Raw genomic sequence first — 57,671 nt, 5'->3', positions numbered from 1 at the left:
TTGAGCGAGCAGTAGCCCGTGCCGAACCCACCCAGCGAAAACCCCACGCCCAAGGCATGGCAGGCCTGGAGGCAAGCGCTGACGTGGGCAAGGTTCTCCACCGCGACCGATTCGACAATCTGCAGATCCAACAGGCATGGCGGTACCGCCGGATGCCGCTCCAACACCTGTCGCAGCCGCTCGACAAAATCCGCTCGCTGGAAATGCCGCGCCGAGATATTGATGCTCACCGGCCAGCCCTGCCCCGCTTGCAGCCATTGCTGCAACTGGGTCAATACCTGCTCCATGACCCACTCGCCGATCTCGACGATCAGGTCGGTCTCTTCCACCAGCGGCAGGAACTCCCGAGGCGGCACCAGGCCACGTTGCGGATGCTTCCAGCGCAACAGCGCCTCCAGGCCGACCACGGTGCCGTGGCGCATGTTGACCTTGGGCTGGAAATGCAGCCGCAACTCATTGCCGGCCAGCGCCTGGCGGACCCGCTCGACGGTCTGGTAAGTGGCTCGCACTTCCTTGTCCCGGGACACATCGAACAAATGGAAACGATTGCGACCGCTTTGCTTGGCCACGTACATCGCCTGGTCGGCATGACGCAACAAGGTCTCGGCGTCTTCGTTATCCCAAGGAAACAATGTGACGCCAATGCTGGCGAAGACCTTGATGCCCTTCCCGTCAATGCCATACGGCATGGAAACAGCGATCAACACCCGGCTCAACGCGGCGTGCAACTCATCCATCCCACGCACATGGCGCAGCACCAGCACGAACTCGTCCCCACCCAGCCGCGCCACCACATCCTCGCCCCGCACGATACTGCGCAGGCGCCTGGCGACCTCCACCAGCAGCCGATCGCCACTGGCGTGGCCGTAGCCGTCATTGACCGCCTTGAAGCCATCGAGGTCGAGCATGCACACCGCCAGGGGCAAGTTTTCCGCACGAGAAAACTCCAGGGCCTGGTCCAGCAGATCGGACAGATAAGTGCGATTGGGCAACCCGGTCAGCACATCGTGACCAACCCGCCATTGCAGCGAATGCAGCAGGCGACGCTTTTCGCTGACATCGAAGCGAATCGCCAGGTAGCGTTCGACTTGTCCTGTATCGTCATCGATCACTGGCACCAGGGTGGTGTCGACCCAGTGCAGCGTACCGTCCTTGGCCCGGTTACAGATTTCCCCTTTCCAGACCTGGCCCAGGGCAATGGTGCGCCACATGGCGCCGAAGAATTCGTCAGGGTGCTGGCCGGAATTGAGCAGGCGATGGTTCACACCCAGCAACTCATCGCGCCGGTAACCAAAAAGGCTGCAAAATTGATCGTTGACGTAGGTAATGCGCCCGCTCAGATCGGTTTCGGAAAAAATCGCGGCGGCGTCAACGGCTCTGCGGTACTTCTTATCCATCGAAGCAGTCATCCATGAGTCAGGCTCATTTGTCGCGCGCGGTTGCACCGCCTTCAAGACAGGCGAAAATCAACTAGGCTCAAACACTTTGAGAGAAGCTGGAGCGCGGGCCCTGGCGGTACTAAGGGAGAGCTTCAGCCCTTGCCAAGTATCGCGGCAAGAAACGCAAGGCCCGGTCTCTGCACACGCCCCCGGCTTCTGAAGCAGGTCGCCAAATACCCGTGCCAAAGGCCGATTCTACGAAACACATCACACTTTGCAAAGCAAGGTGATGGATCACGCGGTTGTCTAATGCGAAAATCTATCGTTAAGTTCTTGATTCTAAATGGGAATTAAGCGATGCAAATTTCAAGTTTGGGTCCAGCCATCAGACGCTACCGCAAAGTAGCGGGGCTTACTCAGGCTGAACTTGGCGAAAAAACCGGTTTTGACCCCAAAACCATCAGCCGCTTCGAAACCGGCACCTACACCCCCAGCGTCGAAGCCTTGTTCCTGCTTGCCAATGTGCTGGATGTACAACTGAAAGCCTTTTTTGCCGACATGGGCGATGAGGACGAACAGCGGGCCTATCTGTTCGGTGTCATACACAGAGCCACGCCGAAGGATCTGGGAAAGCTGATCGCCGCGGTTGACCAGGCCTTGTCCAAGCCTTGATGAAGTCATGAAAAAGAGAAGCCAGTATACCTGCCGCCCGTGCTGCTTCTGTTCGACGGCGGGTACCTGCGGCGTGACAATGCGCTCAGCCTGGAACAAGTACTGGTCAAACTGCTGGCAAACACGTTGACGCTTTTGTTATCGATGGCATGGAAACCGCCAGGGCAGATTCTCTCCTCGGGGAAATCCCAAAGCATGCCTTACCCCAGCGTTGCACGGGATACGGGGCCCGCCGATGCCGGGAAGGGATGGTGAGTAGAGCTTGGTAGCCGATGCACACCGACCAATTGGAAGGAATCAATAACCGGCTCACGCAGAATAAGCCCGTGGCTACCGAACAGTGAGTTCCTTTTATATAAAACGACTCTCCCTGCAAATCGCGAAGAACTTAAAACCACCGCTCGTCCGGACTGTCAGTTCTGACAGTAGACAACAAATATGGCAAAAAAAAACAATCACAGGACAAGAAACCGCTAACTTCTTGCAGCGCCGCACCAACTCAGGCCATATTTGCTGGATAATCAAATGAAAACCAAATCAGTGACCGCATCAAATAAAACGCCTATGACAATCAGATCTTCGAAGGCGCTTTTATTGTCAAAGAGCTTGTATACCCGGACTGACCTTACAAATCCAGAATGGAGACTGGTTGAAACCTGGCAAATCGAGCCATTCCTTTTCCCTACAACAACAGATATACGCCCCAACCATTATGGCTTAATAGTCGCCTACATCCCTGACTCAATCACTCTGAAAATGAGTGACCCGGAAACAGGGGCCATATTCGAAATAAAAAAATTTGGAGACCAAGTTACTTATACATCAATGAACTCACAGGGATCGGTCACGACAAACTTTGCCTGGGACATCCTCGCATCCGTGGATCTTATCGTTGGCGAGCAAAGCCGGTCATCTCATAACAACAAAAACCAGTTTCATGAAGAAAATGGCATCCAACACCTTATAGCCGTTGGCGAGGAACAGGGTTCCATTTTCAGCAATGGAAAAGAATCCGTCATAGTTCCGAACACGACATATTTTTCATTTACAACAAATACCAGCCTGTATTTCTCCGCAGGAGAAAACCAAGCTAGCTCCATCCATCAAGTGATTAATGAGAAATTAGTAAAAGTAGAGAGCCGCATCCTCCAGGGCTATGCATCTTCGGGAGGAAGCTATGCCCTTACCGACAACAAGGACAAGCTTTACCCTGACGGAATATCAATCTTGAATATAGATGATGGATTTTCGGAGAGTGTAGCTAAAATAGAATTCAACCATAACACCACCGACGGAACCGTTAAAATATCGGTACTGTCGAAAACAGTTAGAGTTTGTGAACTAAGAGAATCGATGATTGTATTTGCACTATAACTTCGGGAATGAAACACCTCACCAAAGCACGGGGCGTTTTAACCAGCAATAAGCTGCGCTATCCCGGCAAATTTCAAAGCGAAAAGGATCACCCCGCTTCAGACTGACCGAAAGGCATCTCATAGACCTTACGAACGAAGGCCTGGGTGTTATGGAGGCAACCCCACCAGCCACACCCCGGCACACAATGTTCCCGCTGTGGCTGCTTCCTTCCGGATCTGACCAGGTTCACGGGTAATCGTTGCGGGGGGACCGATGGGGTCACCATAACGACGCCCGCCTGACGGCGAGCCGGGCCATTGTACCTATCTGACGAGAAGTTACAAGCGTTCGCGGCGGATAAAAAAACTGAAGATGTTCAAGTACTTGCTGTGGGCGCATCGCTTGCTAGCGATGACGTTGGCACATTGGACATGAATGCAAGCTGGCTCAGCGCTTTCGCGAGCAAGCTCCCACAGGGGATCTGTGGTGATGCAAATCCCGAGGCCATCCAAAAACAACTGTGGGAGACTCTATGGTGCATGCATAGCCCTTAAATGCCTTTCGGCAGATATTCGCAACAGCTCGTTAGCACAGCTTTGCTTGAGGCTGACACGAGCCTGAACCAAGGCGCCCGGCGCCGAAGAAGACTTATAAGTCGGCGCGGTTCAGGAGTGCAGGTCACGCCCTTCGTTTTCAAGTAGCGGGCCAGCAGTCGAGCATCCAGCGCATCAGTTTTGGCCCGTACGTTCACGCCCTTGCGGTAATGGCTGAGCTCATAACCACCGACCATATGGATCACACAGCCGCCCGCATGAGCCAGATCGGCGAACTTCTGGTGATAGATATTGCAGGCTTCGATGGCCACTCCCACTGGCGCGAACCAGGCCTTGAGCCATTTCTTGACCGCCGATTTGTTGGGAATCGTCTCAAGCCGATCTCCCTTGGGTGAACGGAGGAGGGGTGAAATCTCCCACGGCCTGTACTGCGCTAACAGTCAGAAGCGGACTTTGTCCCTCCTCCTCCCTTCAAGTCCTACCATACAAGCGGGCTTGCCCGCGAAAGCGCCGGCACACGCAACATGAACGCCTACACCCAACACTTTTAACTAACCCCGAATCATTGTCGACGTTAGATCCTAGCAACAAGAGCGGCGAAAATTGATCTTTCGGCGACAGGATTGAACACTCAGAGATCGTTATGCTTGAACAGCAATTAATCACGACGAAGTATTACAAACTACTACTGGGCAGAATGGTCCATACTCGCCATTAAGCGCCTGGGCCCGAACTTGAACATTGAAGTACACCGGCCTGGAGCCACCACTGACGCCTATTTCATGGCGGTACCAACCACGATGGTCCGGCCGGACAGTGGTGGCGGGGACAAACTGCCCCTGCCCAGTAGACACGGCAGTCACTCTGAACGTATGAGCGGCAATCTGGTCGGGGCAGACGTTATCCGAGATTTGCCAGGCCAATATAATGGTGTAAGTGCTTTGTCCGGCCTGGGATAGCCTCCGGGGCGCATTGGGAATGGTCGTCGCCTTATCCATCTGATCGTGTTTCATAAAATTTTCCATAATAAATATAGCCATCATCCATGGCAGCCTTAGGGTAAAGGAAAGCTAGAATATAAAACCACTGTCAAAACAAATGGCATCACTTTAACTTCGCCCAGGCTCTTATCGAGAGTCGACTCTGTATCTGGCGAGCAAAACTTCCTGCGTGAGCAAACTACAACAGTACCCCATCCGCCCTACCACCCTCCTCCTGGATCACCAGATGGATGAAGTGCAGTTTGGTAATCACCGCGGCCGGTACGACGAAGGGGTAGAAATCCGGCTGGCCCATGCTGCGGGACAGTTCGTTGAGCATGCCGGCCAGTTCGATCCAGGCGTTGACGAACGAGAGGAAGGCCGCACCGCCAGCGTGCCCGGAATCGTATAGGGTTTCGGGCGGGAACGGCTGGTAGTCGAAATCCATTTCCCGGGCGCTCATACCGAACCCCAGGGCGGTGTCCACCGCGTCCATCATGTGCAGGTAATGGGCCCAGGTTTCCGCCCAGTCCTCCCACGGGTGCATGGTGGCATAGGCGCTGACGTAGCGGGTTTGCCAGTCCAGCGGCGCGCCTTGCTGGTAGTGCTGCTCCAGGGCGTCGGCGTAACTGGCGCGCTCATCGCCGAACAGCTCGCGAAAAGGCCCGAGCCAGTGGCTGTTGGCGACCAGTCGGTCCCAGTAGTAGTGCCCCACCTCATGCCGGAAATGCCCAAGCAAGGTGCGATACGGCTCGCGCATCTGCTGGCGCACGTATTCGCGATGGGCATCGTCAGCTTCCTTGATGTCGAGGGTGATCAGCCCGCTGGCGTGACCGGTGGTGGGTGGCGTGCCGTCGGGGTCGACACCGATGAAATCAAACGCCAAGCCGATGTTTTCGTCGACGGTTTTCGGGATGACCGGCAAGCCGAGAGTAATCAGTTGCGCGACCAGTCGACGCTTGGCGGTCTCGACCTTGCGCCAGCGTTCTGGGTTTTCCGGGATCGACAGGTCGGGAATGGTGCGGTTCAGGCTACAGGCGACGCACAGGGTGTCGTGCCCATTGTCCGGCAGCAGCCAATTACAGGCCGCCGCAGTGTCGAGGTTGGCGCAACGGCGAAACAGCCCGGCTTGGGGATCAACGTCCAGCGTCCAGGTCCCGGCTTGCTCGCCAGGTTGCAAGGACGTCAGGCGACTCTGCTCAGGTTGATAACCCAGCGCCGCCAGGCAGGCCAGGCATTGGCTATTGCGAAAAAACAACGACTGGCCACAGCGGCACGGCCAGACCTTGCTGTTACGTGACCGATCGCCCAGGAACGGCGCGGCGATGCGTGAGCTCAGTTGTTCGAAGAAGCGGTGCATGGCGATCTCTCCCTGGGGCCTGCAAGACTAGATCACCCTGTATCCATGATCGTTCCCACGCGTTGCGTCATAGTGCCCGATAAACCGTGGCGAGGGAGCATGCTCCCGCTGGGTGGCGCAGCCGCCCCAATCGGAACGACGCAACCTTCCCAGACGGACCGCGTCAGGAGGTTTTACGACGGCTGCGCCGCCGAGCGGGAGCAAGCTGCCTCGCCACAGCGGCGCCCTCACGATTAAACCGTGATGCCATGCTTGCTCAAGAAAGCCACGAACGCCTCTTCATCCAGCACCTTGAGCCCCAGCTCATTGGCCTTGGTCAATTTCGACCCGGCGCCCGGCCCCGCCACCACGCAGTGGGTTTTCGCCGACACCGAACCGGCGACCTTCGCCCCCAGGCTCTCCAGCTTGTCCTTGGCGACGTCGCGACTCATCAACTCCAGCGAACCGGTCAGCACCCAGGTATGCCCCGCCTCGGGCAAGCCTTCGACGACCTTCTTTTCGCTCTGCCAATGCATGCCGAAGTCGCGCAACTGTCGTTCCGCTGCCTCGGCCTGCTGACGGTTGCTGGCATTGGCGAAGAACTCGCGCACGGCGTTGGCCTGCTTTTCCGGCAACGCCTGGCGCATGTCAAGCCAGTCGGCATTCATCACCGCTTCGAGTGAACCGAACTTGTCTGCCAGTTTCTGCGCCCCGCCCGGCCCGACCGAGGGGATGTCCAGTTTGTCGAGAAAGCCGCCCAGGGTTGTGCTGGCGGAGAACTCGGCGCCCAACTCGCCTTGGTCCTGAATCTCGAGACCGTGGCACAGCAGGTCCTTGATCACCTGGCGGTTGTGTGGGTCTTCGAAGAAGCTGTGGATCTCGTGGGCCACTTCCAGGCCGACGTCGGGCAAGTAGGTGAGCACCTGGGGCAAAGCCGCTTGTACGCGCTCCAGCGAACCAAGAGAGCGAGCCAGGACCTTGGCGGTTTCCTCGCCCACGTCCGGGATGCCGAGGGCGTAGATAAAACGCGCCAGGCTCGGTTTTTTGCTGTCGACAATGGCCGCCAGCAGGTTCTTGCTCGACAGTTCGGCGAAACCCTCCAGGTCGACCACCTGCTCGAAGGTCAGGGCATACAGGTCGGCGGGCGACCCCACCAGGCCCTCGTCCACCAGTTGCTCGACACTCTTCTCGCCCAGACCTTCGATGTCCATGGCCCGGCGCGAGACGAAGTGAATGATCGCCTGCTTGAGCTGCGCGCCACAGGCCAGGCGACCGACGCAGCGATACACCGCGCCTTCGCTGATAGTTTCACGGCCCTTGCTGCGCTTGATCAGTTGCGTGCGCTCGACATGGGAGCCGCACACCGGGCACTGCTGTGGGATCGCGACCGGACGAGCATGCTCCGGCCGACGTTCGGTGATCACCTGCACCACTTGCGGAATCACATCCCCGGCGCGGCGGATGATCACCGTGTCGCCGATCATCAGGCCCAGACGCGCCACTTCGTCCATGTTGTGCAACGTGGCGTTGGCCACGGTCACGCCAGCGACCTTGACCGGCTTGAGGCGCGCCACGGGCGTCACGGCGCCAGTGCGACCGACCTGAAACTCAACGTCCAGCAACTCGGTGAGCTCTTCAGAGGCCGGGAATTTATGAGCGATGGCCCAGCGTGGTTCCCGGGCGCGGAAACCCAGTTCGCGTTGGGAGGCGATACTGTTGACCTTGAACACCACCCCGTCGATCTCATAAGGCAACGCGTTGCGTCGCTCGCCGATGTCGCGGTAGTAATCCAGGCATTCGTCAATACCATGGGCCAGCTTCAATTCACGGCTGATGGGCAGGCCCCAGGCCTTGAGTTGCTTGAGATTGCCGATGTGGGTATCGGCAATGTCCGTGGTCACCTGGCCGATACCGTAGCAGCAGAATTCCAGCGGGCGGTTGGCGGTGATCTTGGAATCCAACTGGCGCAGGCTCCCCGCCGCCGCGTTGCGCGGGTTGGCGAAGGTCTTGCCACCCGCTTCCAGTTGCGTAGCGTTGAGGCGCTCGAAACCGGCCTTGGACATGTACACCTCGCCGCGCACTTCCAGCAGTGGCGGCCAGCCACTGCCCTGCAACTTAAGGGGGATGTTGCGCACGGTACGCACATTGACGCTGATGTCCTCGCCCGTGGTGCCATCACCGCGCGTGGCTCCGCGCACCAGCAGGCCGTCCTGATACAACAGGCTGACCGCCAAGCCATCGAGCTTCGGCTCGCAGCTGTATTCAACCGCCGCGCCACCGCCCAGCAAATCGCCCATGGGCAGGTCGAGGCCTTCAGTCACCCGCCGGTCGAACTCGCGCATGGTGGTTTCGTCGAAGGCGTTGCCCAGGCTGAGCATCGGGATCTCGTGACGCACCTGGCTGAACGCCGACAGCGCCATGCTGCCGACGCGCTGGGTCGGGGAATCGCTGGTCACCAGCTCCGGGTGCTGCTCTTCCAGGGCCTTGAGTTCGTGAAACAGACGGTCGTATTCGGCATCGGGGATGCTCGGCTCGTCGAGGACATGGTAACGATAGTTGTGCTGATCCAACTCGGTACGCAGCTGTTGGATGCGGGTTTCGACGGCGTTCATGGGTGTTCTCTCATAAAGCAAAAGAGCAGCCTAGGCTGCTCAATCTTTTAAAATCGTTGGCAGTTCGAACCTGAACCTACCAATACAGAACCTGTGGCGAGGGGATTTATCCCCGCTGGGCTGCGAAGCAGCCCCAAAAGTCATCAATTCAATTAGCCTGATCAGGCTAGGGCGTCAGGTTTCAGGGCTGCTTTGCAGCCCAGCGGGGATAAATCCCCTCGCCACAAAAAGCCCCTGCGCCACAAAGGCTTTGCCGATTTCAGCGTTTCTGGGTCAACGCACGACGCTCGAATTCGACGATGCGCTGGCGGTAGTGCTCGATGGTCTGGGCGGTCAGCACGCTGCGCTGGTCATCCTTGAGTTCGCCATTGAGCTCCTGGGACAGCTTGCGCGCCGCAGCCACCATCACGTCGAAGGCTTGCTTGGGATGACGTGGACCCGGCAGGCCGAGGAAGAAACTCACCGCTGGCGTGCTGAAATGATCGATGTCGTCCAGGTCGAACACCCCGGGCTTGACGGCGTTGGCCATGGAGAACAGCACCTCGCCGTTGCCGGCCATGCTCTCGTGACGGTGGAAAATGTCCATCTCGCCGAAACGCAGGCCGCTTTCCAGAATGTTCTGCAGCAACGCCGGGCCCTTGAAACCGGCCGGATCGCGGCAGATCACGCTGATCACCAACACTTCTTCAGCCTGGGCCTGGTCCTTGTCGGCGCTCGAGGTTTTGTTCTCGTCCGGGAAGTCGCTGTCGCGACTGCTGAAGCTCGGACCACCATCCAGGTCGAGGTTCAGGTTCAAATCACCCTGGGATGGCTCGCTGTTTCGCTTGCCGCGCTTGGAGCCCGATTCCCGTGGCTCACGGGCAGGCGCGCTCATCGACGGCAAGTCGTGTTCGTCCAGCTGCGGCTCCTTGTGGGTGTCCAGCACCCGGGGCGGGCCCAGCAGCTCGGCGTTGTCATCCTCATCCGGCAGGTTCGACAAGCTGCGGTCCAGGCGAAACTTCAGCTTCCCCTTGCCGCCGCGCATGCGACGCCAGCCGTCGAAAAGAATACCGGCAATGACAATGATGCCGATGACGATCAGCCACTCGCGCAGACCGATTTCCATGTAATCCCGTGCCTCTATAAAAATGCTGAAAAATAAGGGGCTTAGCTATTTGCAAACCGCTTTAAAACGTGGCGCCAACTCTATGTTCTGAATGGCCTTTTGCCCACGCATACGAAAAATTGACATTAAACTAGCACGACCAAAGATAACTTTACACCGTCTGTCGCACAGGCTTGTGCCCAATCTGTGATTTGAACAACAGGCCCAAGGGTAAAAAATACCTACAGCGTTCCAAGTAGAAGCCCTACAACCGGTTGTTCAGGCATCCACCATGGCCATGGCCTCCTCCACATCCACCGCCACCAGCCGCGAACAGCCCGGCTCATGCATGGTCACGCCCATCAACTGATCGGCCATTTCCATGGCGATTTTGTTGTGGGTGATGTAGATGAACTGCACCGTTTCAGACATCTCCTTCACCAGCCGTGCGTAACGGCCTACGTTGGCGTCGTCCAGTGGTGCGTCGACCTCGTCGAGCATGCAGAACGGCGCCGGGTTCAATTTGAAGATGGCAAAAACCAGGGCCAGCGCGGTCAGCGCCTTTTCGCCACCGGAGAGCAAATGGATGGTGCTGTTCTTCTTGCCAGGAGGACGCGCCATGATTGTCACCCCTGTATCGAGTAAATCTTCGCCCGTCAGTTCCAAGTAAGCGCTGCCGCCACCGAAAACTTTTGGGAAAAGGGCCTGCAAACCACCGTTGATCTGATCAAAGGTATCCTTGAAGCGGTTGCGGGTTTCCTTGTCGATCTTGCGAATGACGTTTTCCAGGGTCTCCAGCGCTTCCACCAGATCGTCGTTCTGGGCGTCCAGGTAACGCTTGCGCTCGGACTGCTGCTGGTACTCGTCGATGGCCGCCAGGTTGATTGCCCCCAGGCGCTGGATGCGCTGGGCAATGCGTTCCAACTCCTCCTCGGCGTCCTTCTCGTTCGCCCCGGCCACCAGGGTGGCGAGCACACCATCGAGGTCGTAGCCGTCTTCCAGCAACTGGTCCTGCAAGGCTTTGCGCCGCACCGTCAGGGCTTGCCACTCCATGCGCTGCTGTTCCATTTGGCCGCGGATCAGTTGCGATTGCTGCTCGGCCTGGCTGCGACGCTTTTCGGCGTCGCGCAGTTCACGGTCGGCGTCCTCCAGGGCGATCTGCGCCGTCTTGAGTTCTTCGTCGACGCTCATGCGCTTGTCGAGCAACTCTTCGAGCTTGAGACGCAGCTCTTCCAGCGGCGCTTCGCCCTCCTCCAGATTGAGGCTCAACTGCTCGCGTTTTTCGGTCAGGCGTTCGGACTGCATTTCCAGCCGTTCCAAGGCCTGGCGCGTGGAATCGTGCTGGGCCTTGAGCGAGCCCAGGCGCACCGCCAACTGATGAGCATGATCCTTGTGCTGGCGTGCTTCCTGGCGCACCCGATCCAGGCGCTCGCGCAGACTGTCACGCTGGGCCAGCAGCAGTTCGCGCTGCTCGGTGTCCAGTGCCATGGCGTCGAGGGCTTCTTGCAGTTGCAAGCGCGCCTCGCCGATCTGTTCGTGCTCCAGCGCCCGCTGCTCGCCCAGTTCGGCGATTTCTTCTTCCAGGCGGGTGCGACGCAACGCCAGCTGTTCGACCTTGGCCTTGCCGGCCGACAACTGCGCCTTGAGCTCGCCTTGCTGGCGCGCCTCATCCTGCAACAGCCGCCGCAGGTGTTCGCGACCATTCTCCTGCTGACGCTGTTGCGCCCGCAGGTTTTGCAATTCGGTTTCCAGGGCTTCGACGCTGGCTTCGCGCTCTTCCCGTTCGGCGCCCAGGCGCTGGATTTCCTGGCCCCGGGCGAGCATGCCGCTCTCGGCTTCGCTGGCCCGGCGCACCCGCAGGAAGTGCCGGCCGACCCAATAACCGTCCCGGCTGATCAGGCTTTCGCCGGCCGCCAACTGCCCACGCAGGGCCAACGCCTGTTCAAGGCTATCCACCGGTTTGACCTGCCCCAGCCAGGGCGACAGGTCGACCTGGGCCTCGACCTTGTCCAGCAAGCTGCCGGGGATTCGTACGCCGTCGCCAGCCGGGCTGAGCAGGCGCAGATCGCCCTGGGTGAAACCCGACAGGTCGAAGCCGCCGAAGTCATCCACCAGCACCGCTTGCAGGTCGGCACCCAGCACGGTTTCCACCGCCAGCTCCCAACCGGCATCGACCTTCAGGCCCTCGGCCAGTCGCGGACGCTCGGCCAGATGCTGGTCGCGCAGCCACTCGGCGGTGCCGGTGCCTGGGTCCAGCGCGGCTTGCTGCAAGGCTTCCAGCGAAGCCAAACGCCCATTGAGCCGCTGCAATTCGCCCTGGGCCTGTTGCTGGTTCTGCAAGGCCAGTTGCAAGGCCTGGCGCAGTTGCTCAAGCCGTTCGACCTGGGCGTCTTCGCTGGCCTGCAAGTCTTCGAGCGTGGCTTCGCTGGTCGCCAGTTGCTCGCTCAGGTCCAGGATCGCTGCGTCTTCCGGGTCCGCCGCGAGCAAGGCACGCTCTTCGGCCAGGCGGCGCTGCCGTTCGGCCAGGCGCTCCATGCTGGTTTCCAACTGCTGGATGCGCGACTGCTGGACTTCAGCCTGGCGCCGTGGCTCGGCCGAGGTCAGGTTGAAGCTGTCCCACTGCTCTTGCCAGCCGTGCATGGTCAGCTCGGCTTCTTCCAGGGCTGCGGCGGCTTCTTCGGCGGCGGCGCTGGTGATTTCCTGCTCTGGCGTGAGCCGGTCCAGCTCTTCGCCAAGGGTCAATAGCAGCGTGCGGTCGTGGCCCAGGTGGGATTCGGTTTCCAGGCGCGCCCGCTCGGCTTCCTTCAAGTCATCCTGCAACTGCCGCAGCCGTTGCTGACCGTGCTGGATGCTCTGCTCGACCCGGGCGATGTCGCCCCCCACGGAATAGAAGCGCCCCTGCACCAGATTGAAGCGCTCCGACAGGTCGTGGTGACCGTCACGCAGGCGTTCGATGGCGGCGTCGGCGTTGCGTTGCTCGGCCACCAGGGCCTCGAAACTGACTTCCTGGTTGCCGATGATCGCCTCACGCTGACCGACCTGCTCGTTCAACGCCTGCCAGCGCAGGGCCGAAAGTTGGGCCTTGAGCTGGCGCTCCTCGCCCTTGTATTCCTGGTACTTCTTCGCGGCCTCGGCCTGACGGTGCAGACGTTCCAGCTGGCGCTCGAGTTCTTCGCGCAGGTCGGTCAGGCGCGCGAGGTTTTCGTGGGTGCGACGAATGCGGTTTTCGGTTTCGCGCCGCCGTTCCTTGTATTTGGAAATACCGGCGGCTTCTTCAATGAAGTTGCGCAGATCTTCAGGCTTGGCCTCGATCAGCTTGGAGATCATGCCCTGTTCGATGATCGAGTAGCTGCGCGGGCCCAGGCCGGTGCCGAGGAAAATATCGGTGATGTCGCGGCGTCGGCACTTGGTGCCGTTGAGGAAGTAGCTGTTCTGGCTGTCGCGGGTCACTTTGCGACGAATGGAGATTTCCGCATACGCGGCGTATTCACCCACCAGGGTGCCGTCGGAGTTATCGAACACCAGCTCGATGCTGGCCTGGCTCACCGGCTTGCGGCTGGTGGAGCCGTTGAAGATGACGTCGGTCATCGACTCGCCGCGCAGGTTCTTGGCCGAGCTCTCGCCCATCACCCAACGCACGGCATCGATGATGTTCGACTTGCCGCAACCATTGGGCCCGACCACTGCCGCCATGTTACTGGGGAAGTTCACCGTAGTCGGGTCGACGAAGGATTTGAACCCCGCCAGTTTGATGCACTTGAGCCGCACGTTCAGGCCTTCGTCAGGGCAGAGACCACCAGATCGCAACTGCGCTGGGCGTAGGCCGTCAGCACGAGGCGAATCTGCGGCAGATCACGGGCCAGCACAGCGGCGAGCAGGCGCTGGAACAGGTCGAGGAACTCGCTCATTTCCGCCTTGCGCTGGTCCAGGGCCAGGAAATAGGCACGGCTCATGGCCGGTTGCAGGTTCTCGACGGTTTCCTGCAAGTACGGGTTGTTGGCAAAGGGATAGGCGGCGCGCATCACGCTGAAGCTTTCATCGACGAAGGTACGGATGTCCTGGCGCGCGTAGGCGTCGTTGAGACGCTGCTGGATCGCCACGAACGGCGCCATGTCGGCCTGCTCTTTCCAGCCATGGGCCACGGCGTAACCCAGCAGGATGTACAGCTCGCTCATCAACGTGCAGAGGCTGCGCACCTTGTGCTCGGTGAGTTCGGTGACGTGGGCACCGCGGCGCGGCAGGATCGCGATCAAGTGGCGTCGCTCCAGGATCAGCAAGGCCTCGCGGACCGAACCGCGGCTGACGTTGAGCGCCAGCGTGACCTTCTGCTCCTGGATGCGCTCTCCCGGCTTCATTTCGCCGCGAATGATGCGTTCGGCGAGATGGTGGGCGATTTGCTCGGCGAGGCTGTCCGGGGCCTTGAACGTCATGGTTGTCCTTCAAACTCTTCGATTTGCACAAGCGGCGCAGTGTAGCGCACTCGATACGTCATGGCGCAGGGCCTGCAGCGGGTTTTTGGCACGATTCAAGCAAAAAAGCAGGGCGTCACCCAAGGGTCAATACTGAACCTACACGTTGTTCATCGACAAAACGAATTTTCCTGACCTTTAAGTCAGAAAATCATTGACCGAAAAGTCAAAACTGATAAATTCGGCCCAAGTCGATACAACAATAATGAGTCTGCGAGGCCTTCCGTGATCCAGTTTTTACTCAACCAGGAACTCCGTAGCGAGCACGCCCTGGACCCGAACCTGACCGTGCTCAACTATTTACGCGAGCATGTTGGTAAGTCCGGTACCAAAGAAGGCTGCGCCAGCGGCGACTGTGGCGCGTGCACCGTGGTGGTGGGCGAACTGCATATGGATGAAACCGGCCGTGAGCGCATGCGCTACCGCAGCCTCAATTCGTGCCTGACTTTCGTCTCGGCCCTGCACGGCAAGCAACTGATCAGCGTCGAAGACCTCAAGCACCAGGGCCAGCTGCACAGCGTCCAACAAGCGATGGTCGATTGCCACGGCTCGCAATGCGGCTTCTGCACACCAGGCTTCGTCATGTCGCTGTTCGCCCTGCAAAAGAACAGCGAACAATCCGACGCCCATAAAGCCCACGAAGCCCTGGCCGGCAATCTCTGCCGTTGCACCGGCTACCGGCCGATCCTGGCCGCCGCCGAGCAGGCCTGCTGCGGCAAGCAACCGGACCAGTTCGACGCCCGCGAGGCCGAGACCATCGCCCGCCTCAAAGCCATCGCACCGACCGAGACCGGCGAGCTCAACAGCGGCGACAAGCGCTGCCTGGTGCCGCTGACCGTGGCCGACCTGGCCGATCTCTACGATGCTTATCCCCAGGCGCGCCTGCTGGCCGGCGGCACGGACCTGGCCCTGGAAGTCACTCAGTTCCACCGCACCCTGCCGGTGATGATCTACGTGGGCAACGTCGCCGAACTCAAGCGCATCGAGCGTTTCGACGATCGCCTGGAGATCGGCGCCGCCACCGCCCTCTCCGATTGCTACGAAGCCCTGAAAGCCGAATACCCGGACTTCGGCGAACTGCTGCAACGCTTTGCCTCGCTGCAGATCCGCAACCAAGGCACCTTGGGCGGCAACATCGGCAACGCCTCGCCGATCGGCGACTCGCCGCCGCTGCTGATCGCCCTCGGCGCGCAAATCGTGCTGTGCAAGGGCCAGACCCGCCGGACCCTGGCGCTGGAAGACTATTTCATCGACTACCGCGTCACGGCGCGCCAGGAAAGCGAATTCATCGAGAAGATCATCGTGCCCCGGGCCAGTGCCGAGCAGGCGTTCCGCGCCTACAAGGTCTCCAAGCGCCTGGACGATGATATTTCCGCGGTGTGCGCGGCGTTCAACCTGCGCATCGACAACGGCGTGGTCCGCGAAGCCCGCATTGCCTTCGGCGGCATGGCCGCCACACCCAAGCGCGCCACCCATTGCGAAGCGGCACTGATCGGTGCGCCGTGGACCGACAGCACCGTCGAACGCGCCTGCGCCGCCCTGGCCGAGGACTTCACACCGCTGTCGGATTTCCGCGCCAGCAAGGAATACCGCCTGCTCAGCGCCCGCAACCTGTTGCGCAAGTACTTCATCGAACTGCAAACACCGCACATCGAGACTCGGGTGACCGCTTATGTCTAACCATCACACCGTAGAAAAGACCCAAGCCGAACTCGCCGAGCTGTTCGCCCGCGACCTGACCACTGGCGTGGGCCGCAGCGTCAAGCACGACAGCGCCGCCAAGCATGTGTCCGGCGAGGCCCAGTACATCGATGACCGCCTGGAATTCCCGAACCAGTTGCACGTCTATGCCCGACTGTCGGACCGCGCCCATGCCCGGATCGTCCGCATCGACACCGCGCCCTGTTACGCCTTCGAAGGCGTGCGCATCGCCATTACCCACCAAGACATCCCCGGCCTGAAGGACATCGGCCCACTGTTGCCCGGCGACCCGCTGCTGGCCATCGATGACGTGCAGTTCGTCGGCCAACCGGTGTTGGCCGTCGCCGCCAAGGACCTGGACACCGCGCGCAAAGCGGCGATGGCGGCCATCGTCGAGTACGAAGACCTGGAGCCGGTGCTGGACGTGGTCGAAGCCCTGCGCAAGCGGCATTTCGTGCTCGACAGCCACACCCACCAACGTGGCGATTCGGCCACGGCGCTGGCGAGCGCCGAGCATCGCATCCAGGGTTCGCTGCACATCGGCGGCCAGGAGCACTTTTACCTGGAAACCCAGATTTCTTCGGTAATGCCCACCGAAGACGGCGGCATGATCGTCTACTGCTCGACCCAGAACCCCACCGAAGTGCAGAAACTGGTGGCCGAAGTGCTGGGCGTGTCGATGAACAAGGTCGTGGTGGACATGCGCCGCATGGGCGGCGGCTTTGGCGGCAAGGAAACCCAAGCCGCCAGCCCGGCGTGCCTGTGCGCCGTCATCGCCCACCTCACTGGCCAGCCGACCAAGATGCGCCTGCCCCGGGTCGAAGACATGCTGATGACCGGCAAGCGCCATCCCTTCTACATCGAATACGACGTCGGCTTCGACAGCCGCGGGCGCTTGCACGGCATCGCCCTGGATCTGGCGGGTAACTGCGGTTGCTCGCCAGACCTGTCGGCGTCGATTGTCGACCGGGCGATGTTCCATGCCGACAACGCCTACTACCTGGGCGATGCGACCATCAACGGCCACCGCTGCAAGACCAACACCGCTTCGAACACCGCCTACCGTGGTTTCGGCGGGCCGCAAGGCATGGTCGCCATCGAAGAGGTCATGGATGCCATCGCCCGGCACCTGGGCCTGGATCCGCTGGCCGTGCGCAAGGCCAACTATTACGGCAAGACCGAGCGCAACGTCACCCACTACTACCAGACCGTCGAGCACAACATGCTCGAGGAAATGACCGCCGAACTGGAGCAAAGCAGCCAGTACGCTGAACGCCGCGAGGCGATCCGTCGCTACAACGCCAATAGCCCCATCCTGAAAAAAGGCCTGGCGCTGACCCCGGTGAAATTCGGCATTTCGTTCACCGCCAGTTTCCTCAACCAGGCCGGCGCGCTGATCCACGTTTACACCGATGGCAGCATTCACCTCAACCACGGTGGCACCGAAATGGGCCAGGGCCTGAACACCAAGGTCGCCCAGGTGGTGGCCGAGGTGTTCCAGGTGGAAATGGACCGCGTGCAGATCACCGCGACCAACACCGACAAGGTGCCGAACACCTCGCCCACCGCGGCCTCCAGCGGCGCCGACCTGAACGGCAAGGCGGCGCAGAATGCGGCCGAGACCATCAAGCAGCGCCTGGTGGAATTCGCTGCACGGCAGTACAAGGTCAGCGAAGAAGACGTGGAATTCCACAACGGCCATGTGCGGGTGCGCGACCACATCCTGACCTTCGAGGCGCTGGTACAGCAGGCGTATTTCGCCCAGGTCTCGCTGTCGAGCACCGGCTTCTACAAGACCCCGAAAATCTACTACGACCGCAGCCAGGCCCGTGGCCGCCCCTTCTACTACTACGCCTTTGGCGCGGCCTGCGCCGAAGTGATCGTCGACACCCTCACCGGCGAGTACAAGATGCTGCGCACCGACATCCTCCACGACGTCGGCGCCTCGCTGAACCCGGCCATCGACATCGGCCAGGTCGAGGGCGGCTTCATCCAAGGCATGGGCTGGCTGACCATGGAAGAGCTGGTGTGGAACGACAAAGGCAAGCTGATGACCAATGGCCCGGCCAGCTACAAGATCCCCGCCGTGGCCGACATGCCGCTGGACCTGCGGGTCAAGCTGGTGGAAAACCGCAAGAACCCCGAAGACACGGTGTTCCACTCCAAGGCCGTGGGCGAGCCGCCGTTCATGCTCGGCATCGCCGCGTGGTGCGCCATCAAGGACGCCGTGGCGAGCCTGGGGGATTACCAGCACCAACCGAACATCGACGCCCCGGCAACGCCGGAGCGAGTGTTGTGGGGGTGTGAGCAGATGCGGCAGTTGAAGGCCGTGAAGCCTACGCAAGCCGAAGCCGAGATGGCTCCGCTTTGAAGAGCGGACGCGGAGCGTCCAAAGATGCATTCCCACGCAGAGCGTGGGAACGATCAGTCGAGGTGAATATGTACAACTGGATCAGCGCCCTCGCCGACCTGCAAACCCGCGGCGAACCCTGCGTGCTGGTGACGATCATCGAAGAACTCGGCTCCACCCCACGCAACGCCGGTTCGAAGATGGTCATCAGCGCCAGCCAGACGTTCGACACCATCGGTGGCGGGCACCTGGAATACAAGGCCATGGAAATCGCCCGGCACATGCTCGCCAGCGGCCAGCAGAACACCCATCTGGAGCGCTTCAGCCTCGGTGCGAGCCTGGGCCAGTGCTGCGGCGGCGTCACCGTGTTGCTGTTCGAACCCATGGGCCAGGTCCAGGCGCAAATCGCCGTGTTCGGCGCCGGCCACGTCGGCCGCGCCCTGGTGCCGCTGCTGGCGAGCCTGCCCTGCAAGGTGCGCTGGATCGATTCGCGGGAGGCGGAGTTTCCCGAACACCTGCCCCATGGCGTGCACAAGATCGTCAGCGAAGAGCCACTGGACGAAGTCGACGACTTGCCCGCCGGCAGCTACTGCATCGTCATGACCCACAATCATCAGCTCGACCTGGAACTGAGCGCCGCGATCCTCAAGCGCAACGACTTTGCCTACTTCGGCCTGATCGGTTCGAAGACCAAACGGGTCAAGTTCGAGCATCGCCTGCGTGATCGCGGTTTCGACAGCGCCGCCTTGCAACGCATGCGTTGCCCCATGGGCATCGGCGAAGTCAAAGGCAAGTTGCCTGTGGAAATCGCCATCTCCATCGCCGGCGAAATCATCGCCACCTATAACGCGGATTTCGGCCAGCACACCGCCCGCGCCGAACCGATCGCCAAGCTGCTGCCGGCCTCGCGCCGCAGCCAGGCGAACCGTTGAACACTCGTTGAGAATTCCCATGCCCCTGACACGCAAAGCCTACCGCGCCGCCCTGCTCCACAGCCTCGCCGACCCGGCCGAAGTCGGTATCGAGGCGTCCTATGAATATTTCGAAGACGGTTTGCTGGTGGTGGAAAACGGCCAGATCAGCGCCATCGGCCACGCCCGTGACCTGCTGCCGACCCTGGCAACTGACATCGAAGTCACTCATTACCCGGATACGCTGATCACCCCCGGCTTGATCGACACCCACATCCACTTGCCGCAGACCGGCATGGTCGGCGCCTACGGCGAACAGTTGCTGGACTGGCTCAACACCTACACCTTCCCCTGCGAAAGCCAGTTCGCCGACAAGGCCCACGCCGATGCCGTGGCCGATATTTTCGTCAAGGAACTGCTGCGCAACGGCACCACCACCGCGCTGGTGTTCGGCAGCGTGCACCCGCAATCGGTGAATTCGTTTTTTGAAGTGGCCCAGAAGCTCGACCTGCGGATGATCGCCGGCAAAGTGATGATGGACCGCAACGCCCCGGACTACCTGGTCGACACAGCCGAATCCAGCTACACCGAGAGCAAGGCGCTGATCGAGCGCTGGCACGGCAAGGGCCGCCTGCACTACGCGGTGACCCCACGCTTCGCGCCCACCAGCACTGCGGAGCAATTGACTCTGGCCGGTCAGTTGCTGGGGGAATATCCCGATTTGTACATGCAGACCCACATCAGTGAAAACCTGCAGGAAGTGCAATGGGTCAAAGAGCTGTTCCCGGAGCGCAAGGGTTACCTGGACGTCTACGACCACTACCAACTGCTCGGCGAACGCTCGGTGTTCGCCCATGGCGTGCACCTGTGCGACGACGAATGCGCTCGCCTGGCCGAGACCGGTTCGGCCATCGCCTTCTGCCCGACCTCGAACTTTTTCCTGGGCAGCGGCCTGTTCAACCTGCCGATGGCCGAAAAACACAAGGTGAACGTGGGGTTGGGCACGGATGTGGGCGGCGGCACCAGTTTTTCGCTGCTGCAAACCCTCAACGAAGCCTACAAGGTGATGCAGCTGCAGGGTGCGCGGCTGAGCCCGTTCAAGTCACTGTACCTGGCCACCCTCGGCGGCGCCCGGGCCCTGCGCCTGGAGGACAAGATCGGCACGCTGCAGCCGGGTTCCGATGCGGACTTCCTGGTGCTGGACTACAACGCCACGCCGCTGCTGGGCTATCGCCTCAAGCAGGCCAAGGACATTGCCGAGCGGTTGTTCGTGCTGATGACGCTGGGGGATGACCGGACGGTGGCGCAGACGTATGCGGCCGGTAAATTGGTGCATCAGCGGTAGATTTTTGATCATTCCCACGCTCTGCGTGGGAATGCCTCAACGGACGCTCTGCGTTCGGCTTTTGGGACGCGGAGCGTCCCGGGCTGCGTTCCCAGAGCGTGGGAACGATCAGGCTGATTCAACCCCTCAAAGCTTAGCGGTCGACCGCCCCGGTTTCTTGCTCTGCAACAAATGCGAGAACACCGCATGCAAGTCATCCGACGCGCTTTCCTCGTCGAGGTTGAGCTTGCTGTCGATGTGGTCCATGTGATGCATCATCAGGTCGACGGCCAGTGTGGCATCGCGGGCCTCAATGGCGTCGATCAACTGAGTGTGTTCGTCATAGGAACAGTGGGAACGGTTGCCGCTTTCGTACTGGGCGATGATCAGCGATGTCTGGGACACGAGGCTGCGCTGGAAGCTGATCAGCGGGGCGTTCTTCGCCGCTTCGGCCAGCTTGAGGTGGAACTCGCCCGACAAACGGATGCCGGCGCCGCGGTCGCCACGGGAGAAACTGTCGCGTTCGTCGCTGACCATCTGCCGCAGCTCAGCCAATTGTTCAGCCGTGGCATGCTGCACCGCCAATTCGGTGATCGCCCTTTCCACCAGGCGCCGGGCCATGAAGACCTGGCGAGCCTCTTCGACACTCGGGCTGGCCACCACGGCGCCGCGGTTGGGCCGCAGCAACACCACGCCTTCGTGGGCCAGGCGTGACAGCGCCCGACGAATGATCGTGCGGCTGACCCCGAAAATCTCCCCCAGTGCCTCTTCGCTCAACTTGGTACCGGGCGCCAGGCGTTGTTCGAGGATGGCCTCGAAGATATGCGCATAGACAATATCGTCCTGGGTTCCGCTGCGGCCGGCTTTACCGGCTCGCGGTTGTTTCTTGAGGGGTTGCAACTGTTCGTTCATGGGCACTCGAGTCGGGAGAACGGCGGCGAATTGACCGTGACTGTAATACGGCACAGCGGGTCGCTGGCAAGTATCGCGTAAATGACACGGCGATTGTACACAACCTCTGATGGCAACACGACTGTACGGCTGTTTGCGGGCATGGCTGTATTGCAATCGGCTACTGCGTTGAGTTTAGGCTTAAAACCAAAACCCTGTGGCGAGGGAGCTTGCTCCCGCTGGCGTGCGGAGCACGCCCAAACAGACCGACGCCGTATGGCCTGACCCACCGCATCGGCTGGTTTTGGGGCGGCTGCGCCACCCAGCGGGAGCAAGCTCCCTCGCCACCGGGCTGCTTCAGATTCTGCCAATTTATAATAAGGATCATCGTCCACCATGACCGAAGTCACGACCACGCCACTTCGTCCATTCGCCGACACCTCACCCTCGGCCATCGTCGCCGGGTTCATCGCGATGATGACCGGCTACACCAGTTCCCTGGTGCTGATGTTCCAGGCCGGGCAGGCAGCCGGGCTGACCAGCGGACAGATTTCTTCGTGGATCTGGGCAATTTCCATCGGCATGGCGGTGTGTTCCATCGGGCTATCGCTGCGCTATCGCACACCGATCACCATCGCCTGGTCGACACCCGGCGCAGCGCTGCTGATCACCAGTCTGGGTGGCGTGAGTTATGGCGAGGCCATCGGCGCCTATATCACCTGTGCAGTATTGGTGACGATCTGTGGCCTGACCGGCAGTTTCGAGCGCCTGGTCAAGCGCATCCCGGCCTCGCTGGCGGCGGCGTTGCTGGCGGGGATCCTGTTCAAGATCGGCAGCGAGATCTTTGTCGCCACCCAGCATCGCACCGGCCTGGTGCTGGGGATGTTTTTCACCTACCTGATCGTCAAGCGCCTGTCGCCCCGCTATGCGGTACTGGCGGCATTGTTGATCGGTACGGCGCTGTCGGGCCTGTTGGGGCTGCTGGACTTCAGCGGCTTTGCCCTGGAAGTCGCGACACCGGTGTGGACCACGCCGCACTTTTCCCTGGCGGCCACCATCAGCATCGGCATTCCGTTGTTCGTGGTGGCAATGACCTCGCAGAACATGCCCGGCATCGCCGTGCTGCGGGCCGACGGCTACAACGTACCGGCCTCGCCGCTGATCACCAGCACCGGCATCGCTTCGCTACTGCTGGCGCCGTTCGGCTCCCACGGCATCAACCTGGCGGCCATCAGCGCGGCGATCTGCACCGGCCCCCACGCCCACGAAGATCGCAACAAGCGCTACACGGCGGCGGTCTGGTGCGGGATTTTCTACGGGATTGCCGGGGTGTTTGGCGCCACGCTGGCGGCGTTGTTCGCGGCGCTGCCCAAGGAACTGGTGCTGTCCATCGCGGCCTTGGCGCTGTTCGGGTCGATCATCAATGGCTTGAGCATCGCCATGAGCGAAGTGAAGGAGCGGGAAGCGGCGTTGATCACCTTCATGGTCACGGCGTCGGGGCTGACGCTGTTCTCCATCGGCTCAGCGTTCTGGGGGATCGTGGCGGGGGTGTTGACCCTGGTGATTCTGAACTGGCGCAACGCCTGAAAGCATCGCGAGCTTGCTCGCGATAGCGGCCTGAAGGTCACTCAATACCCAACAGACAGGCACAAAAAAACCGGCCCCCAAACGGGCAGCCGGTTTCGGAACATCATCGGACCATCAAGCGACCGGGTTGATCGGCTTTTCCGGGTACCAGACGTCCATCAGCGGGCTCACTTCAACGCTGGTCAGCTCAGGACGCGCCTTGAGCCAGGCTTCAACGGTAGCGCGCTGCTCTTCGGAAACCGAACCACGCTTCTGCAGGCAAACCAGACCGTAGTCGTCGCCGCCGACGTAGCCCAGGCCGTTGGCCTCCATGGCTTCTTTCAGGAAAGCGTCGAGGAAAGCGTCAATAGCCTCATCGGCCAGATCTTCTTTGAAATCCAGGTTCAGTTCGAAACCCAGCTCTTGAAATTCATCCACGCACAGTTTTTTGCGCAGACGCTGGGAACGGTTAGTCGCCATTGGAACAATCCTCATAAGTAATAACGGCCGGCACTTTACCAGTTTGGTGCGTCGTTTGCCCGACTGATCGGGTGTATCGACCTACCGTCGGTAAAAAATAGCGGCCGAAGGGCTCAGGCACGGCCCCAGCCGTTGCGGCTTGGGGCATAATGCCGACACTTTCATGACCGTTGAGGGCGTTCATTTTCATGTCCTCGTCTTTTCCCCCTCGCCCGTAGGGTTTTATTACAAATGATCAAATCTTTGCGTCCACTGCTTCTGGCCAGCCTTCTTCTTCCCCTGGCCCTCCCTGTCACCGCCCACGCCGCCACGATCAACACTGCCCTGTCGCCCAATGTGCAAAAAGCCCTCAAGGCCAGCAAACTGCAGAATGACGCCCTGTCCCTGGTGATGGTGCCGCTCAATGGCCCCGGCACTCCGACCCTGTACAACGCCGACGTTTCGGTCAATCCAGCGTCCACCATGAAACTGGTGACCACCTACGCGGCCCTGGAAATGCTCGGCCCCAATCACCAGTGGAAAACCGAGTTCTACACCGATGGCACTCTCAGCGGCGGGATCCTCAACGGCAACCTGTACCTCAAGGGCGGCGGCGATCCCAAGCTGAACATGGAAAAACTCTGGCTGCTGATGCGCGACCTGCGGGCCAACGGTGTGCAGCAGGTCACCGGCGACCTGGTGCTGGACCGCGGCTTCTTCATCCAGCCGCAACTGCCCGAATTCAACGACGACGGCAACGACGAAAACAAACCGTTCCTGGTCAAGCCCGACTCGTTGCTGGTCAACCTCAAGGCCCTGCGCTTCGTCGCCCGCAATGACGGCGGCCGGGTACTGGTGTCGGTGGAGCCGCCAATTGCGAGCATTCGCATCGACAATCAGGTCAAGGCCGTCAACTCCAAGCAATGCGCCGGCGGTGTGCGCTACAACCCGGTGGCCCAGGCGGACGGCAGCGTGACGGTGACCGTCGGCGGCCAGCTCGGTGACGGTTGCAGCTCCCAGACCTACCTGTCGCTGCTGGACCATGCTACCTACACCGCAGGAGCGGTGCGGGCGATCTGGAAAGAGCTGGGCGGCAGCATCCAGGGCACGGACCGCCTGGCCGCGACCCCGAGCAACGCCAAGGTGCTGGCCCGGGCATTCTCCCCGGACCTGGCGGAGATCATCCGCGACATCAACAAATACAGTAACAACACCATGGCCCAGCAGTTGTTCCTGAGCCTCGGCGCACAGTTCCGTAACGAAGCCGACGGTGATGACGCCAAGGCCGCGCAACGGGTGGTGCGCCAGTGGTTGGCCAAGAAAGGCATCACCGCGCCGCACCTGGTGATGGAGAACGGCTCCGGCCTGTCCCGCGCCGAACGGGTCAGCGCCCGGGAAATGGCGGCCATGCTGCAAGCCGCCTGGCGCAGCCCGTACTCGGCCGAGTTCATCAGTTCGATGCCGATTGCCGGCACCGACGGCACCATGCGCAAACGCCTGAAGACCACCGCCATGGCCGGCGAAGCCCATGTCAAGACCGGCACCCTGAACACCGTCCGCGCCATCGCCGGCTACAGCCGTGACATCAATGGCAACACCTGGGCGGTGGTGGCGATTCTCAACGATCCGAAACCTTGGGGCGCTTCGTCGGTGCTGGACCAGGTGCTGCTGGACCTGTACCGCCAGCCGAAACTGCCGCAGACGGCTTCGGTGCTCTAATTCCGCCAGAGATCAACTGTGGGAGCGGGCTTGCTCGCTCCCACACTTCGCCCCCATATACCCATAATGCTGTTCACTTAAGGCATTCGATGAATCTGTGGCGAGGGGATTTATCCCCGCTGGGCTGCGAAGCGGCCCTGAACCCAGCCACCGAAGTATGCCGGGTTGGTTACATTCAGCCTTTTGGGGCTGCTGCGCAGCCCAACGGGGATAAATCCCCTCGCCACAATGATTCAAACCATCCTTAACTGAACGGCACTACCATATACCCAGCCTAAGTGGCTAACCCAACTGCACCTCAACCCGATCCCGCCCGGCCTGCTTGGCCGCATACACGCCCGAGTCAGCCCTTAGCAGCAACGCATCGGCGCCTTCCCCGGCGCGCCAGGTGGCGATACCGAAGCTGGCGGTGACAAACCCCACGCCCTCGATGGGCGCCGCCCGCAAGCCTTCCCACAACTCCAATGCCAAGGTGTAGGCGCTGTCGCTGTCAGTGTCCGGGCACAGCACCACGAACTCTTCGCCCCCCAGCCGGCAGAACACATCGGTGCGCCGCAACCGTTGGGCGACACGCTGGCAGACGGCCTGCAACACCCGGTCGCCCACTGCGTGGCCATGCTGGTCGTTGATGCGCTTGAAGTGGTCAATGTCGAGCATGATGACCGCCAGTCCTCCGGAACCGCGCTCGACCCGAGCCATCTCCGAAGTCAGGCGCTCCTGGAAATAGCGGCGATTGCGAATACCGGTCAGCGCGTCAGTCACGGACAAGGCCCGCAGCTCTTCTTCCACGCGCTTGAGGTCGGAAATATCCGAGATATACCCGTGCCACAACACCCCGCCGCCGGGCAGTTCCTCGGGCGTGGCCTCGCCGCGTACCCAGCGCAGGCCGCGCAAGGGCAGTTGCACCCGGTACTCTTCTCGCCACGGACTCAAGGTGTGGGCCGAAGCGCGAATCGAAGCGCGGACACGCGTGCTGTCCAACGGGTGAATGCGCGAGAAAATCGCCTCGGCGTTCTGCACCAGCACATCGGGTTCCAATTCATAGATGTCGCGAATGCCGTCGCTGGCATAGATCACGCTGAAGCGACCGTTGAAATCCATTTTGAACTGGTAGATCCCCCCGGGCACGTGGGCACTGAGCTTTTTCAGCAACACATCACGGGCAGCCAACGCTTCGTGGACGCGCTTGCGTTCGGTGATGTCGATGCAGATCGCCAGGTGCCCGATCCACAGTCCCTGGTCATCGAGCATCGGTGTGGCGAGCATGTTCACGGTCAGGTGGCTGCCATCGCGGCGCACCAGGGTCCACTCCCGCGCCTGCTGCCCGCCCTGTTCGCCGCCCTCGAGCAACATCGCGTGGCACGCCGGAATCGGCTTGCCAAAGCGCGCGCCGAGTTGGGCGGCGCGGGCCTGGAGTTCGCGCGGTACATGCAGGCTTTCCAGGGTCATGCTCTGCAGGACCTCGCAGCTCGGGTAGCCGAGCATCTGCTCGGCACCGGCGTTGAAGGTGGTGATGACGCCGCGCAGGTCCGTGGCGATGATCGCGACCTGAGTCGCGGCATCCAGCACACCACGCAACTGCCCATGGGTACCGCGCAGCTCCTGCTCCCGGGCGCGTAGTTCACGGGTGCGTTGCTCTACCAGTTTCAAGGCCCGCTGCCGCTGGCTGACCAGTACATAGAGCAAGACGCTGAGCAGCAGGCTGAGCAAGCCGCCAAGTATCACCATACTGGTGACCGAAGAATGATTGGTGGACAGGAACACCCGGCTGGGCCGCAACTCCACCCGGTAGTCGCGATCGGCCAGGCGCAACAGGCGAGTCGCCGACAAATCGCTACGGCCCGGCGGGTTGTGGGATTCGAACAGCGCCTCCTCCGCGTTTTCGGTAGACAGGTCCATGACACGCATCGACAGATTGTCGTGACTGGACGCTGGCAGCCCGTCACCCGCCAGTTGGCGCATGCTGATGGCCGCCACCACGTACCCGAACGGTTCGCTGGCCGACTCCCGGGTGACCGGCGCAACCAACAGTACCCCCCGGGCAAATACCGGGTCGGCGCCCATCAGGTCCAATGGCTGCGAAACCACCGGCCCGCCTCGCTGGCGGGCCCGCTCAACGGTGGCACGGCGCAAGGGTTCGGAAAGCAGGTCCAGGCCCAGCGGTGTCCCGTAGGAAGCCTGGCTCTGGATGTAGCGCAGCGGTGCGTATTCATCTCGTTCGGCGGCCTGTCGCAGGCCACCGCTACCCTCCGGCTCGCGGATCGTGAATTGAGTGGCCCCGTCGGCTTGCGCTTGTCGTTCGAACGATTGCCGTTCGTCGCGCAGCACCCTGGGCGCCCAGGCGAACGCCCGGATACGGCGCAATAGCACGTCAGCGTAACCACGGAATTCGTTGTTGGAGACATCTTCAGAGTTGGCAAAGAAACGCCTGAGGCTGTCGAGGCGTTGCTCCTGGTCCTGGAAGTGTTCCTCGATGCGGCTGAAACGCTCCTCGGCTTGCAGCTCGAAGCGCTGGCGCAGTTGCTGGTGGAACAGATTCATCATCGCCCAAGTCAGCAACCCGGTCAGGAACATACCGGCCAGCAGGACCAGCGAAGCGACCAGCCAGGCCGACACGTCTTCGCTGATAAAGCCCAGGATCCTGGGACGCACCTGATGCAATGCCATAAACACAACTCAGAAAGGAACCAGGCATAGGCACAGCCCTGGACACAGCCTAAGTTATAGCTATTCGCCATCACTTTAGCCAGTCCCCAACGAGGCTAGAAGCCTTGAATTACAAGGCTTCGTGGATCCAATCAGCCCCGACTCAACGCGCCATGATCTTCCAGGCGCGGTGGATCTTGCCGTTGCGGGCAAAATCCGGATCAATCGTCTTGGCGGTGATCTCTTCCACCGCATAACGCTCGCCGAGGTTGTCCTCGAGCTGGAACTTGCGGAAGTTGTTGGAGAAATACAGCACGCCGCCAGGCGCCAGGCGCGCCATGGCCAGGTCCAGCAATTGGACATGGTCACGCTGCACGTCAAAGATGCCTTCCATGCGCTTGGAATTGGAGAAGGTCGGCGGGTCGATGAAGATCAGGTCGTACTCGTCACGGCTGGCCTCAAGCCAAGCCATCACATCGCCCTGCTCCAGGCGGTTCTTCTCCGAAAAACCATTGAGCGACAGGTTGCGGCGTGCCCAATCCAAGTAGGTTTTCGACAGGTCGACGCTGGTGGTGCTCCGCGCCCCGCCCTTGGCCGCATGGACGCTGGCGGTCGCGGTATAGCAGAACAGGTTGAGGAAGCGCTTGCCGGCGGCTTCTTTCTGGATCCGCAGGCGCATCGGTCGATGGTCGAGAAACAGTCCGGTATCCAGGTAATCGGTGAGGTTGACCAGCAGCTTCACGCCACCTTCGTTGACCTCGGTGAACTTGCCCTGGGCACTCTGGCGCTCGTACTGCTTGGTGCCGCTCTGGCGCTCGCGACGCTTGATCACCACGCGGCTCTTATCCACGTTCAGCGCCTGGGGAATCGCCGCCAGGGCGTCGAACAACCGGGCCGAAGCCTTTTCCGGGTCGATGGATTTTGGCGCGACGTATTCCTGGACGTGTACCCAATCGTGGTACAGGTCAATGGCCATGGAGTATTCCGGCATGTCGGCATCGTAGACCCGGTAGCAGTCCACCCCTTCACGCTTGGCCCACTTACTCAGCAACTTGAGGTTCTTTTGCAGGCGATTGGCGAACATCTGCCCGCCTTCGCTCAACCGCGCCTGCTCCACGACGGGGGCTGGCGCCGGGGCCGGTTTGATCGGGTTACCGTTCTTGTTGTACTGGCGCTCTTGCGGGACTTCCGGGGCCTGATCGTAGGCGGCCTGCTCGCGCTCGGCCTGACGTTGTTCCGGGGTGCGACGCTCACCCGTGACGAACTGGTCTGGCAACACCTTGATCAGCAGCAATTTGCACGGCAAGGCGCCGTTCCAGAACGAATACTGCTTGTGACTGCGAATGCCCATGCGCTTGCCCAGGTCCGGCGCGCCAGTGAACACCGCCGCCTCCCAGTTCAGGCAGGCCTGGCGCAGACGCTCGCCGAGGTTCTGGTAGAGGTAAAGCAGGCTGGCTTCATCGCCCAGGCGCTCGCCGTACGGCGGGTTGCAGATCACCAAGCCCTTCTGGTTCTGGTCCGGACGCGGCTCGAAGGTGGCGACTTCGCCTTGATAGATCTTGATCCATTCGCTCAGGCCGGCACGTTCGACGTTGTTGCGGCCCGGTTGAATCAGCCGTGGGTCAGCTTCGTAGCCGCGAATCCACAACGGTGGCTTGGCCAACCCGGCCTCAGCACGAGCGGTGGCCTCTTCGTGGAGTTTCTTCCACAGCGCCGGCACGTGGCCGAGCCAGGCGGTAAAGCCCCACTGCTGGCGACGCAGGTTCGGCGCCATATCGGCGGCGATCATCCCGGCTTCTACCAGGAACGTGCCCACACCGCACATCGGGTCGGCCAGCGCCCCGCCTTCAGCGGCAATGCGCGGCCAACCGGCGCGAATCAGGATCGCGGCGGCGAGGTTTTCCTTCAGCGGCGCGGCACCTTGCTGCAGGCGATAACCGCGCTGGTGCAGGCTGTGGCCGGAAAGGTCCAGGGAGAGAATGGCTTCGCCACGGTCCAGGCGCAGGTGGATGCGCAGGTCGGGGTTGAGCTTGTCGATGGACGGTCGCTCGCCCGACGGCGTGCGCAGCTTGTCGACGATGGCGTCCTTGACCTTCAAGGCGCCGAAATGGGTGTTGTCGATGCCCGAACCGTGGCCACTGAACTCCACCGCCAGCGTGCCATCGGCCAGCATGTGGTCTTGCCAGTCAACATCCAGCACGCCGTGGTAGAGGTCTTCGGCGTCCTTCATCGGGAAGCGCTTGAGCACCAGCAGCACGCGGTTGGCCAGGCGCGACCACAGGCACAGGCGATAGGCCGTTTCCATGTCGGCCATGCCGCGCACCGCCGAGGTGTGCTCGCGCGCTTCTTCAAGGCCAAGCCCGACGGCTTCCTCGATGAGCAGGCCTTCGAGGCCCTTGGGGCAAGTGAGGAAGAGTTCGAAACGATCGGACATGGGGATTCCAGAGCCTTTGGCTAAGTGGACCGGGCAACGCATTGCCGGGCCAGGTTCAATCAGGTGCTTTTCTCAAGAACACCCGTGTGGCACGAAAGTGTGCCGTGCCACCCTCGCCGCTCAGGTTAAAAGAGCTTAGATGCGAAGGCAGAAAAAAAATTCTGTGCAACAAATTGTGAAAACTCGACCCTTTCGTCGAATAGTACCCGAGTGCAACAGGGGGACATTCTCATTCGAGGGAAGGCCGCCCTCTTTGGCGCAGGGCCGATCATACAGGGGTCTTGCTCAAAAGCGGTCAACGAACATCAAGTTACTTATCGCCCTAACATCTTTATTGTTACGTGCTTATGACAAAACGATCATTCCATCCATGTGACGCTTTGGTTAGAACTCAACACAGGTTGACGTCGCAACGGCGTCAACACCTCGGCTCGTCACGCCGGCAACGAGCCACCAACGGCAGAATGATTCTGCCCCGGCCTCGATAGAGGTCGACGCTAAGTAACAGTCAACAAGTGAGGGCAACACCCTATGAGAAGACTTAAGCGTGATCCGTTGGAAAGAGCATTTTTACGTGGTTACCAATATGGCGTTGGTGGTAAATCCCGTGAGCTTTGCCCCTTTACTCTACCGTCGGTACGTCAAGCCTGGATCAATGGCTGGCGAGAAGGACGCGGCGACAACTGGGACGGTATGACCGGCACTGCGGGTATCCATAGACTCAACGAACTTCACGCCGTCGGCTGACACAGGGCTTAATACTCAAGAACTCGACAATTTGACACCCATATCGATTTAACCACGCACGTCCCATCCGGACGGCGGGCTACGGCCCAGGGGGCTCCTTCGAGGAGCCCTTTTTAATGCCTTGGCTTTATGTCATTGCTTGAGCTGAGAACACCGTTGTGGCGAGGGAGCTTGCTCCCGCTGGGCTGCGCAGCAGCCCCAAAAAGCCATTGCACGGTGAGCCAGGCAAATGGCGTCAGCCGGTTTCAGGACTGCTGCGCAGTCCAGCGGGAGCAAGCTCCCTCGCCACATCCAGCGGAGCAAGCTCCCTCGCCACAAGGTTCCACCCAGCCTTAAGTCAACGCAACGCCGCGATCGCATCCACCGACTCACGGATCAACGCCGGTCCTTTATAGATAAAGCCCGAATAAATCTGCACCAGGCTCGCCCCGGCGGTGATTTTCTCGGCGGCATGCCGGCCTTCGGTAATCCCACCCGCCGCAATGATCGGCAAGCGCCCCGACAGTTCGGCGGCCAGCACCTTCACGGTATGAGTGCTCTTGTCACGCACCGGCGCTCCCGACAACCCACCCGCCTCGTCACCATGCTCCAGCCCTTCGACCCCTTCGCGACCCAGGGTCGTGTTGGTGGCGATCACCGCGTCCATGCCCGTCTCGATCAGGGCCTGGGCGACCTGGGTGGTTTCTTCGTCGGTCATGTCCGGGGCGATCTTGATCGCCAGCGGCACATGCCGGCCATGCATCACCGCCAGCTCGGCGCGTCGCCGGGCCAGGTCGGCCAGCAGTTGCTTGAGGGAGTCGCCGAATTGCAGGCTGCGCAGCCCCGGGGTGTTCGGCGAGCTGACGTTGACGGTCACGTAGCTGGCGTGGGCGTAGACCTTGTCCAGGCAGATCAGGTAATCGTCGACGGCACGCTCCACCGGGGTGTCGAAATTCTTGCCGATGTTGATGCCCAGCACGCCCTTGTACTTGGCCGCGGCCACCCGGGCCAGCAGATTGTCGACGCCCAGGTTGTTGAAGCCCATGCGGTTGATAATCGCCTCGGCCTCGGGCAGACGGAAAAGCCGTGGCTTGGGATTACCCGGCTGCGGGCGCGGGGTGACGGTGCCGATTTCCACGAAACCGAAACCCAACTGGGCGAACCCGTCGATGGCCGCACCGTTCTTGTCCAGCCCTGCCGCCAACCCGACCGGGTTGGGGAATTCCAGCCCCATCACCGTCACCGGCAGGTTCACCGGCGCCTTGCACAGCAAACCGTTGAGGCCCAAACGTCCACCCGCGCCGATCAGGTCCAGGGACAGATCGTGGGAGGTTTCCGGGGAAAGTTTGAACAGCAGCTGACGGGCCAGGGTGTACATGGGTGGGTTTGACTCGATCGACGAAATGAGGCGGGGATTATAGCCGGGGTAAAGGGACAGGAGCGAGCAACCTATGGCTGCTCGCTCTTGGGGCTGGATCAAGGCGTGTTCATATTCTCCAGAGCATAGGTTCGGTCGGTTGCCTTTAGGTTGGTAAAAATGAGTGGAAAGTAAAGAAGCATCATCATTACGGCGAAACAGCCATTGAGAACATGGCCCTGGGCATCCTCACCGATCTCGGACTCACTCAACAAAGCTGCTGCCGCACCTACGAACAGGCTGACAGTGTGCCCAAACGAAAGGCGTGCCCCTGCAACATTTATGAATGCATCGGCCAATTGCGTTCTGGTGGGCCACTGAACACCAGCGCGTACCTCCAGGGCCATCTGTTGTAAAGACTCCGGATCAGAAAAGACCGAATCCGGCCCTAACTTGCGTGATAGCACATCCAAACTTTTGCAGACAGTCAAGGTAGCTACATCGGCTATCATTCCGAGAGCATTCAGCGTGGCCTGAATAACGTCCGCCCCAAAATTGTAACCAAGCCCCTCGGCTGCCCTGGCAGGACCACTCAATGGCATGGCCTTCCCCAGTTCTGCCAACGCAAATTGAAACGCGCCATAAGCCGCAGCTGTAACCCCGGTTACCGCTGCGTTCGCGGGACCTGCGTTGTCTTTCAAAGGGAAGAAGGACTGAGCCAGCGCCCGGGCCATGATGTAGACGACTCCGCCGGCCATTGTAGGGAAAAGCTTTGCCGCCGCTCCCGTGAGAACAGCCCCAAGCGTGCTTCCAAACACAGCAATCGCCATGAAAAGACTTCCCGCCCGAGACTTCCAGGTCGACTCCCCTGCGACCTCCCTGCGGACAGCCCCCATCAGCGTCAACGCTGGCCCTATCATTGCCAGCGCAACGGTCGCCCATGTCCGAGCGGCCTCAGGTGTATCACCTTCGCGCATAGCCTGCTCGACGAGATAGCCAACGTACTGACGCAAACCGGTGGCCAGCGCAATGATCATCCCCGTGTGCCCGGCGACATTCAGCAGGTTGAGCCCTGGCCCTTTGGCGGCTTCGAGCAGTTCCAGGCCGGCCTCGAGCACAGCTTTCAAGCGATCCTCGCGGTTTCCGGTGCCTGCTGCCCCTTCATCTACAAAGCTAAAAATTCCGCTTCTTTCGGCGGGCAGATTACCCTCTTCAACAAATTCGGAAATCCGGGACCTTATAACCAGATCTTCCTGCCCCTGATAAGTGGCGAGACTCTCCAATCCAATGGCTGCTGCACGATCTAAATGCTCAAGACCCGCTGCGATCTGCTTAGGCGACCCCAATCGGCTCAGTTCAAACCCCGAAGTATCCAGCTTTCCAGCGTCAAGCGTCTCTAACGCCCCTGCCGAACCATTTGAAGATGAAACGAAGTCGCTCTGGACAGCCCTCGTAGGAACGCTCGCCCCATTCACAATTTGCATGGTTGTTTCTCCATATTGTTATGTAAACCATCAAAAACTCCTCACCACTCACTCCTCTCCCAAGCGTCATCCCCCATGGGCTGAAACACATCGCGCATAACGCCCAATACATAGACTTCCATGGCAAACGCCAGGCCATTGGCCCCGCGGACTTCCTTATAGAGCTGCGACTTTTCCAGGCCCTCGTCCTTCAACCGAACCAGTACTTGTTGCGTGATCGCTTTCAACGCCATCGCGGTGGGGTACGCAGCGGTTTCCCCGTCCGCCCCACGCAGTGTGCGAAGAAACTCATGAATCGCCTTCTCGCCCTGCCCTTCCATGGCCAGCAGCAATTGATACAAGTGCTCGAACTCAGGGTCCGGACGTTTGCTTTGCTCACCAGCAGCCAGCAGGCGCGCTTCCAGCGTCTCCACCGCCGGACTGACGCTGCGATCCAGCGTGCTGGAATCGCTCATGGTTTCAATCTTCATGGTGAACCTCGGTTGCCGTGGAATCGGTGGGGTGCTCGACGAAGCTTGAGCACAAGTCCGTCAGGGTCTGTAACGATGTCTGGTCCAGAGCGCGAACCGACTCCGGCAGGGCGGCGATGCTCGCCAGCAACCTGGGCGCCAACCGTTCCTGGATCGTTTCAACGTCGAATTCCAGCAGTTGATCCGCCAGCCGCAGCACATAGCGCTCCTGCGGGTGATATTCCAGAATCAGTTCGCCGGCCCATTGCTGGCGCAGGCTGTCCCGCAGTTCATGGCCGCGCGGGCGGCAATGCAGCGGCACCAGCACCTGCAGGACTGCGGTCGAATCGACCGGGTGTGCGGCCAGCCAACGTTCCAGCATTTCATCCAGCCATTGCGGCTGGCTCAAGGCTTGGGCGAGCAGATCACGCGCGGCCCGAGCCAGCGCGTGGCGCAATTGCAGGCCCAGGGTTTGCGACTTCAACAAACCGTCAGCCAGTTGCCCGGTGGCGCGCAGAATGCCCTCGGCATAACCCTGTTGAAACGCCTGGGCGTGCAGCGCTTCGGCATCGCGCCGGGCCTGCTCGACACACTCGCGGGCGCGGCGTTGGGCCTCACGCTGCAAGCGCTGGCGGCGACGGGCAGCGGCGATGTCCTCGCGCGCCAGGCGCGCGTCCTCGCCCACAGGCAGGTCAGTCAGGGAGCGGATAGAGTCGAGCATGCTGCACCGCCAGAAAGAACAGGCTTGGATTGGGCTTCGTGAGCGGCCATTGCCGATGCAAGCGCACGACCGCCTCGGAAAATTGCAATGCCAGACGATCGAGCAGCGCGGCGGGAACCTGTTCGTGCCAGCTCCACAACGCATTGAGGCCAGCCGCTTCAACCTGGGCCACGACAACAGGTGAGCGGTCGATCGGCAGACCGCCTCGCCCCCCTAAGCTGTAACTCGCGAAACGACGAACCGACATCGGCAGGCAACCCAGCGCAGCGCCTCGTGCCAGATCGGGCATCAAACGATAAGCGCCCATCAGCAAGGCGATATAAGGCAATCGTCGCCAGTGACGAACCCATTGTTTCGCCACGCCGGTCAGTGGCATCGATGGCCAAGGCCCTTGCATCGCCAGCCCTTCGAGCACGATCCGGTTAAGTAGGCTCCACGCCTCGGCCCCCTCGAATCTCGCGGGCACCACCAGGCGCTGAGGATGCAGATACCCCAAAGGCTCAGCGAGAATCTGCTGCAAGCAGTCAACGTCCGTCATCACGCCGCCTCGCATTTGCCTGACGATAGGCCCAGGCACCAGCGGCCAACAGCGACCCGCCGATCAGCGCCAGCCACCACGGCCAACTCGGACGCCCCTGAGCTGCGATAACCGTTGGCGCGACATGCTGGATGGGAGCGCGCTTGGACAGCACCACCGAGACGTTCTCGTACTCCACCGCCGCAAAACTGTTCTTGAGAAAACGCTTGATGTCGGTGATCAGCAACTGCGGTTCGACATCGCGCTCATGCAGCACCACCGCCGAGAGATGGATAGGCGGCGACTTGCGCCCGCCTTCACCGGCATCCAGGTCATAACTGACATGCACCCGCGCGGAAACCACACCTTCGAGCACCGCCAGCGACTGCTCGATGCGCTGCTCCAACGCCGAATACAACCGGGCTTTTTCCGCGCGGGGCGAGGCCACCAGGGAATCGGCGGGAAACATCTCCGCGACTTGCAGGCGTGGTCGGGACGGCAACGAATAAAGGTTGAGCAGATCGACGGCGGCGGAAAAATCCGACTGATCGATTTTCACCGCATAACCGGCTTTGCCGGCGTCGACTTTCACCGCGGCGATGTTGTTGCGTTGCAAGACCGAAAGCACTTCATTGGCCTGCTGCTGATCCAGCCCTTCAAGCAGGCTCGGTTGGCGACACCCCGCCAGCGCCAGGCCCAACAGCAGCAACACCACGCCCGCTTTCATGACGCACGCAACAAGGTTTCTGCCGTGCCTACGGCCTTGCGCACCAGCACGTTGAGCAAGTTGATATCGACGTTGTATTGCCCGGTCATCTCCTGCAACTGGGCCAATACTTCAGGGTCGCTGATATCCGGACGCAGCAGCAACTGATTGATCGCGGCGACTTCCTGGCCGCTGTCCACGGCGGAACCGGCAAACGCCTCGATCAAGCGCGATTCCAGTGACACGACCGGGCCTTCCTGCGGACCGCGCAGTTCAACGAAGGTCGAGCCGTGAACAAGCGAAGGGGAAACACTGAGGATGGACATAGGATGCACTCATGAAAAATGGCCATCGTCACGGCGATGGCCAATCGAAAAAAGCCAGCGTCAGCGGGCCGCCTGGATGATCGCCATGTCGATGTCCTTGAAGCCCTTGATGGTGTTGGTCTGGGCGTTGCGAAAGACCGTGTAGGAGGAAAACGCGGTCTGGTAGGCCGCTAGCAGCCCAGGGTCAGAGGCATCTTTTTTCAGGTCCTCCAGCGCTTTATCCAGGACGTCCTTGAGTTTCTGTGCACCGAGTTCGAACGCAGCAGCTTGCTCGCCGAGAAAGTCGTCGGGAAATGTGATGGGTAAACCGATACCAGCCATTGCTCACCTATTGTGTCTGTTTGGAAAAAACCAGGACGAAGCACTCGTCTTGACGTAGCCCTGCGGGCCGGTTTGAAACGACAGGCCCTTGAGCGCGTCGTCCTTGAGCTCGACAGTGAAATGCACGTAGCGATCACCCCACTGCCGGTAAAAGCGGTCGACATACTGGCGAGCGGCGGCCAGTTCGGAATCCTGCAGGTTGCCCTCGACGGCGAACGTGACACTGTCCGCGTGCTCGATCCGGTTGAAGGCCAGGGCCAGGCGTTGCAAGCCGCCCTGCGCCAGGTCGGCGAGCAGCGTGTCATCCTGCATCTGCACCACGACGTCGCGGGCATAAGGCGCCGCCGCGAGCAGCACATCGAGCAGTTGCGCTTGCTTGTCCGGCGTGAGCAGGTTGCGCTGGGTGCTGAGCAGCAGCCGCGGCGTCGACGGGTCCTTGAGGTCCAGGAAGTGCCAGGCCAGTTGCGGATCGTGATCGATCAGCACCTGCTCCAGTCGACCACGCTCCTGGTCCCTCATCAGCACCTTGCCGTTCAGGGCGTTGTGGCGCGTCAGCACCTGTCGGCTCCAACCGGCATCGCGTTCGGAAGACACAAAGACGTAGACCGAATGATCGCGCCCCGACAGCACCTGAACCTCGGCACTGCCGCCGCTGATCAACGCGCGAATATCGGTTTCCGGCGCAGGCCCCGGCATCGACCAAAGCCCCATCACGGTAACCAGAACAATCAGCGCCAGACCGCCGGCGCCCCAGCGCATCCAAGGGGCCCGCCAACGCTCGAGAGTGCTGGCATTGGACGGCGTCTCGGGTGCTTGACCGACACATTCGGGAGCCCAGGGTTGATCCTCCGGACGCAAGACGATTTGCAGGCTGCCGATCTGCACCCTGGCCTGGAAGGCACAATGGCGTACCTCCACCGAATCGCCGAGCAACCGCAACGGCACACCGTCCGCCGTGGCCTGGTCGGCCAGCACCTCGAAATTGTAGCCACCTTCCTCCAGGGGAACGAAGATGGTTTCAGCCGGAACGCTGGCAGAACGGACGCCGTCCCCGAGCACATCCACAGCCCCCACCACGAACAGGGTCGCGCCTTCACCCAGCGGGAACTCACAGCCTTGCAACGGGCCATTGAGTATCCGCAAGACGCAGGGCTGTAGAGGGAGGGCCGTCGGGACTGTCACCGTCCTAACTCCAGGGCAGTCAAATGAGCAGGCAGGTTAGAAAGGCCGGCCCCAGGGTTCCTGATGCAAATCTGCCGATTGCCTCCCGCAAAGGATCAGAATCCCTGGACCGGCCCGGCTCACGGTGCTGCCATTCGCGCCTGGGTGAACGCCTGATAGCGTTTCCAGACTTTGCGGGCATAGCGAAGCCGCGCCGCTTGACGGTGAGGCGAATGACCGGCGTTGTAGGCGCCGACTGCCGTCCAGTTGTAGCCATAGCGGGCGATGAATTCGGCCAGCACCTGGGCACCGACTTCCACCGACAGGCACGGCTCATCCAGCAGACGCTGCTCGGTAATGCCCTGGGCATTCAATCGGGGCAGGTGGATGCTGTTGATCTGCATCAGCCCGATATCGCGGGTGCCGTTGCGGTTGTGGTTGATTGCGTCTGGCCGCTGCCCGGATTCAACATCGGCAATCGCTTGCAGCAGCTCGGGTTCGATGGCATGCAACTGCCCCGCCCTGCTCCAGCACCAGGCGTGCGCCTGGGCCATGCCAAGCCCCAAGCCCAGACACATCGGCACGCATAACCACTTGCTCCTGCGCCGCCTCATGCCAGGCGCCGCTCGCTGATCCACGTCAGCTGTTCGTGAATACGCCCCCGCAAGATCTGCGCCCGGACACAACCGGGATCATGCCGCAGACACTGGTCGATCAACTGCGCCGCCTGCTCGTTGCGCCGCCAGAACCAATGATGCCAGGCATGAAAATACAGCACGTCAGCCTGATCCGCCGACAACAGGCAGCGTCGGAACAACACTTGGGCCGCCTCCTCGCAGCCACGCAAACTGGTGAGCAACGCCAGGCGCGTCAAGGCCGGGAGACTGCCGGGGTCCAGCGCCAAGGCATTGGAAACCGCTGAATGCGCCTCTTCGATGGCACGCTCCGGGTCACCCAGGCCCATCAGCGCCTGCCCCAGCCACACATCCGCCAAACCGCACCAGGGCGGCGCGTAGCCGGCATCGAGTTTCAAACACTGGCGAAACAGCACAGCGGCATCGCCGAGGCTTTGCGCCGTGTGCTGCTGCACGCTGCACAGCCCATTGAGATACGCCACCGCCACCGGGTACGACCCACAACGATCACCGACCGGACGCAACCCGGCGACACGCTGGGCCACCAGGCAGGTCAATGCGCCCAGGGCCTCGCCAGGATCATGGGCGTCCAGCGTCTGCCCATGGACCAGCGCCTGGTCGCTGCCACGAATCAATTCCACCGACCAATGTCGCTGTCTGCCCGAACCGATGAACCGCCCGCTCAAGCAGTAATCCGCCGACAACCGCCCGGCCAGCGAGCGCACATCCTCCGGTGCCCCATAGGTCGCGATCACCCCCGAGGGCATCACACGCAAAGCCTCGCCGAACGCGGTGGTCAACTGACGGATCAGCACATCCTGCAGATCCAGCGCCGCCGTCTCGTCCAGGTTACGAAAAGGTAGGACCGCCAACGAAGGCGCCACCGCCCCCGTCTGACTCGGCACGTCGAGCTCAACCACTGAGCCAGTGAATCGATAACCCTGGCCGTAGACCGTCGCAATGTAGTCCTTGTTTTCCTTGAGCAACTTGCGCAAAGCGTAGATACAGCGTGTCAGCGACTCCTCCGCTGCATCCATCTGGGACCATACATGGCTCAGCAAATAATCCTTACTGACGATCGTACCCGCTGACTGCAACAACAGGCGCAGTACGTGCAGCTCTTTGGGTGGAACATGAACTCCTTGTCCATCTCGCATCAGCGTTCCATCGCTTTGCAATAGCCAGTGGTCAAAGACGAATGACGTGACTGGCGTTTGTTCAGTTGCACTGTCCATACTCTGGGACTTCTCTATAGAAAGTTACTGAGCGCGATTGAGCCTGTGGGTAGGCTCGGGGTGACGAGCTGCGTGACTATAGGAAGATGTGTGGGGGGATTCCGTAGGGCTTCCAATCTTATTGATGTAGGAAACCACGACATACAACGTAGGGCCCTCGGGGGATGCCAAGAAGAGAGGCTTCTGCAATTAAGGCGTCACCGCCGCAAATTGCTCACGGCGGCTATCGCTCCATCAAGCGCCTCTCGCAGCCTCAACCGAATGGATGATATCGGCCACCGACCTCCAAGCCTCCACCTCATGTGAAGGCAGTTCAACATTAAATGCTTCGTCAACAATCATGATGATTTCCACCACATCCACGGAATCGAGATTCAGATCCTCCACTAACCGCGAATGCCTGCTTATCTTCCGTTGGATCGTCGAAAAATAGCCAGACAGCAGCTTTATCACTTCCGACTCGATACACATTTCAGTCACTGACGCACCCATCGATCACCGCACAGTCGTGAAGTTAAAAATTCAACATCGCCCTCAACATGTCCGCAAACTGATTCAAATGTGCCGACAGCGTCTTATTGAAATTGTCATGGTACGAATTGGCATTCGAATACTTCTGGGTAAGGGACTGCAGCATGTTTTTCAGGCGTTCTTCCTGGGCGTTGAAGCCGGTTTGCCATTGGTTGTACTTGGCGGTATCCCACGTCACTGTGCCTCCGCTCGGCACGCTACCTAGCATGGTCGTCAATGGGCTGAGGTCGATGACGACACACCAGCCGCTATCCGGCGGAGGATTCTGTTTCAGACAACTGGCGGGCAAGCCCAGGGCCTTGAGCCATTTCTCTGCTTCTTCCTTGCTCGCTGCGCCGTCGCCAGGTTTCGGAAAGAGTACGGACGCGGAGTTGGGGTGGCTGTATTTATTGATCAGACTGGTCAACGCGGCGCGCAATCCGCTGACACTCACCTTGACCTCTTTACCGTCGTTCGTCCCCTCGATCCAGTCCTTCATCTTCGCGGTAATTAGAGCGTTGAAATCAGCAAAGAAGTCGGTATAGGCCTTGATGATGTGTTCGTAACCGGCCAGGTAGCCGTTCTTGATCAGGTCGATCAGCTCGAGCAGTTTGTCGAAGAAGTCATTGGAGGAATTGATCCCGGCATCCAGGGCCTCCGCGATTTCGAAGGGTTTGTCCTGGTCCACGGCTTGCTTGAGGCTGCGCAGGATCTCGCCTTGTTCCTCATTGAGCTGGCGCAGTCGACTGTCGTCCAGAAGCGTGGACTTCATGCTGTGGCTCATCACCGCACAACACTGGTGGGCGCGTTGGGCCCACAGGTGTGAGCGATCGCGCTTGGCGTGGATCTGTTCGAGAAGCTCCGGGATAAGTTGCGCCATGGACTCGGTGGTCATGCCTTCCAGCGACTTGGCGTTGAATGGGCCCCTGAGCAGATTGGCGAGGCTGCGATTGAGTGCGCTCACGGAGCGGTCGAGCAACTGTGTCAGAGAGCTGACCGTTTGTACTTCAACGGGAATGTCCACAGGCAACGGCGTATCGACCGTGGCGTCGATGTTCGGCAGCAAGACGACAGGTGTCTGTATGAATCTGGTGATTTCCATATTCCTCTCCTCAAGCCGTCACGGCGCGAATAACGTCACTGCGTGATTGAAAAAGCTGCATGACCATGTCCATCAGTTTTTGCAGCAATGCGGCATCGGCGGCGTCCTTCTGAGCGACTTCATCCCCCAGGCTCTTCTGGCTGTTCTGCGCACTTTGCTGCAGCACCTCTTTCTCCCGCGCGGTGTACTCAGCCAGGCGCACGATGCTTGAGACCACCTGGCTCAGGTTCGTCGCCATGGCGCTGAGGGCGCGGCCGATTTCCAGTTTCCTTTCAATACCCCGGCTGCCCATCTGGCTCAGCCAGTCGGAGGTCTCGCTGACCTTTTGCGCGTTGGATATTTGCTTTTCGAACCAGGCCTGGTCCTTGGCTGAGAGGGGCGATCCCTTGGGTTTGAAATCGACCAGCGTCGGACGACCGAACGCGTCGAACGTCCTGATCTTGTAAGTGGTGTCCGAATTCCAGTCCGTGCGGTCGCGTTCAAGCTTGAGGTCGCGTTCGATGTTCCTGGCGTTCAGGGCGTTGGGCTTGTGCAGGTTCAATCGGTTCTGGGGGTCTGTCTCGCTCAGCCACTTGGCGTTGCGACCGACCTCCTGCGCCTTGAGGATTTCCTTGTCGAACCAGGCCTGGTCCTCGGCTGGCCGGGTTGAACCGCTGGGTTTGAAATCGACCGTCTTCGCGCGACCGAAATCATCGAGGGTCTTGATCTTGTAGGTGCCCTGTGGATTCCACTCGCTGCGACTGCGTTCAAGCTTGAGGTCGCGTTCGATATTGCGAGCGTCCATGGCGTTGCGTTTGTGCAGGTCGATGTCAGCATGCTTCAGCGTTTGCCCCTGGAAGGTCTTGAGCAAGGCGAACCCAGAGATCGCGCCGGAGACGATTGCCCCGGTGATAGCGCTGTACAGTGCCGCCTGCCCCGACTCGACAATAGCCGCGCCTTGGGCCTTGGCCGCCTCGGAGGCCATGACGCTGAAATGTCCACGCAGTTGAGCATTGGCGACCCGCGCGATGTTCAGCGCGATGATCGCCGCCACCAATACGTTCGCGTGTTTCTCCCAGGCGCCTGGATCGAAGATCAGCTCGTTGCGCACTTCATCGCTGAGCATCATCGAGGCGGCCATGAAGTCCTGCCAGTCCGACTCGGTGGGCTGGTAGGCGTTGATCGCGCTCTCCAGCTCCGCAGCTGAAGGCGCCGTGATGCTGGGGTTCTGGAGGACTTGTCTTGCGGTGATCTCGCCGAAAACCGCTGAATCGGAGAGGGACTTCCTTTTGAGGGGGTTTGAAGATTCAGTTTGAGCGGTTAACACGTCTTGCCCTGCATTGAGGACAAAAACATGCGTGCTCGAAGTGTCAATAGCCTTCATCGTAGGTACCTGCTATCCGTGATTTTCAAACGTTCCGAACCATGTTCAGGCTGACGTTGTGACTGCGCTGCAGATCGGCAAACACCTGCTCGATCTGATGGGTTCGCTCCCGCATCGCCTGGCCGTAGTCGTCGACTACCTGGGTCAGGTATTTGCTGATTTCCTCGCTGATCGCCATGCGCACTCGCACATCGGCCAAATGCACGGCCGCCTGGGCCTGATGCCGACCGGCCTCGATTTGCATCACGCCCTGCGCCGCAACATGGCCGAACTCGGTGACGGCCTGGGCGATCTCCAGGTTGGCGGCGTAACGGGCCAGCGATACCGCATCGGCGCCGTTGGTCACCAAGCTGCGCAGTTGCGTGAGCATCTGGGTCAGCGATTTGCCCACCGAGGTTGCCACCTGCTTCATGGCTTGCATTGCGGCGGGCGCGGCCTGGGCGACCACCGACCCCAGTTTCGAGGCGACGGCGCTGACCATCGGCCCGATCACCGCCGTCCCGACAACCGCCACCAAGGCAATGGCGGCCAGCGTCGAAACGACGCCCTGGATCATGCCGGCGATTTGCGCGATTTCCTTGGCCTTGTCTTCATCAACGCCCACCTCTATCAGTATCTGGGTGTAGAGCTCGGTGAAGAACTCGATGGCCTCTTGCATGGCGACGGTCAGCGGCTTCATGGCCTCGGCCATGAACGATTTGCCGGTTTTCTCCTCGACCACCGCATCGGCAATCATTACCGCCGCGCCAACCACCCCAACCACGATCAGGGCCACGTTGGCGGTCAGGACCCCGGCGACGATGGTGGCGGCGGCCAATATCGCCCCGACGATCTTGCCGATGCAGCCCATGGTTTTCTGCAACGCCTCGGCCTTGCGCACTTCCTCCAGGTATTTATCCGACTCACGCTTCATGTGCTCCTGAAGCTTGACCTGCAACTCCTGGAACAACTCCCGACTCAGTTCCTCCTTGTTCTGCGCGGCGTCGCCAAGCAGTTCGATGATCTTCAAGCGGTTGAGCAAGGCCAGTGCACTGCTGCTGAGGGCTTTTTCGTCGGTTTCCTTGTGGTCGGGGTCTGCGCCGCCGGACACCACCACTTTCGCGATCACCCCGCTCAAGGTTTTGGCAAAGGTATTGGCGATCTCGATCAGCTTCAGGTGCGCGGCGGTCGCTGCGTTGAACGTTTGGGTGTGGCTCGCCAGTTCGCCCTTGAGCTGGTCGCGACGGGCCAGCTCTTCGGCGTATTCGGGCGAGTCAGGGTCCAGTTGTGCCAACCGCGCTTCGCTGTCTGCCAGCAGACCTTGGAAATGCAGGACCCGCTCGTGCAATTGGTCGAGTTGCGCCTGGCTGCTGCCGACATCCCCCTCGGCATCCGCCATGGCCTGGACGGCGGCGGCGTATTCGGCCGAGAGGTTTTCAAGCCCCTGCTGGCGGGCACCGGCCATGCTCTGCAACATCGCCAGGCGGTTTTTCAGTTTGTTGACGTCGACCTCACCGATCAGCTCGGCAATCATCGCCATCAATAGGGTGAACAGGTCACCGTTGGTTTCCTGCTTGTTGCCATCGGCCCGTGGCGGTGGTGCGTGCAGTACGGGTCGGCCGGTGCTGGCGGTCGGGCCAGCGTGACCGTCGTATTGCACTGACATCAGGTCCGCCAGGGCTTTGCGACCGGCCTCCTGATAGTCCGTGGTCCTGGCGGCCTTGCTGGCCGCCGCGCCGTACTTTTCAAAGGCTTCGGTGCGGCTCATTCCCCCCAGGAAGGGAGCGCTACGGGTACTTCCTATGTCAGTCATGTTCAGTCCTCCGAACAGTGCAGTTCCATGTGGGCCAAGGTGTCGAGATACACCTTGGCCTGCTCGCGCAGATCGTCTTCCGCGGCTTGCTCGATGACGTATTCGAAACACAACCTGGCCTTGCCGACCTTGCCCAGGGCCAGATGACACTGGCCGGTGTAGAGCATTGGCCGGTAGTCGTTCTTGCCTTGGGCAAACGCGATGGCATACAGGTCGATGGCCTTCTGGTGGTTTTGCTTGAGCTGGTGCACCGCCGCCAGTCCCATCCAGTAATGGCTGTTGTAGAAGTCGTAGATGCACAGGAAGTGGAAGAACTTCTCGGCGTCGTCCAGCCGTCCTTGTTCGTAGAACTGGAAGGCGAAGGCATAGAGGCTGTCCATGTGTTCGTCACTGATGCCTTGCACGTCTTTCAACGCCGCGCCACCGAGTACCGCGTCCACGACCTCCAGGGCCACCTGCTCGTCTTGTTTGTTGTCGCGATTCATCGGCCACACTCCTGAAAAAACGTCAGCGTTGCTGACGGGTGCATTGAGCCAAAACGCAGATAGGTCACGCTGCCAAATTGCGCTCATCCTTGCCTTTGTGGCGAGGGAGCTTGCTCCCGCTGGGCTGCGCAGCAGACCCCGGAGGTCACTGCAATCAACCTGATACACCGCGTCGTCGGGTTTTGCTTCTGTGGCGAGGGGATTTATCCCCGCTCGAGTGCGCAGCGCTCGCTGCTTTTTTGGGGCCGCTTCGCAGCCCAACGGGGATAAATCCCCTCGCCACAGGTGTACGGCGCCGTCGATGATGAGTGGGCCTCAAGCCTGTTCGACCTGTTCCAGCCAGATCAGCAGGCGCAGCACTTCCTCGACTTCCTGCACCTGGAGGAAGCTGTAGCGCTGGTGGGTCTTGAAGATCCGTCGGGCCAAGGCTTTGTCGTTGATCACCGGCACACCGACTGCCTTGGCATACGCCCGCACCGCCAGGGCGCGTTGGTTGGTTTCCATCAGGGAGATGAACGGCAGCAAAGTGATTTCCGGGCGGAAATACACGCCGATGGCAATGTGCGTCGGATTGGCGATGATCATGCGCGAGCTGCGCACGTCGGATTTGACCTGCTCCGACAACAGCTCCATGTGCAAATCACGGCGGCGGCCCTTGATCTGTGGGTTGCCGTCCTGCTCCTTGTGTTCACGCTTGACCGAATCCTTGTCCATCATCTGGTCTTTCATGAACAACCAATATTCGCTGAGGGCATCGAGCACGACGATCAGCAGGATGCAGGCCAGGAACGCCAGCACCAGCACCAGCAGCAAATGCCCCCAGATCGCGAACAGGTCCGCTGCCTGGGCGAACAGTTGGGCAAACAGCAATTGCCGCTGGGTGACCCAGACGAGCCACAGCGCCATGGCAAAACTGCCCAGGTACAACAGCGCCTTGAAGGTGTCCTTGACCGTGCGCAGGCTGAACAATTTCTTGAAGCCATTGATCGGGTTCAAGGCGCCGAGATTCAGCTTCAACGCTTCGCTGGCCAGGGCAAAACCACTTTGCAGCAGGGCCGGCAACGCACTGGTCAGCACGCAGACCAGCAACAGCGGCAGCAACGCCTTGAGGCCGACCAGCACCAGCATCGCCGAGTAGGTTTGCAGTTCAACGTCAAAATCGCTGGCGATGATGCGCCGGTAGACCTCCATGATCTCGAACAGCGAGCTGTTGAAGACCAGATAGCTGATGCCGCACAGGGTCAGGCAGGTGATGACCAGATCCTTGGCCTTGAACGTCTGGCCCTTGCGGGCGGCATCCCGCAGGCGTTTGGCGGTGGGCTTCTCAGTCTTCGAGGCGCTGGATGACATGATCGCCCTCCCCGTCGCCCAGAGACTGCGCCAGCCCCTCTGACATCCCGCCCATGCGCAGGACTTCGTCCGGCAGGTGCACACCGAAATACAGCATCAACACCACCAGCGCCACCAGGCTCTTGACCGTCAACGACACGGAGAACGCATTCATTTGCGGCGCATAGCGCGAGAGCAAACCGAGCAAGGCTTCGCTGACCAGCAAGGTCGCCACCACCGGCGCACTGATCACCAGCGTCTTGCTCACCAACACATCCAATAGCGCGAGGAGAGCCGGCAGGTGCATCGCGCAGTCGTTGGCCGGCGCACAAATGCGATAGCTCTGCGCGACGGTTTCCAGCATCAACAGCATCCCTCCGCCTTCGAGGTACACCGCCGCCGCGAACAACTGGAGAAAATTCGCCAACTCCGACGTGTCGACACCGTTCGCCGGATCCACCGTGCTGCTGAGCATGGCGCCGCGCTGGTTGTCGATCAGGTTGCCCATGGCATGCAGCACCCAGAACGGCCAGCACAGCAGCACACCCAGCAGTACGCCGATACTCACCTCCCGCAGCATCAAGCCGAGGAACGCCAGGCTGTCGAGGGCGGGCGTCGGCACGCCGACGTAGGCCCAGAACCCCAGCGCCACCAGGACAATCACCGCCTGGCGCGCGACACCGGTCAGCACGCCGCTGTTGAGAAACGGCAACATGAAGAAAATCGGCGCCAGGCGCGCCACGCCCAACAGCGCGGCGGCGAACCCGGCATACAGTTCGAAGAACAGCGTCACCGCCATCGACCTAACCCAACGCCAGGCGAATGACTTCGCGGCTGAAGTCCAGCAAGGTTTCGCCGTACCAGCCCGAGAGCAGGAACAGGCAGGCGGCGACCGCCAGCAGCTTGAAGCCGAACGGCAGGGTCTGTTCCTGCAACTGGGTCACGGTCTGGATCAAGCCCACCACCAGGCCGACCACCGTGGCGACGATGATCGGCCAGGCCACCATCAGCAGGATCAGGTACAGGGTCTTGTTGCCGGCATAGACCAGATCGTTCATGGCTGCGCCTACGCCAGCAAGGTCAGGTATTGCTTGACCAGCCCGGTGGACAGCAGCGCCCAGCCATCCAGGGCGACAAACAGCACCAGCTTGATCGGCACGGAAATGATCACCGGGCTCATCATCATCATGCCCAGCGCCAGCAGGATGCTGGAGATCACCAGGTCGACAATCACGAAGGGCAGGTACAGGTAGAAGCCGATCTTGAAGGCACTCTTGATTTCACTCAGGGCGTAGGCCGGCAACAGCGAAAACAGCGAAGGCGCCAGTTCTTCATCAACAGGCCAATCGGCGTCGGTTTCATCCTGGACCGCCTGGGCCCGCTCGAAGAACAGCGCCAGCTCCGGGTCGGTGTATTTGCGCAGGTAATCCTTGTAGCTGCCCAGGCCGTTCTCGGCGAAATTCACCACCGATTCGATATCGGTAAAGGCCACCGCCTCGGTCTTGTAGTAGTCATGGCCCTGCTTCACGACCGGCGTCATGACGAACGCCGCGAGCATCAGGGCAATTGCGTTGAGTGCCATGTTCGACGGCACTTGCTGCAAGCCCAAGGCGTTGCGCACGATGACGAAGACGATGGAGAACTTGAGGTAGCAAGTGCCCGCCGCCACCAGGAACGGCAGCAACGAAGCGAACGCCAGCAGCGCGATCAGCGAAACGTCATTCATCGTCACCGTCCCGATAGACCTTCAGCAATTCGACGCCCAACTGCCCGTCCAACTGCACCAGTTCGCCCAGGGCCACGGGCTTGCCGTTGGCGCGCACCTCGATGTGCCGGGCCGCGTCGTCAGCCAGCGGGATCAGTTGCCCGGCGATGATCTGCGACAGCGCGGCCAGGTCCAGATCATGGGTGGCGAGCAGGAATTCCAGGCGCACCGGGAGCGATCCCAGGTCGATTTCCATGGCAGGTTCTGACGGGCTCTCTGGACTGGCCTCGGCCACGGTCGGTTGCATGTGTAAACCCTCTTCGGTAAAGGTGAAAACGCCAAGGCATTGGCCCGCCACAAAGCAGCGTTGCATGGGCTGGGCGATGCGCAGCACGTCGCCCTCCCCCAGCCGTATTCGACTGGCAAGGCTCAGGTGACTGACGCCGAGGATCAGTTCCAGGCGCATTGGCAACGTCTTCAGCCATGAGTCGGCGGTTACGGGGCCGCGCTGGGCATTCCTGGGCGGCAATTGGGTCAACCACACGCGCCCTCCGGGGGTGTCGAGCCACGGCACTTCGCCCGTCGGCAAGCGCGCCGGGGCCACGGATTCGATGTCCGACAGATGGCTGTAACGCAACTCGTCCACCTCCAGTGACAAGGGCCGTGGCACCGCCCGGAACAACTCGACGATACGGGGCAACGGGCACGGCTGCGTCAGCAGCGCTTGCAAGGTCGGGAGCGAATGGTGCAACCAGTCACGGGCCCTGATTAGCCCGCGCCAGGGCCCGCCATCACCCTGTGCGCAGAAGCTCAAATAGTCGGAACGCTTGGGCACCTTGGCCAGGCCCGCGTCCCGACCGGCGCGCCGCCAGCGTTGAATCGCCTGGGCGTGGGCATGCACCCAAGGGTCGACTCGTCGTAACTGCAATGCGCTCATGCCGGAGGCTCAGCCTGCTCGTCCGGATCCTCGTCCGGCCCCTGCTGCGAACCCTGGCGCGGCTGCTCGCCGCCGCTGTCGGTCAGCCGCCAGGCAGGCTCCCGGGCCAGGGCGAAAGGTTCCTTGAGTTGCTCGAACACCAGGGCATTGCTGGGGCTGAGCGTCAGGTGTCGAGTGGGCTCCTCAGACCTGCGGCTGATCGTCACTTGTCCGCTGGCCCCCGCTCGGTTGAAGGGGACTTGCAGGAACCCTCGATCCGCACCCGGCAACGTCTCGATCACGACATCGAGCGCGGGTGGCGGCGTCGATGCAGGGACGGATGCCGTGGCAACCGTCGGTGCGTGACGCGTGCCTTGGAGGCTCAACGGCGCCTGGGGCAGCGGTTCATCGCCAAGGGCCAGCGACTGCTCACTGGCAGCGGTGAACGGCTCATGCCGTGGCGGCTCGATCGATGCCGAGTAGGTCGGCAGCGTTGATTGATCCCCCGCTGGCTCCAAGCGTTGGGACAACGGATGGCGTGCCATCTGGCTGAGCGGTGGGCCGGCGTGTGGAAAAGTCATTGCGACCTGGGCACGGGGTGGCGCGCGAACGGCTTCAACCTCCACCGCTTCGCGGGCACCCGAGCGCTCCCCATCACGCTCAACCTCCGCGCCGCCCTGAACAGTACTCATCGAACGCCAGGCCAGCGCACGGCCATTGTCCATCGGCTCGCGATGAGGCCGAACCAGCGCAACCATCAGGTCCAGCACGCCCTGTGGCAGCTCTTCTTCCTGCACCGGGACAAGCAGGTCTTGCAGCTCATCCATCGGGCCTTCGTCGACGGGGTCCAGGACCTGGACCGGCCGAGCGGGAACCACTGAGAGCTCTTTCATCGCCGTCCCTCCATCATTTCTTCCAGTTCCCGCTCTTCCCGGCGCACCGCTTCAAGCCGTTGAACCCGTAACAGTTGCTGGACGGAACGCTCGTACTTGTCGTGTTTGCGCAGCAGCCCACGCAACCGCTCGCGCTGCACCTGCAACTGCTGCTCGACCTGTCGGCACTGCTGATCCACGCGGTCACGCTCGACCCGCAGCAGATCGATCCGCCGACGGATCACCGCCTGAGTACGCAACAGCGCCAACAGCTGCCCGTGATCCAGCACGCAGTCATTGGCGCGATGGCTGGCCAACAGGTCTTGCAGCGCGGCTTCCTGCGCCTCGAAGCCGTCGCGCTCCGTCAGCAGCGGCTGCAATTGGCGCTGGACGCGCAGCAGCGCCTGCTGGCCGCGTTGCCGCCGGAACTCGCTGAAGGCCAACAAGCGTCGCTGCTCAGGCAAGGATTTCATGCAGGCTCCGTAAGGTTTCGTCCGGCTCGCAACACTCGCCCGTCGGCTGGCGCAGCCAACGGTCGAGGGCATCACGCCGGTGCATCGCGTGGTCATTGGCCGCGTCCGCGCCCGGGCTGTACTCGCCCATGTCGAGAAAGACCTGCAACTGTTCAAGACGGGCCAGGGTTTCCCGGGTCGATGCGGCCAGTTGCTGCAGCTGCGGCGTAGTGACTTGCGTCCCCACCCGGCTGACGCTGCGCAGGACATCGATGGCCGGGTAGTGCCCCTTGGCCGCCAGGGCACGGCTGAGGTAGACATGGCCATCGAGAATGGAACGAATCTCCTCGGCGATCGGATCCGGCTCGTCGTCGCTTTCCAACAGCACCGTGTACCAGGCGGTGATGCTGCCGGTCGCGGTCACCCCAGGTCGCTCCAGCAAGCGCGGCAAGGCATCGAACACCGAAGCCGGATAGCCGCGCCGCGCCGGGGCTTCACCGGCCGCCAGCGCCAGGTCGCGACGGGCCCGGGCGTAGCGGGTCAACGAGTCCAGCAACAACACCACGCGCCGCCCCTGGTCGCGAAAATACTCGGCGATGGTGGTGGCTTGCAGCGCCGAGTTGCAGCGATCCACCGAGGAAAAATCCGAAGTGGCGAACACCACCACGCAACGAGAATGCTTGGGCGACTGGCGCAGGTGCGCGATGAACTCAGTCACCTCCCGCCCACGTTCGCCAATCAGGCCGATCACGAAGACCTCTGCGTCGGTGTGCTCGATCAGCATGTTGATCAAGGTGGTCTTGCCGGAACCGGCGGCGGCAAAAATGCCGATGCGCTGACCGACACCACAGGTCAGTAAGCCATCGATGACGCGAATGCCGGTGCGCAACGATTCCGCCACCGGGCGTCGCTGCTGGTAGGACGGCGGGTCGGCATCCACCGGACAATCCCGTTGCGCCACCGCCGTCGAAGGCGCCAGGCGCTCGACGATCGTGCCCTGGGGATCGACCACACTGCCGAGCAAGGCGTCACTGCAGGTCAGTTGCAAGGTCGAGCCGGTGGGCACGATCATCGACTCCCGGGACAAGCCTTTGCCATCACCCAGCAGGCTGAGCAACACGGCACCGGGCTTGAAGCCGATCACCTGCGCCCTGGCCGCGACCTCGGGCGAGCGCCAGTGCCGACGCACTTCGCAGACTTCGCCGACCACCACCCCGGGCAGCGCCGCTTCTATCAGTGGTCCGCTCAAGCGCAAGGGGTGGGCCGCCTGTCGCTCCAGGCGGAGGCTATTTCCAACCGCCATGTGCAGTGTCCTCACAGGGTTTTGATGACATTGACGGACACGCTCTCGGAGATTTCGCCGAACGACATGACGTCCAGCTCCCGGAAACGTCCCTCGATGAGTTTCTTGATGTAGCGCCGCACATCGACCGAACACAGCAACACCATGTCCTTGTGGGCGATGTGCACGCTGTCCAGGCCAACACTGAGGCGGTCCATCAGTTCTTCCGACTCGGCCGGTTCCAGATTGAGGAAACTGCCGCCGGAGGTTTGCCGGATGCCCCGGCGCACCACTTCTTCGAACTCTGGCGACAACAGCAGCACGCGCAGGTCGTTGCCCTGGGCAAACTTGTTGCTGATGTAGCGGGCCATGGCGCCGCGCACGTGTTCGACCAGCGCCAGCACGTCCTTTTCCCGGGAGGCCCAATGGGCAAGGGATTCGAGGATCAGCTTCATGTTGCGCACAGAGATGCGCTCGCCGATCAGGCGCTGCAGCACTTCGGCGATTTTCTGCACGGTGACGTGGCGATAGACTTCCTTGAGCAGGTCGGGGCAGCGGGTTTCCATTTCGTCGAGCAACTGCTTGGTTTCCTGCACGCCGAAGAACTCCTGGATGTTGCGCGCCAGCAGCGTGACCAGGCAGCGATAGCATTCTTCATCGGCGGGCCGTAGGTGATAGCCCAACTGCTGCACCCGCTCGCGGTCGGCGGCGCTGACCCAGACACCGCCCAGGCGATTGCTGTCGTTGCCGCGCACCAAGGCAAAGCCCAGGGGGTCCAGCTCCGGCGAGTAATCCAGCAGGCGCCAGTGATCGAAATGAATGTCGAACTGCTCGGCCCGCACTTCGTTGATCAACACCGCCACTTGATGCGCCGGCAGCGCCTCGCTGGCCCGCAGCCGTGGCTCGGGGATGCGCAAGCCGTAGTCGACGAAAAACTGGCTGCGAAAGCGCGCCGCCCAACGCTGCTTTTCCAGCGCTTCGAGTTGCGTCTTGGGCACCAGCAGCATCAAGGCAATGGTTTCTGTCGCGAGGTTGTCGACGTCATCGAGCAGCCCTGACTCGCTCGGCAGCGTGTTTTGCTCGGCGGCTTCGGCGCGGCTTTCGCCCGGACTAGCCTGTCGCGACGATTTGCGCTGGCGGACAAACACCACCAGGCCCAGCACGCCGGCAATCGACAGGAACGTCAGCAACGGGAAACCCGGCAACAGCCCCACGCCCACTGCCAGCAACGCGGTAACACCAAGGACGAACGGATTGCCGAGCATCTGGGTGAGCATGTTGCGCCCCAGGTTGCTGTCGTCGCCGTTGACGCGGGTGACGATGAAACCGGCGCCAATGGCGATCAGCAGCGCCGGGATCTGGGCCACCAGGCCATCGCCGATGGTCAACAGGGTGTAGGTCGACAGCGCGGTGGACAGGTCCATGCCCAGCTGGCCGACGCCGATGGCCATGCCGCCAATGAAGTTGACGAAGATAATGATGATCCCGGCGATGGCATCGCCCTTGATGAATTTCATCGCCCCGTCAAAAGACCCGTACAGCTGGCTTTCGCGCTCCAGCACGCTGCGTTTTTCCCGGGCCTGGGCCGCGTCGATGGCGCCGGCCTTGAGGTCACCGTCGATGCTCATCTGCTTGCCCGGCATCCCGTCCAGGGAAAAACGCGCGGCGACTTCGGCGACCCGTTCCGAGCCTTTGGTGATCACGATGAACTGGACAATGGTGACGATGGAAAAAATCACGAAGCCCACCACCAGGCTTTCGCCGATCACAAAGTCACCGAACGAGGCGATGATCTCGCCGGCATCGGCTTGGCTGAGGATCAGCCGGCTGGTGCTGATCGACAGCGCCAGGCGAAACAAGGTCGTCAGCAGCAGCAACGCCGGGAACGTCGAATAGCTGAGGATGCGCTCGATGTAGAACGAGCCCATGAACACCAGCAGCGAGATGACGATGTTCAGGCCGATGAGAAAATCCACCAGCACCGTGGGCAAGGGGATGATCAGCATGGCGATGATCATCACCATCAAGGTCAGGATCAGCAGCTCCGGGCGAGCACCGACGTTGCGCAAGAACCCATTGAGCAAGGTCATGGGCAACCGCCCGAGCGGCGCTGATCGATGCATTCATGGGCATAGGCGACGTCCGCCAAGCGGGTGAACTGGGTGGCCAGGCGCTGTGGCGCCTCCTCATCGGCAAACAGGGGCAAGGGCAACCGCAGGCTGAGCCGGCGCAGGGTCTGCAACAGTATCGATCGCTCACGGTGGGCACTGAGCAGCACTTGTTCGCCCAACGCACCGAGCAACAACTGGTCGAGGTCATCGGGGTAGGTCAACACGCCGAAGAAGAACACCAACCAGTCGGACTCATCGGGGTTGTGCCGGCAGATGACGGCATCGCCGAGCACTGCGCCGATAAACTGCTCGTCGGCCGAACGCAGGCGCTTGAGGTCGGTCACCCGGGCCAGCAGTTGACCAAACTCGACGCGCGAGCAACTGGGGTCCTGGGCGCTGATGTCGGTGAGCAACGCCGCTTCGATGAACGCCAGCACCCCGCTGCGTTGCGCCGCGCCATACAGGGCGATCCAGTCCTGGTAACAACTGAGCGGGCCTTCGTCGGACTCGAGGAAGTCCCGGTAAGTCTCGCGTAGCAGGCCGGCCCGCACCGCCAGGCTCTTGCCGAACATCCGGGCCTTGAGCGCCGCGTTGATCCCGGCGTTCAAGCGCTTGGGGGAGGCTTGGGCAACCACCATCTGCAACAGCGTTTCGAGGCGCTGCCGGGTCAGCGTTTCCAGGTTCTTGCGGCGCAACAACGCCCGTAGCACCAGGGCCAGGTCGCTGTCATCGGGAAACAGGCTTCGCGCCATTTGCAGTAACCAGGCGACGGGTTTGTCCGCCAACCGCGCCAGACTCAGCACCTGCCGCGCCTTGGGCACTGTGTCGTCTTCCAGCACGCGCTCGAAGGTGTCGGTCATGGCCTCGGACTTGAGCTCAAACAACCGGCGACCACGGAACTGGGTCAATGCCGCCGAGAGTTCGTCGCTGATCTGTACGAGGCGCTGCGCCACCGCAGCCGTTGCGCTGTCCTCCGGCGCCTCGGCATCGACTGGCGGCTGTGGATGTTCGGCGGCTTTCTCGGCATTCAGCCGCGCCTGGGCGGCCCGGCCACCGAGGGAAACCGGGGGCAGCATCATTTCTCTGACATCCGGAAGTACATCCGACGCACCCGTTCGTGCTGCTGCGGGGTCAGTAACTGCCCGCCCGGCTCGCTCGTGGCCGGTTCAAAAGCCTCGCGAATTTCCTTGGGCTGGATCAGGAACACACGCACCGTGTTGGCCGAGCGCCCCTGACGATAGCTGAACAAGCGACCGATCCAGGGAATCGACCCCAGCACCGGGACGCGTCCGATCTGCTCGCCATGGTCATCGCGGGTGAAACCACCCACCAACAGACTCTTGCCTTGGGGCACCCGCGCCACGGTACTGATGCGGGTGCGACCGACCGTCGGCAATGCACCCTGGCGCTCACCCTGGCCCGGGCTCTCGACTTCGTTGCCGTCCTCGATATTGAGCGACATCTCGATCTCGTCCGCGTGGGCGAAACGCGGCAGTACATTCACCAACGTGCCATAGGTCACATGCTGCAGATCGACACTGCGCTCCCCGACCAAGGGGGCATAGAAGGTGCGGTTGTTGTCGAAGATCGCCGGCACGTTCTCTTGCGTCAGGATCACCGGGCGCGAGACGACATTGGCCCGCTGGGTCCGCTCCAGGGCCATGACCTGGGTGACGAACGAGGCGCCATCGAGGGTGGTCGCCGAGCCGGCGTTGAGCGATGCGCTGAAGGTGGCCCCGGACTTCACCGCGCCTTGCCAATTGATGCCCAACTGGTTGAGCTCATCCTTGTGCAGGTCGATGATCCACAACGACAACTCGACGTGGCGTTTCGGCGTGTCCAGGGCATTGACCAGGTTCTCGATGAAGCGCACCTGCTCCGGCAGCCCCTTGACCAACAGGCTGTTGGTGTCCGGGTAGGCCACCACCCGAATGTTGCCGGCGGCCACCTCCCGCGCAATGATTCGCGGGGCCGTCGGGTCTTGGTTCGAGGGGGTGTCCGCCAGGCCCTCCAGGGGAAACAGCGGCATCGCGCCCCGCACTCCCGACGCGGTGCCTTGCGCCACCGACGGCTCGACCTCGTGCTTTTCGCCGCGCAACAGGGCCTCGATCACAGTGGCCAGCCCTGGAATGGTCACCTTGTCGTCGCGCAGCTCATAGTTGCGGTCACTGACAAAGGTGTTTCGCACCTGGATCACACCGATCTGCTGCTTGCCCAGCAGCAGCTCCGAACGCTGGTTGTCCATCAAGCCGGCGGCCTGCACCACCAGGTCGACATAGATCGGCGGGCCCGAGACATGGAACGTCCGCAGACCGTCGTGACGCAGCGGATACCGGACATCGTGCAGCCCCGAACGCCCCAGGAAGGCCTGGAGCTTGGCCACGGTCAGGGTCTGCAGCGACATCATCGCGCTTTTGATTTCCGAGGCGTCATACAGATAGATCGCCTGGCCATCGCTGTACCAGATCAGCCCCATCTGCGCGCTGACACGCTCGAAAGTCCGTTGCGGCGTGCGCAGGTCGAACGTGCCGCCGATCCGTTTGGCCGCCGTGGCCTTGCTGACAATGACCGGCTTGCCCAACGACCCGGACAACTCGCTGAAAAAAGTCCGCGCGCTCTGCTCTCGGGCTTCGAAGGTGTAGACATCGGCCCGGGCGGCCAATGCTGGGAGCAGCATGGCGGTACTCAGGCACAGCCATGAAAGGGTCAGGGAAAATCGTCGCTGGCTCATCGACTCACTTGCCTGGCAGGTAGGTGATATCCGCCAGGCTGCTGGGCGCGAAACCCACCAGTTCGCGGACTTCCTTGGAAAAGTGTGAAGAGGAGGCAAAGCCGAACTCCAGCGCCACGTCGGTCAGCGAGCCGTCCTGAAGACTCATGTTCAGCAGCGCCTGGGCCGTGCGCCAGCCGCGCAACACCGGTTTGGCCGCGCTCCCCAAGGCCTGCTGGCACAGCCGCCGAAAATGCGAAACCGACACGCCGTAGCGCTGGGCCAGCGTGTTGAGCTTTTCGCTGTGCGTGCCTTGTTCCAATAAAAACCGTACGAGCCCGTAGCTCTCGTGATGCCGCAACAGGTTGGCAGCCGCGTGATAGGCCGCGGTGCCGCCCAGCGCCTGGCCGATGAACCAGCGTTCGAATCGTTCCTGGGAGCGGACGACTTCCTCGGTCACCGGCAACAGGGCCCACGGTCCAACTGCCCCCCGTTGCCCGACCTCGACGAAGGCATTGCTCATGTCGAAAAAAGCCTGCAACTTCACCAGCGGCGCCGCAGTCACAGGCTGGACCTGCAACGGGCCACCACTCCAGCGCAGCGAATCACCCGCCACCACCACCCCTTCCCAACCGACCGGCAGGCGATGACTGACGCCAAACCTCGCGGCGCTCAGTTGAACCGGGCTTTGCGCGACACGCAGGTGCAGCACCCGTTCGCGCTGTTCAGGCAATGCCGTGGAGCGAGATGATTTGTCCTGCACGCCGGTCTCCTTTGCTACGTAGCCTTGGAAGGGCCGACAGGATGAAAGACCCGGCGTCTTGAATCTTGATGGAAAGGTGATGGGGCACGCACTGGCATATGCCTTGCACCCTTTTCGTTCATCGGCGCCCATGCCAATGGCGGAATGAGTGCCACACTGATTTAAAGGACAACGGCGTCGTCATCCGGCCCTGCC

Annotated in this window: 49 protein-coding genes and 1 other RNA gene (1 of these 50 only partly in view); 9 read left to right on the top strand and 41 right to left on the bottom strand. The window is 61.3% G+C overall.

Translation table 11 applies throughout. From position 1 onward, the window contains the following. Positions 1-1,397 carry the 5' portion of a putative bifunctional diguanylate cyclase/phosphodiesterase gene (locus tag BM300_RS16550; protein WP_092463348.1) on the bottom strand. The gene continues 352 nt to the left of window position 1, outside the view, so the window shows 1,397 of its 1,749 coding nt (coding positions 1-1,397); the start codon lies at positions 1,395-1,397; the stop codon falls past the left edge of the window. A 339-nt stretch (positions 1,398-1,736) separates the two neighbouring features. On the opposite strand from BM300_RS16550, the gene BM300_RS16545 reads away from it, so the two are divergent. Together BM300_RS16545 and BM300_RS16540 are read left to right on the top strand one after the other, a co-directional pair. Beyond that, complete coding sequence (locus BM300_RS16545; protein WP_063322219.1) at positions 1,737-2,051, top strand: helix-turn-helix domain-containing protein; 315 nt, start codon at positions 1,737-1,739, stop codon at positions 2,049-2,051. Positions 2,052-2,576: 525 nt separating this feature from the next. Further along, positions 2,577-3,425 carry a hypothetical protein gene (locus tag BM300_RS16540; protein ID WP_139197676.1) on the top strand — a complete coding sequence of 283 codons (849 nt, stop codon included), beginning with the start codon at positions 2,577-2,579 and terminating at the stop codon, positions 3,423-3,425. A 161-nt stretch (positions 3,426-3,586) separates the two neighbouring features. Here the strand turns inward: BM300_RS16540 and ffs are convergent. From ffs to BM300_RS16500, 7 genes are all read right to left on the bottom strand, one after another. Further along, positions 3,587-3,683, bottom strand: an RNA gene (ffs, locus tag BM300_RS16535) — signal recognition particle sRNA small type. Between the two features lie 274 nt (positions 3,684-3,957). Next, complete coding sequence (locus BM300_RS16530; protein WP_371914665.1) at positions 3,958-4,272, bottom strand: IS110 family transposase; 315 nt, start codon at positions 4,270-4,272, stop codon at positions 3,958-3,960. A gap of 868 nt (positions 4,273-5,140) precedes the next feature. Next, positions 5,141-6,301, bottom strand: coding sequence for a zinc-binding metallopeptidase family protein (locus tag BM300_RS16520; RefSeq protein WP_092463346.1), 1,161 nt, complete (start codon positions 6,299-6,301; stop codon positions 5,141-5,143). A 233-nt stretch (positions 6,302-6,534) separates the two neighbouring features. Beyond that, complete coding sequence (ligA, locus tag BM300_RS16515; RefSeq protein WP_092223063.1) at positions 6,535-8,892, bottom strand: NAD-dependent DNA ligase LigA; 2,358 nt, start codon at positions 8,890-8,892, stop codon at positions 6,535-6,537. A gap of 259 nt (positions 8,893-9,151) precedes the next feature. Then, positions 9,152-9,997 (bottom strand): cell division protein ZipA, encoded by an 846-nt coding sequence (zipA, locus tag BM300_RS16510; RefSeq protein ID WP_063322223.1) that lies wholly within the window; start codon positions 9,995-9,997, stop codon positions 9,152-9,154. A 258-nt stretch (positions 9,998-10,255) separates the two neighbouring features. Further along, positions 10,256-13,744, bottom strand: coding sequence for a chromosome segregation protein SMC (gene smc, locus BM300_RS16505; RefSeq protein ID WP_092463344.1), 3,489 nt, complete (start codon positions 13,742-13,744; stop codon positions 10,256-10,258). A 2-nt stretch (positions 13,745-13,746) separates the two neighbouring features. Beyond that, complete coding sequence (locus tag BM300_RS16500; protein WP_063322225.1) at positions 13,747-14,406, bottom strand: GntR family transcriptional regulator; 660 nt, start codon at positions 14,404-14,406, stop codon at positions 13,747-13,749. A 264-nt stretch (positions 14,407-14,670) separates the two neighbouring features. Here BM300_RS16500 and xdhA point away from each other — a divergent pair, with 264 nt between their 5' ends. From xdhA to guaD, 4 genes are all read left to right on the top strand, one after another. Beyond that, entirely contained in the window at positions 14,671-16,125 is a 1,455-nt protein-coding gene (gene xdhA / locus BM300_RS16495; RefSeq protein WP_092223059.1) for a xanthine dehydrogenase small subunit, read from the top strand. Next, positions 16,118-18,517 carry a xanthine dehydrogenase molybdopterin binding subunit gene (xdhB, locus tag BM300_RS16490; protein ID WP_092148466.1) on the top strand — a complete coding sequence of 800 codons (2,400 nt, stop codon included), beginning with the start codon at positions 16,118-16,120 and terminating at the stop codon, positions 18,515-18,517. The genes xdhA and xdhB overlap by 8 nt, the downstream gene beginning before the upstream one ends. 68 nt (positions 18,518-18,585) lie before the next feature. Next, entirely contained in the window at positions 18,586-19,428 is an 843-nt protein-coding gene (gene xdhC / locus BM300_RS16485; RefSeq protein WP_092345881.1) for a xanthine dehydrogenase accessory protein XdhC, read from the top strand. Between the two features lie 19 nt (positions 19,429-19,447). Continuing rightward, positions 19,448-20,752 (top strand): guanine deaminase, encoded by a 1,305-nt coding sequence (gene guaD / locus BM300_RS16480; protein ID WP_092223053.1) that lies wholly within the window; start codon positions 19,448-19,450, stop codon positions 20,750-20,752. A gap of 126 nt (positions 20,753-20,878) precedes the next feature. On the opposite strand, the gene BM300_RS16475 is transcribed toward guaD, so the two are convergent. Further along, entirely contained in the window at positions 20,879-21,643 is a 765-nt protein-coding gene (locus tag BM300_RS16475) for a GntR family transcriptional regulator (RefSeq protein WP_003183531.1), read from the bottom strand. Positions 21,644-22,018: 375 nt separating this feature from the next. On the opposite strand from BM300_RS16475, the gene BM300_RS16470 reads away from it, so the two are divergent. After that, positions 22,019-23,209 carry a benzoate/H(+) symporter BenE family transporter gene (locus BM300_RS16470; protein ID WP_092148475.1) on the top strand — a complete coding sequence of 397 codons (1,191 nt, stop codon included), beginning with the start codon at positions 22,019-22,021 and terminating at the stop codon, positions 23,207-23,209. Positions 23,210-23,323: 114 nt separating this feature from the next. Here BM300_RS16470 and BM300_RS16465 read toward each other — a convergent pair whose 3' ends face one another. Further along, positions 23,324-23,668, bottom strand: coding sequence for a YggL family protein (locus BM300_RS16465; protein WP_092148478.1), 345 nt, complete (start codon positions 23,666-23,668; stop codon positions 23,324-23,326). Beyond that, on the bottom strand, positions 23,658-23,858 hold the full coding sequence (locus BM300_RS30365) for a hypothetical protein (RefSeq protein ID WP_139211603.1): 201 nt from the start codon (positions 23,856-23,858) through the stop codon (positions 23,658-23,660). Before BM300_RS30365 ends, BM300_RS16465 begins: the two co-directional genes overlap by 11 nt. A gap of 41 nt (positions 23,859-23,899) precedes the next feature. On the opposite strand from BM300_RS30365, the gene dacB reads away from it, so the two are divergent. Further along, positions 23,900-25,366: a D-alanyl-D-alanine carboxypeptidase/D-alanyl-D-alanine endopeptidase gene (dacB, locus tag BM300_RS16460; RefSeq protein ID WP_092223049.1), complete on the top strand. Its 1,467-nt coding sequence runs from the start codon at positions 23,900-23,902 to the stop codon at positions 25,364-25,366. A gap of 282 nt (positions 25,367-25,648) precedes the next feature. On the opposite strand, the gene BM300_RS16455 is transcribed toward dacB, so the two are convergent. Continuing rightward, entirely contained in the window at positions 25,649-28,033 is a 2,385-nt protein-coding gene (locus BM300_RS16455; protein WP_092463343.1) for a sensor domain-containing diguanylate cyclase, read from the bottom strand. 142 nt (positions 28,034-28,175) lie between these two features. Beyond that, a complete protein-coding gene (gene rlmKL, locus BM300_RS16450; protein WP_092148487.1) occupies positions 28,176-30,446 on the bottom strand; it encodes a bifunctional 23S rRNA (guanine(2069)-N(7))-methyltransferase RlmK/23S rRNA (guanine(2445)-N(2))-methyltransferase RlmL in 2,271 nt (756 codons plus the stop codon). 531 nt (positions 30,447-30,977) lie between these two features. Here rlmKL and rmf point away from each other — a divergent pair. After that, positions 30,978-31,193 carry a ribosome modulation factor gene (gene rmf / locus BM300_RS16445; RefSeq protein WP_003223300.1) on the top strand — a complete coding sequence of 72 codons (216 nt, stop codon included), beginning with the start codon at positions 30,978-30,980 and terminating at the stop codon, positions 31,191-31,193. Between the two features lie 337 nt (positions 31,194-31,530). On the opposite strand, the gene BM300_RS16440 is transcribed toward rmf, so the two are convergent. From BM300_RS16440 to BM300_RS16300, 28 genes are all read right to left on the bottom strand, one after another. Next, positions 31,531-32,550, bottom strand: coding sequence for a quinone-dependent dihydroorotate dehydrogenase (locus BM300_RS16440; RefSeq protein WP_092223045.1), 1,020 nt, complete (start codon positions 32,548-32,550; stop codon positions 31,531-31,533). A 98-nt stretch (positions 32,551-32,648) separates the two neighbouring features. Next, positions 32,649-34,013: a hypothetical protein gene (locus BM300_RS16435; protein ID WP_256575838.1), complete on the bottom strand. Its 1,365-nt coding sequence runs from the start codon at positions 34,011-34,013 to the stop codon at positions 32,649-32,651. Between the two features lie 41 nt (positions 34,014-34,054). After that, complete coding sequence (locus tag BM300_RS16430; protein WP_256575837.1) at positions 34,055-34,483, bottom strand: hypothetical protein; 429 nt, start codon at positions 34,481-34,483, stop codon at positions 34,055-34,057. Then, complete coding sequence (locus tag BM300_RS16425) at positions 34,473-35,183, bottom strand: oxygen-regulated invasion protein OrgB (protein WP_092463366.1); 711 nt, start codon at positions 35,181-35,183, stop codon at positions 34,473-34,475. Before BM300_RS16425 ends, BM300_RS16430 begins: the two co-directional genes overlap by 11 nt. Further along, positions 35,155-35,721 carry a secretion system protein gene (locus BM300_RS16420; RefSeq protein WP_092223043.1) on the bottom strand — a complete coding sequence of 189 codons (567 nt, stop codon included), beginning with the start codon at positions 35,719-35,721 and terminating at the stop codon, positions 35,155-35,157. Before BM300_RS16420 ends, BM300_RS16425 begins: the two co-directional genes overlap by 29 nt. Further along, positions 35,708-36,427 carry an EscJ/YscJ/HrcJ family type III secretion inner membrane ring protein gene (locus tag BM300_RS16415; protein ID WP_092148502.1) on the bottom strand — a complete coding sequence of 240 codons (720 nt, stop codon included), beginning with the start codon at positions 36,425-36,427 and terminating at the stop codon, positions 35,708-35,710. Before BM300_RS16415 ends, BM300_RS16420 begins: the two co-directional genes overlap by 14 nt. Next, positions 36,424-36,732, bottom strand: coding sequence for a type III secretion system inner rod subunit SctI (gene sctI / locus BM300_RS16410; RefSeq protein ID WP_092148505.1), 309 nt, complete (start codon positions 36,730-36,732; stop codon positions 36,424-36,426). Before sctI ends, BM300_RS16415 begins: the two co-directional genes overlap by 4 nt. A gap of 60 nt (positions 36,733-36,792) precedes the next feature. Continuing rightward, the gene (sctF, locus tag BM300_RS16405; protein ID WP_072340799.1) at positions 36,793-37,053 is read right to left on the bottom strand and encodes a type III secretion system needle filament subunit SctF; all 261 of its coding nucleotides are present in this window, start codon (positions 37,051-37,053) and stop codon (positions 36,793-36,795) included. Positions 37,054-37,056: 3 nt separating this feature from the next. Continuing rightward, positions 37,057-38,235, bottom strand: coding sequence for a PrgH/EprH family type III secretion apparatus protein (locus tag BM300_RS16400; protein ID WP_092463341.1), 1,179 nt, complete (start codon positions 38,233-38,235; stop codon positions 37,057-37,059). Positions 38,236-38,354: 119 nt separating this feature from the next. Further along, the gene (locus BM300_RS16395) at positions 38,355-38,828 is read right to left on the bottom strand and encodes a transglycosylase SLT domain-containing protein (protein ID WP_063322242.1); all 474 of its coding nucleotides are present in this window, start codon (positions 38,826-38,828) and stop codon (positions 38,355-38,357) included. Next, positions 38,825-40,006 carry a winged helix-turn-helix domain-containing protein gene (locus BM300_RS16390; RefSeq protein WP_092345868.1) on the bottom strand — a complete coding sequence of 394 codons (1,182 nt, stop codon included), beginning with the start codon at positions 40,004-40,006 and terminating at the stop codon, positions 38,825-38,827. Before BM300_RS16390 ends, BM300_RS16395 begins: the two co-directional genes overlap by 4 nt. A 312-nt stretch (positions 40,007-40,318) precedes the next feature. Then, the gene (locus BM300_RS16385) at positions 40,319-40,537 is read right to left on the bottom strand and encodes a phosphopantetheine-binding protein (protein ID WP_256571806.1); all 219 of its coding nucleotides are present in this window, start codon (positions 40,535-40,537) and stop codon (positions 40,319-40,321) included. A 61-nt stretch (positions 40,538-40,598) separates the two neighbouring features. After that, a complete protein-coding gene (locus tag BM300_RS16380; RefSeq protein ID WP_092345866.1) occupies positions 40,599-41,696 on the bottom strand; it encodes an IpaD/SipD/SspD family type III secretion system needle tip protein in 1,098 nt (365 codons plus the stop codon). Between the two features lie 10 nt (positions 41,697-41,706). Next, a complete protein-coding gene (locus tag BM300_RS31810; protein ID WP_371914664.1) occupies positions 41,707-43,059 on the bottom strand; it encodes an IpaC/SipC family type III secretion system effector in 1,353 nt (450 codons plus the stop codon). 25 nt (positions 43,060-43,084) lie between these two features. Further along, complete coding sequence (gene sctE / locus BM300_RS16365; protein WP_092463339.1) at positions 43,085-44,851, bottom strand: type III secretion system translocon subunit SseC family protein; 1,767 nt, start codon at positions 44,849-44,851, stop codon at positions 43,085-43,087. A 2-nt stretch (positions 44,852-44,853) separates the two neighbouring features. Beyond that, a complete protein-coding gene (gene sicA, locus BM300_RS16360; RefSeq protein ID WP_092148526.1) occupies positions 44,854-45,336 on the bottom strand; it encodes a type III secretion system translocator chaperone SicA in 483 nt (160 codons plus the stop codon). A 315-nt stretch (positions 45,337-45,651) separates the two neighbouring features. Further along, positions 45,652-46,686, bottom strand: coding sequence for an EscU/YscU/HrcU family type III secretion system export apparatus switch protein (locus BM300_RS16355; protein ID WP_092463337.1), 1,035 nt, complete (start codon positions 46,684-46,686; stop codon positions 45,652-45,654). Next, complete coding sequence (sctT, locus tag BM300_RS16350) at positions 46,661-47,464, bottom strand: type III secretion system export apparatus subunit SctT (protein ID WP_092463335.1); 804 nt, start codon at positions 47,462-47,464, stop codon at positions 46,661-46,663. Before sctT ends, BM300_RS16355 begins: the two co-directional genes overlap by 26 nt. A 4-nt stretch (positions 47,465-47,468) precedes the next feature. Beyond that, the gene (locus tag BM300_RS16345; protein ID WP_020795892.1) at positions 47,469-47,723 is read right to left on the bottom strand and encodes an EscS/YscS/HrcS family type III secretion system export apparatus protein; all 255 of its coding nucleotides are present in this window, start codon (positions 47,721-47,723) and stop codon (positions 47,469-47,471) included. Between the two features lie 8 nt (positions 47,724-47,731). Continuing rightward, complete coding sequence (locus BM300_RS16340; protein WP_092463333.1) at positions 47,732-48,391, bottom strand: EscR/YscR/HrcR family type III secretion system export apparatus protein; 660 nt, start codon at positions 48,389-48,391, stop codon at positions 47,732-47,734. Further along, positions 48,384-49,307 (bottom strand): FliM/FliN family flagellar motor switch protein, encoded by a 924-nt coding sequence (locus BM300_RS16335; protein ID WP_092463331.1) that lies wholly within the window; start codon positions 49,305-49,307, stop codon positions 48,384-48,386. Before BM300_RS16335 ends, BM300_RS16340 begins: the two co-directional genes overlap by 8 nt. Further along, on the bottom strand, positions 49,304-50,179 hold the full coding sequence (locus BM300_RS16330; RefSeq protein WP_170862063.1) for a SpaN/EivJ family type III secretion system needle length determinant: 876 nt from the start codon (positions 50,177-50,179) through the stop codon (positions 49,304-49,306). The genes BM300_RS16335 and BM300_RS16330 overlap by 4 nt, the downstream gene beginning before the upstream one ends. Beyond that, positions 50,176-50,631, bottom strand: a complete 456-nt coding sequence (locus tag BM300_RS16325; protein WP_092463329.1) for a type III secretion protein — start codon at positions 50,629-50,631, stop codon at positions 50,176-50,178. Before BM300_RS16325 ends, BM300_RS16330 begins: the two co-directional genes overlap by 4 nt. After that, positions 50,615-51,913 (bottom strand): type III secretion system ATPase SctN, encoded by a 1,299-nt coding sequence (gene sctN / locus BM300_RS16320; RefSeq protein WP_092463327.1) that lies wholly within the window; start codon positions 51,911-51,913, stop codon positions 50,615-50,617. Before sctN ends, BM300_RS16325 begins: the two co-directional genes overlap by 17 nt. Positions 51,914-51,924: 11 nt before the next feature. Continuing rightward, a complete protein-coding gene (locus BM300_RS16315) occupies positions 51,925-53,976 on the bottom strand; it encodes an EscV/YscV/HrcV family type III secretion system export apparatus protein (RefSeq protein ID WP_275261138.1) in 2,052 nt (683 codons plus the stop codon). 2 nt (positions 53,977-53,978) lie between these two features. Next, entirely contained in the window at positions 53,979-55,082 is a 1,104-nt protein-coding gene (gene sctW, locus BM300_RS16310) for a type III secretion system gatekeeper subunit SctW (protein ID WP_092463325.1), read from the bottom strand. Then, entirely contained in the window at positions 55,079-56,734 is a 1,656-nt protein-coding gene (sctC, locus tag BM300_RS16305; RefSeq protein ID WP_092463323.1) for a type III secretion system outer membrane ring subunit SctC, read from the bottom strand. The genes sctW and sctC overlap by 4 nt, the downstream gene beginning before the upstream one ends. 4 nt (positions 56,735-56,738) lie before the next feature. Then, a complete protein-coding gene (locus BM300_RS16300) occupies positions 56,739-57,476 on the bottom strand; it encodes a helix-turn-helix domain-containing protein (protein ID WP_092151044.1) in 738 nt (245 codons plus the stop codon). Positions 57,477-57,671 lie beyond the last annotated feature (195 nt).

The sequence above is a fragment of the Pseudomonas sp. NFACC46-3 genome (genome assembly GCF_900114515.1).
Lineage (GTDB): Bacteria > Pseudomonadota > Gammaproteobacteria > Pseudomonadales > Pseudomonadaceae > Aquipseudomonas > Aquipseudomonas fluorescens_Q.
This window is presented reverse-complemented; position numbering and strand designations above follow the sequence as displayed.

What these genes read in the sequence shown, in the direction of transcription:
- BM300_RS16455 (WP_092463343.1), bottom strand. Translation starts at nt 28,033, where the DNA reads ATGGCATTGCATCAGGTGCGTCCCAGGATCCTGGGCTTTATCAGCGAA.
- BM300_RS16340 (WP_092463333.1), bottom strand. Translation starts at nt 48,391, where the DNA reads ATGAATGACGTTTCGCTGATCGCGCTGCTGGCGTTCGCTTCGTTGCTG.
- BM300_RS16540 (WP_139197676.1), top strand. Translation starts at nt 2,577, where the DNA reads ATGAAAACCAAATCAGTGACCGCATCAAATAAAACGCCTATGACAATC.
- BM300_RS31810 (WP_371914664.1), bottom strand. Translation starts at nt 43,059, where the DNA reads ATGAAGGCTATTGACACTTCGAGCACGCATGTTTTTGTCCTCAATGCA.
- rlmKL (WP_092148487.1), bottom strand. Translation starts at nt 30,446, where the DNA reads ATGTCCGATCGTTTCGAACTCTTCCTCACTTGCCCCAAGGGCCTCGAA.
- sctW (WP_092463325.1), bottom strand. Translation starts at nt 55,082, where the DNA reads ATGATGCTGCCCCCGGTTTCCCTCGGTGGCCGGGCCGCCCAGGCGCGG.
- BM300_RS16500 (WP_063322225.1), bottom strand. Translation starts at nt 14,406, where the DNA reads ATGACGTTCAAGGCCCCGGACAGCCTCGCCGAGCAAATCGCCCACCAT.
- BM300_RS16475 (WP_003183531.1), bottom strand. Translation starts at nt 21,643, where the DNA reads ATGAACGAACAGTTGCAACCCCTCAAGAAACAACCGCGAGCCGGTAAA.
- BM300_RS16380 (WP_092345866.1), bottom strand. Translation starts at nt 41,696, where the DNA reads ATGGAAATCACCAGATTCATACAGACACCTGTCGTCTTGCTGCCGAAC.
- sctF (WP_072340799.1), bottom strand. Translation starts at nt 37,053, where the DNA reads ATGGCTGGTATCGGTTTACCCATCACATTTCCCGACGACTTTCTCGGC.
- BM300_RS16420 (WP_092223043.1), bottom strand. Translation starts at nt 35,721, where the DNA reads ATGACGGACGTTGACTGCTTGCAGCAGATTCTCGCTGAGCCTTTGGGG.
- BM300_RS30365 (WP_139211603.1), bottom strand. Translation starts at nt 23,858, where the DNA reads ATGAAAATGAACGCCCTCAACGGTCATGAAAGTGTCGGCATTATGCCC.
- zipA (WP_063322223.1), bottom strand. Translation starts at nt 9,997, where the DNA reads ATGGAAATCGGTCTGCGCGAGTGGCTGATCGTCATCGGCATCATTGTC.
- sicA (WP_092148526.1), bottom strand. Translation starts at nt 45,336, where the DNA reads ATGAATCGCGACAACAAACAAGACGAGCAGGTGGCCCTGGAGGTCGTG.
- xdhC (WP_092345881.1), top strand. Translation starts at nt 18,586, where the DNA reads ATGTACAACTGGATCAGCGCCCTCGCCGACCTGCAAACCCGCGGCGAA.
- BM300_RS16415 (WP_092148502.1), bottom strand. Translation starts at nt 36,427, where the DNA reads ATGAAAGCGGGCGTGGTGTTGCTGCTGTTGGGCCTGGCGCTGGCGGGG.
- BM300_RS16440 (WP_092223045.1), bottom strand. Translation starts at nt 32,550, where the DNA reads ATGTACACCCTGGCCCGTCAGCTGCTGTTCAAACTTTCCCCGGAAACC.
- sctT (WP_092463335.1), bottom strand. Translation starts at nt 47,464, where the DNA reads ATGGCGGTGACGCTGTTCTTCGAACTGTATGCCGGGTTCGCCGCCGCG.
- dacB (WP_092223049.1), top strand. Translation starts at nt 23,900, where the DNA reads ATGATCAAATCTTTGCGTCCACTGCTTCTGGCCAGCCTTCTTCTTCCC.
- BM300_RS16390 (WP_092345868.1), bottom strand. Translation starts at nt 40,006, where the DNA reads ATGCGAGATGGACAAGGAGTTCATGTTCCACCCAAAGAGCTGCACGTA.
- BM300_RS16335 (WP_092463331.1), bottom strand. Translation starts at nt 49,307, where the DNA reads ATGAGCGCATTGCAGTTACGACGAGTCGACCCTTGGGTGCATGCCCAC.
- xdhB (WP_092148466.1), top strand. Translation starts at nt 16,118, where the DNA reads ATGTCTAACCATCACACCGTAGAAAAGACCCAAGCCGAACTCGCCGAG.
- BM300_RS16520 (WP_092463346.1), bottom strand. Translation starts at nt 6,301, where the DNA reads ATGCACCGCTTCTTCGAACAACTGAGCTCACGCATCGCCGCGCCGTTC.
- sctN (WP_092463327.1), bottom strand. Translation starts at nt 51,913, where the DNA reads ATGGCGGTTGGAAATAGCCTCCGCCTGGAGCGACAGGCGGCCCACCCC.
- ligA (WP_092223063.1), bottom strand. Translation starts at nt 8,892, where the DNA reads ATGAACGCCGTCGAAACCCGCATCCAACAGCTGCGTACCGAGTTGGAT.
- guaD (WP_092223053.1), top strand. Translation starts at nt 19,448, where the DNA reads ATGCCCCTGACACGCAAAGCCTACCGCGCCGCCCTGCTCCACAGCCTC.
- sctI (WP_092148505.1), bottom strand. Translation starts at nt 36,732, where the DNA reads ATGTCCATCCTCAGTGTTTCCCCTTCGCTTGTTCACGGCTCGACCTTC.
- sctC (WP_092463323.1), bottom strand. Translation starts at nt 56,734, where the DNA reads ATGAGCCAGCGACGATTTTCCCTGACCCTTTCATGGCTGTGCCTGAGT.
- BM300_RS16465 (WP_092148478.1), bottom strand. Translation starts at nt 23,668, where the DNA reads ATGGCGACTAACCGTTCCCAGCGTCTGCGCAAAAAACTGTGCGTGGAT.
- BM300_RS16470 (WP_092148475.1), top strand. Translation starts at nt 22,019, where the DNA reads ATGACCGAAGTCACGACCACGCCACTTCGTCCATTCGCCGACACCTCA.
- BM300_RS16425 (WP_092463366.1), bottom strand. Translation starts at nt 35,183, where the DNA reads ATGCTCGACTCTATCCGCTCCCTGACTGACCTGCCTGTGGGCGAGGAC.
- sctE (WP_092463339.1), bottom strand. Translation starts at nt 44,851, where the DNA reads ATGACTGACATAGGAAGTACCCGTAGCGCTCCCTTCCTGGGGGGAATG.
- BM300_RS16345 (WP_020795892.1), bottom strand. Translation starts at nt 47,723, where the DNA reads ATGAACGATCTGGTCTATGCCGGCAACAAGACCCTGTACCTGATCCTG.
- BM300_RS16545 (WP_063322219.1), top strand. Translation starts at nt 1,737, where the DNA reads ATGCAAATTTCAAGTTTGGGTCCAGCCATCAGACGCTACCGCAAAGTA.
- rmf (WP_003223300.1), top strand. Translation starts at nt 30,978, where the DNA reads ATGAGAAGACTTAAGCGTGATCCGTTGGAAAGAGCATTTTTACGTGGT.
- BM300_RS16395 (WP_063322242.1), bottom strand. Translation starts at nt 38,828, where the DNA reads ATGAGGCGGCGCAGGAGCAAGTGGTTATGCGTGCCGATGTGTCTGGGC.
- BM300_RS16330 (WP_170862063.1), bottom strand. Translation starts at nt 50,179, where the DNA reads ATGAAAGAGCTCTCAGTGGTTCCCGCTCGGCCGGTCCAGGTCCTGGAC.
- BM300_RS16325 (WP_092463329.1), bottom strand. Translation starts at nt 50,631, where the DNA reads ATGAAATCCTTGCCTGAGCAGCGACGCTTGTTGGCCTTCAGCGAGTTC.
- BM300_RS16435 (WP_256575838.1), bottom strand. Translation starts at nt 34,013, where the DNA reads ATGCAAATTGTGAATGGGGCGAGCGTTCCTACGAGGGCTGTCCAGAGC.
- BM300_RS16355 (WP_092463337.1), bottom strand. Translation starts at nt 46,686, where the DNA reads ATGTCATCCAGCGCCTCGAAGACTGAGAAGCCCACCGCCAAACGCCTG.
- BM300_RS16430 (WP_256575837.1), bottom strand. Translation starts at nt 34,483, where the DNA reads ATGAAGATTGAAACCATGAGCGATTCCAGCACGCTGGATCGCAGCGTC.